This is a genomic window from Thiocapsa sp. C2-2m (assembly GCF_041903745.1).
Taxonomy (GTDB): domain Bacteria; phylum Pseudomonadota; class Gammaproteobacteria; order Chromatiales; family Chromatiaceae; genus Thiocapsa; species Thiocapsa roseilacustris.
Window position 1 is genome coordinate 1 of record NZ_JBBWVD010000032.1, and the last position, 55,315, is coordinate 55,315.

57 protein-coding genes, 2 tRNA genes and 1 pseudogene (1 of these 60 cut by a window edge) are annotated in these 55,315 nt (G+C 64.9%); 25 read left to right on the plus strand and 35 right to left on the minus strand.

From position 1 onward, the window contains the following. Positions 1-297 precede the first annotated feature (297 nt). Positions 298-699 (minus strand): type II TA system antitoxin MqsA family protein, encoded by a 402-nt coding sequence (locus AADX97_RS21435; RefSeq protein ID WP_374236058.1) that lies wholly within the window; start codon positions 697-699, stop codon positions 298-300. Positions 700-701: 2 nt separating this feature from the next. Next, positions 702-998, minus strand: a complete 297-nt coding sequence (locus AADX97_RS21440) for a type II toxin-antitoxin system MqsR family toxin (RefSeq protein ID WP_374236059.1) — start codon at positions 996-998, stop codon at positions 702-704. A 244-nt stretch (positions 999-1,242) separates the two neighbouring features. Here AADX97_RS21440 and AADX97_RS21445 point away from each other — a divergent pair, with 244 nt between their 5' ends. From AADX97_RS21445 to AADX97_RS21485, 9 genes are all read left to right on the plus strand, one after another. After that, positions 1,243-1,746 carry a DUF29 domain-containing protein gene (locus AADX97_RS21445; RefSeq protein ID WP_374236060.1) on the plus strand — a complete coding sequence of 168 codons (504 nt, stop codon included), beginning with the start codon at positions 1,243-1,245 and terminating at the stop codon, positions 1,744-1,746. After that, positions 1,736-1,888, plus strand: a complete 153-nt coding sequence (locus AADX97_RS21450) for a type II toxin-antitoxin system RelE/ParE family toxin (RefSeq protein ID WP_374236137.1) — start codon at positions 1,736-1,738, stop codon at positions 1,886-1,888. Before AADX97_RS21445 ends, AADX97_RS21450 begins: the two co-directional genes overlap by 11 nt. Before the next feature lie 116 nt (positions 1,889-2,004). Continuing rightward, entirely contained in the window at positions 2,005-3,579 is a 1,575-nt protein-coding gene (locus AADX97_RS21455; protein ID WP_374236061.1) for an AAA family ATPase, read from the plus strand. 116 nt (positions 3,580-3,695) lie between these two features. Then, positions 3,696-3,878, plus strand: coding sequence for a hypothetical protein (locus AADX97_RS21460; RefSeq protein WP_374236062.1), 183 nt, complete (start codon positions 3,696-3,698; stop codon positions 3,876-3,878). After that, entirely contained in the window at positions 3,875-3,991 is a 117-nt protein-coding gene (locus AADX97_RS21465; protein WP_374236063.1) for a type II toxin-antitoxin system RelE/ParE family toxin, read from the plus strand. The genes AADX97_RS21460 and AADX97_RS21465 overlap by 4 nt, the downstream gene beginning before the upstream one ends. Next, positions 3,984-4,280, plus strand: a complete 297-nt coding sequence (locus AADX97_RS21470; RefSeq protein ID WP_374236064.1) for a Fis family transcriptional regulator — start codon at positions 3,984-3,986, stop codon at positions 4,278-4,280. The genes AADX97_RS21465 and AADX97_RS21470 overlap by 8 nt, the downstream gene beginning before the upstream one ends. Positions 4,281-4,336: 56 nt before the next feature. Continuing rightward, positions 4,337-4,561, plus strand: a complete 225-nt coding sequence (locus AADX97_RS21475; protein ID WP_374236065.1) for a TraY domain-containing protein — start codon at positions 4,337-4,339, stop codon at positions 4,559-4,561. Continuing rightward, positions 4,545-4,817 carry a type II toxin-antitoxin system RelE/ParE family toxin gene (locus AADX97_RS21480; RefSeq protein ID WP_374236066.1) on the plus strand — a complete coding sequence of 91 codons (273 nt, stop codon included), beginning with the start codon at positions 4,545-4,547 and terminating at the stop codon, positions 4,815-4,817. Before AADX97_RS21475 ends, AADX97_RS21480 begins: the two co-directional genes overlap by 17 nt. A gap of 14 nt (positions 4,818-4,831) precedes the next feature. Continuing rightward, complete coding sequence (locus AADX97_RS21485) at positions 4,832-5,152, plus strand: hypothetical protein (RefSeq protein WP_374236067.1); 321 nt, start codon at positions 4,832-4,834, stop codon at positions 5,150-5,152. A gap of 72 nt (positions 5,153-5,224) precedes the next feature. Here AADX97_RS21485 and AADX97_RS21490 read toward each other — a convergent pair whose 3' ends face one another. The 7 genes from AADX97_RS21490 to AADX97_RS21520 form a co-directional block, all read right to left on the minus strand. Continuing rightward, positions 5,225-5,374: a hypothetical protein gene (locus tag AADX97_RS21490; protein WP_374236069.1), complete on the minus strand. Its 150-nt coding sequence runs from the start codon at positions 5,372-5,374 to the stop codon at positions 5,225-5,227. A 37-nt stretch (positions 5,375-5,411) separates the two neighbouring features. Beyond that, complete coding sequence (locus AADX97_RS21495; protein WP_374236070.1) at positions 5,412-5,642, minus strand: CopG family transcriptional regulator; 231 nt, start codon at positions 5,640-5,642, stop codon at positions 5,412-5,414. A 139-nt stretch (positions 5,643-5,781) separates the two neighbouring features. Beyond that, positions 5,782-6,567: a 3-deoxy-manno-octulosonate cytidylyltransferase gene (kdsB, locus tag AADX97_RS21500; RefSeq protein WP_374236071.1), complete on the minus strand. Its 786-nt coding sequence runs from the start codon at positions 6,565-6,567 to the stop codon at positions 5,782-5,784. Continuing rightward, a complete protein-coding gene (gene lpxK, locus AADX97_RS21505) occupies positions 6,542-7,564 on the minus strand; it encodes a tetraacyldisaccharide 4'-kinase (protein ID WP_374236072.1) in 1,023 nt (340 codons plus the stop codon). Before lpxK ends, kdsB begins: the two co-directional genes overlap by 26 nt. 290 nt (positions 7,565-7,854) lie before the next feature. Then, positions 7,855-9,636, minus strand: coding sequence for a lipid A export permease/ATP-binding protein MsbA (gene msbA / locus AADX97_RS21510; protein ID WP_374236073.1), 1,782 nt, complete (start codon positions 9,634-9,636; stop codon positions 7,855-7,857). Then, the gene (locus tag AADX97_RS21515; RefSeq protein ID WP_374236074.1) at positions 9,633-10,133 is read right to left on the minus strand and encodes an ExbD/TolR family protein; all 501 of its coding nucleotides are present in this window, start codon (positions 10,131-10,133) and stop codon (positions 9,633-9,635) included. Before AADX97_RS21515 ends, msbA begins: the two co-directional genes overlap by 4 nt. Further along, positions 10,130-10,756, minus strand: a complete 627-nt coding sequence (locus tag AADX97_RS21520) for a MotA/TolQ/ExbB proton channel family protein (RefSeq protein ID WP_374236075.1) — start codon at positions 10,754-10,756, stop codon at positions 10,130-10,132. The genes AADX97_RS21515 and AADX97_RS21520 overlap by 4 nt, the downstream gene beginning before the upstream one ends. A 658-nt stretch (positions 10,757-11,414) precedes the next feature. Between AADX97_RS21520 and AADX97_RS21525 the strand changes: the two genes are divergently transcribed. The 7 genes from AADX97_RS21525 to AADX97_RS21555 all read left to right on the plus strand — a co-directional run bounded on the left by AADX97_RS21525 (position 11,415) and on the right by AADX97_RS21555 (position 20,518). After that, positions 11,415-11,996, plus strand: a complete 582-nt coding sequence (locus AADX97_RS21525; protein WP_374236076.1) for a LemA family protein — start codon at positions 11,415-11,417, stop codon at positions 11,994-11,996. A gap of 192 nt (positions 11,997-12,188) precedes the next feature. Beyond that, positions 12,189-14,105: a M48 family metallopeptidase gene (locus AADX97_RS21530; RefSeq protein WP_374236077.1), complete on the plus strand. Its 1,917-nt coding sequence runs from the start codon at positions 12,189-12,191 to the stop codon at positions 14,103-14,105. After that, positions 14,105-15,832 (plus strand): single-stranded-DNA-specific exonuclease RecJ, encoded by a 1,728-nt coding sequence (recJ, locus tag AADX97_RS21535; RefSeq protein WP_374236078.1) that lies wholly within the window; start codon positions 14,105-14,107, stop codon positions 15,830-15,832. Before AADX97_RS21530 ends, recJ begins: the two co-directional genes overlap by 1 nt. 172 nt (positions 15,833-16,004) lie before the next feature. Beyond that, entirely contained in the window at positions 16,005-16,535 is a 531-nt protein-coding gene (yjgA, locus tag AADX97_RS21540) for a ribosome biogenesis factor YjgA (protein WP_374236079.1), read from the plus strand. Positions 16,536-16,960: 425 nt separating this feature from the next. Beyond that, on the plus strand, positions 16,961-18,007 hold the full coding sequence (locus AADX97_RS21545) for a glycosyltransferase family 2 protein (protein WP_374236080.1): 1,047 nt from the start codon (positions 16,961-16,963) through the stop codon (positions 18,005-18,007). Then, positions 18,004-19,635, plus strand: coding sequence for an ArnT family glycosyltransferase (locus AADX97_RS21550; RefSeq protein ID WP_374236081.1), 1,632 nt, complete (start codon positions 18,004-18,006; stop codon positions 19,633-19,635). Before AADX97_RS21545 ends, AADX97_RS21550 begins: the two co-directional genes overlap by 4 nt. 7 nt (positions 19,636-19,642) lie before the next feature. Beyond that, on the plus strand, positions 19,643-20,518 hold the full coding sequence (locus AADX97_RS21555) for a phosphatase PAP2 family protein (protein WP_374236082.1): 876 nt from the start codon (positions 19,643-19,645) through the stop codon (positions 20,516-20,518). Positions 20,519-20,689: 171 nt separating this feature from the next. Here the strand turns inward: AADX97_RS21555 and AADX97_RS21560 are convergent, their stop codons facing one another. The 6 genes from AADX97_RS21560 to AADX97_RS21585 all read right to left on the minus strand — a co-directional run bounded on the left by AADX97_RS21560 (position 20,690) and on the right by AADX97_RS21585 (position 27,761). Then, entirely contained in the window at positions 20,690-21,196 is a 507-nt protein-coding gene (locus AADX97_RS21560) for a DUF302 domain-containing protein (RefSeq protein ID WP_374236083.1), read from the minus strand. A gap of 45 nt (positions 21,197-21,241) precedes the next feature. Beyond that, positions 21,242-21,889 (minus strand): cytochrome c, encoded by a 648-nt coding sequence (locus AADX97_RS21565; RefSeq protein ID WP_374236084.1) that lies wholly within the window; start codon positions 21,887-21,889, stop codon positions 21,242-21,244. A 195-nt stretch (positions 21,890-22,084) separates the two neighbouring features. After that, positions 22,085-23,407, minus strand: coding sequence for an NAD(P)/FAD-dependent oxidoreductase (locus AADX97_RS21570; RefSeq protein ID WP_374236085.1), 1,323 nt, complete (start codon positions 23,405-23,407; stop codon positions 22,085-22,087). Between the two features lie 88 nt (positions 23,408-23,495). Further along, positions 23,496-25,064: a cryptochrome/photolyase family protein gene (locus tag AADX97_RS21575; protein ID WP_374236086.1), complete on the minus strand. Its 1,569-nt coding sequence runs from the start codon at positions 25,062-25,064 to the stop codon at positions 23,496-23,498. 236 nt (positions 25,065-25,300) lie between these two features. Then, positions 25,301-26,866 carry an ATP-dependent DNA ligase gene (locus tag AADX97_RS21580; protein ID WP_374236087.1) on the minus strand — a complete coding sequence of 522 codons (1,566 nt, stop codon included), beginning with the start codon at positions 26,864-26,866 and terminating at the stop codon, positions 25,301-25,303. A 151-nt stretch (positions 26,867-27,017) separates the two neighbouring features. After that, the gene (locus AADX97_RS21585) at positions 27,018-27,761 is read right to left on the minus strand and encodes a ferredoxin--NADP reductase (RefSeq protein WP_374236088.1); all 744 of its coding nucleotides are present in this window, start codon (positions 27,759-27,761) and stop codon (positions 27,018-27,020) included. Between the two features lie 333 nt (positions 27,762-28,094). Here AADX97_RS21585 and AADX97_RS21590 point away from each other — a divergent pair, with 333 nt between their 5' ends. The 4 genes from AADX97_RS21590 (at position 28,095) to AADX97_RS21605 (ending at position 31,819) form a co-directional block, all read left to right on the plus strand. Next, positions 28,095-28,604 carry a glutathione peroxidase gene (locus tag AADX97_RS21590; protein WP_374236089.1) on the plus strand — a complete coding sequence of 170 codons (510 nt, stop codon included), beginning with the start codon at positions 28,095-28,097 and terminating at the stop codon, positions 28,602-28,604. A gap of 252 nt (positions 28,605-28,856) precedes the next feature. Next, the gene (locus AADX97_RS21595; protein WP_374236090.1) at positions 28,857-30,197 is read left to right on the plus strand and encodes a heterodisulfide reductase-related iron-sulfur binding cluster; all 1,341 of its coding nucleotides are present in this window, start codon (positions 28,857-28,859) and stop codon (positions 30,195-30,197) included. 224 nt (positions 30,198-30,421) lie between these two features. Beyond that, the gene (locus tag AADX97_RS21600; protein ID WP_374236091.1) at positions 30,422-31,003 is read left to right on the plus strand and encodes a DUF3501 family protein; all 582 of its coding nucleotides are present in this window, start codon (positions 30,422-30,424) and stop codon (positions 31,001-31,003) included. Further along, positions 31,004-31,819 (plus strand): HAD-IIA family hydrolase, encoded by an 816-nt coding sequence (locus AADX97_RS21605; RefSeq protein WP_374236092.1) that lies wholly within the window; start codon positions 31,004-31,006, stop codon positions 31,817-31,819. A gap of 227 nt (positions 31,820-32,046) precedes the next feature. Here AADX97_RS21605 and AADX97_RS21610 read toward each other — a convergent pair whose 3' ends face one another. From AADX97_RS21610 to htpX, 4 genes are all read right to left on the minus strand, one after another. Beyond that, on the minus strand, positions 32,047-32,358 hold the full coding sequence (locus AADX97_RS21610; protein ID WP_374236093.1) for a hypothetical protein: 312 nt from the start codon (positions 32,356-32,358) through the stop codon (positions 32,047-32,049). 50 nt (positions 32,359-32,408) lie between these two features. After that, positions 32,409-32,999, minus strand: a complete 591-nt coding sequence (locus tag AADX97_RS21615; RefSeq protein ID WP_374236095.1) for a YceI family protein — start codon at positions 32,997-32,999, stop codon at positions 32,409-32,411. Between the two features lie 5 nt (positions 33,000-33,004). Beyond that, a complete protein-coding gene (locus AADX97_RS21620) occupies positions 33,005-33,595 on the minus strand; it encodes a cytochrome b (protein WP_374236096.1) in 591 nt (196 codons plus the stop codon). A 198-nt stretch (positions 33,596-33,793) separates the two neighbouring features. Beyond that, complete coding sequence (htpX, locus tag AADX97_RS21625; protein ID WP_374236097.1) at positions 33,794-34,681, minus strand: protease HtpX; 888 nt, start codon at positions 34,679-34,681, stop codon at positions 33,794-33,796. A gap of 191 nt (positions 34,682-34,872) precedes the next feature. On the opposite strand from htpX, the gene AADX97_RS21630 reads away from it, so the two are divergent. Then, positions 34,873-34,948, plus strand: a tRNA-Ala gene (locus tag AADX97_RS21630). A 56-nt stretch (positions 34,949-35,004) separates the two neighbouring features. After that, positions 35,005-35,080: transfer RNA gene (locus tag AADX97_RS21635), tRNA-Glu, on the plus strand. A gap of 1,164 nt (positions 35,081-36,244) precedes the next feature. On the opposite strand, the pseudogene AADX97_RS21640 reads toward AADX97_RS21635, so the two are convergent. The 4 genes and pseudogenes from AADX97_RS21640 to AADX97_RS21655 all read right to left on the minus strand — a co-directional run. Then, a pseudogene (locus tag AADX97_RS21640) lies at positions 36,245-36,684 on the minus strand (IS3 family transposase); the annotation flags it as partial. Beyond that, positions 36,645-37,367 (minus strand): transposase, encoded by a 723-nt coding sequence (locus AADX97_RS21645; protein ID WP_374236098.1) that lies wholly within the window; start codon positions 37,365-37,367, stop codon positions 36,645-36,647. The gene AADX97_RS21645 and the pseudogene AADX97_RS21640, both read right to left, overlap by 40 nt. A 15-nt stretch (positions 37,368-37,382) precedes the next feature. Next, a complete protein-coding gene (locus AADX97_RS21650) occupies positions 37,383-37,568 on the minus strand; it encodes a hypothetical protein (RefSeq protein ID WP_374236099.1) in 186 nt (61 codons plus the stop codon). A gap of 256 nt (positions 37,569-37,824) precedes the next feature. Beyond that, positions 37,825-38,334 carry a hypothetical protein gene (locus AADX97_RS21655; RefSeq protein WP_374236100.1) on the minus strand — a complete coding sequence of 170 codons (510 nt, stop codon included), beginning with the start codon at positions 38,332-38,334 and terminating at the stop codon, positions 37,825-37,827. Between the two features lie 229 nt (positions 38,335-38,563). Between AADX97_RS21655 and AADX97_RS21660 the strand changes: the two genes are divergently transcribed. Next, positions 38,564-38,701, plus strand: a complete 138-nt coding sequence (locus tag AADX97_RS21660) for a hypothetical protein (RefSeq protein ID WP_374236101.1) — start codon at positions 38,564-38,566, stop codon at positions 38,699-38,701. A 203-nt stretch (positions 38,702-38,904) separates the two neighbouring features. Here the strand turns inward: AADX97_RS21660 and AADX97_RS21665 are convergent, their stop codons facing one another. From AADX97_RS21665 to AADX97_RS21715, 11 genes are all read right to left on the minus strand, one after another. Continuing rightward, a complete protein-coding gene (locus tag AADX97_RS21665; protein ID WP_374236102.1) occupies positions 38,905-39,408 on the minus strand; it encodes a phage virion morphogenesis protein in 504 nt (167 codons plus the stop codon). Between the two features lie 9 nt (positions 39,409-39,417). Then, positions 39,418-39,663 (minus strand): hypothetical protein, encoded by a 246-nt coding sequence (locus AADX97_RS21670; RefSeq protein WP_374236103.1) that lies wholly within the window; start codon positions 39,661-39,663, stop codon positions 39,418-39,420. After that, complete coding sequence (locus tag AADX97_RS21675) at positions 39,641-40,447, minus strand: phage minor head protein (RefSeq protein WP_374236104.1); 807 nt, start codon at positions 40,445-40,447, stop codon at positions 39,641-39,643. The genes AADX97_RS21670 and AADX97_RS21675 overlap by 23 nt, the downstream gene beginning before the upstream one ends. A gap of 223 nt (positions 40,448-40,670) precedes the next feature. Continuing rightward, on the minus strand, positions 40,671-40,871 hold the full coding sequence (locus tag AADX97_RS21680; RefSeq protein ID WP_374236105.1) for a hypothetical protein: 201 nt from the start codon (positions 40,869-40,871) through the stop codon (positions 40,671-40,673). A gap of 354 nt (positions 40,872-41,225) precedes the next feature. Further along, positions 41,226-41,717, minus strand: a complete 492-nt coding sequence (locus AADX97_RS21685; protein ID WP_374238543.1) for a GIY-YIG nuclease family protein — start codon at positions 41,715-41,717, stop codon at positions 41,226-41,228. Then, complete coding sequence (locus AADX97_RS21690; RefSeq protein ID WP_374236107.1) at positions 41,717-42,850, minus strand: hypothetical protein; 1,134 nt, start codon at positions 42,848-42,850, stop codon at positions 41,717-41,719. The genes AADX97_RS21685 and AADX97_RS21690 overlap by 1 nt, the downstream gene beginning before the upstream one ends. Before the next feature lie 115 nt (positions 42,851-42,965). Further along, on the minus strand, positions 42,966-45,743 hold the full coding sequence (locus tag AADX97_RS21695; protein ID WP_374236108.1) for a putative virulence factor: 2,778 nt from the start codon (positions 45,741-45,743) through the stop codon (positions 42,966-42,968). Between the two features lie 151 nt (positions 45,744-45,894). Beyond that, positions 45,895-48,888 (minus strand): virulence factor SrfB, encoded by a 2,994-nt coding sequence (locus AADX97_RS21700; RefSeq protein ID WP_374236109.1) that lies wholly within the window; start codon positions 48,886-48,888, stop codon positions 45,895-45,897. A 190-nt stretch (positions 48,889-49,078) separates the two neighbouring features. Beyond that, a complete protein-coding gene (locus tag AADX97_RS21705) occupies positions 49,079-50,956 on the minus strand; it encodes an SrfA family protein (RefSeq protein ID WP_374236110.1) in 1,878 nt (625 codons plus the stop codon). After that, entirely contained in the window at positions 50,953-52,440 is a 1,488-nt protein-coding gene (locus tag AADX97_RS21710; protein ID WP_374236111.1) for a hypothetical protein, read from the minus strand. Before AADX97_RS21710 ends, AADX97_RS21705 begins: the two co-directional genes overlap by 4 nt. A gap of 389 nt (positions 52,441-52,829) precedes the next feature. Beyond that, on the minus strand, positions 52,830-53,387 hold the full coding sequence (locus tag AADX97_RS21715; RefSeq protein WP_374236112.1) for a CDP-alcohol phosphatidyltransferase family protein: 558 nt from the start codon (positions 53,385-53,387) through the stop codon (positions 52,830-52,832). Positions 53,388-53,791: 404 nt separating this feature from the next. Here AADX97_RS21715 and AADX97_RS21720 point away from each other — a divergent pair, with 404 nt between their 5' ends. Continuing rightward, positions 53,792-54,079: a hypothetical protein gene (locus AADX97_RS21720; RefSeq protein WP_374236113.1), complete on the plus strand. Its 288-nt coding sequence runs from the start codon at positions 53,792-53,794 to the stop codon at positions 54,077-54,079. Between the two features lie 55 nt (positions 54,080-54,134). Here AADX97_RS21720 and AADX97_RS21725 read toward each other — a convergent pair whose 3' ends face one another. Continuing rightward, a complete protein-coding gene (locus AADX97_RS21725) occupies positions 54,135-54,347 on the minus strand; it encodes a hypothetical protein (RefSeq protein WP_374238747.1) in 213 nt (70 codons plus the stop codon). Positions 54,348-54,509: 162 nt separating this feature from the next. Between AADX97_RS21725 and purM the strand changes: the two genes are divergently transcribed. Then, on the plus strand, positions 54,510-55,315 hold the 5' portion of the coding sequence (gene purM, locus AADX97_RS21730; RefSeq protein WP_374236115.1) for a phosphoribosylformylglycinamidine cyclo-ligase. 268 nt of this gene lie beyond the right edge of the window; the window shows 806 of its 1,074 coding nt (coding positions 1-806); the start codon lies at positions 54,510-54,512; its stop codon lies off the right edge, out of view.

The following is a 55,315-nucleotide window of genomic DNA, read 5'->3' on the forward strand; positions in this document are numbered from 1 at the left end:
TCGTTTTGGGACTATCTGGGCGATCGCATCAAACAGCTCGGGACGGTTCCGCTGTTGCCCGACCTGATCCGCGAGCGGGCGCTGGCCGCTTCGGCCACGCCATGAGTTTTTGAGAAGTTACGCTTCGAGTACTCAAGCCTGTGTGCGGCTAGACGCCTGTCAAAACCCTGCGCCGGGGACCGTGACTGAAAACCACGATAACCGGTAGCCGTCGCCGCGTCGGTCTTCACCGACGCGGTCTTTCTCCATGCGGGACGGGGTATCGAATGAGGCTCGCCTGATCGCCGCCCAGGCGAACTACGCCGCTCTGACCTCATCCAACAACTCCGGGTGACGGTCAAGGACCTTCAGCAATTTGACCAGCGCTAAGGGTGGCTTGGTCTTGCCGTTCTCGTAGCGTGAAAAGGCGTTGACGCCACCACCAAAGAGCGCTGCGGCTTCGCGCTGATCGAGCGCGAGCTTCTTGCGAACGCCGGCGATGAATCCCGGATCGACAATCGCCGCATTCACCTGCTTCATGAAATCCCCAACCTGCTCACTCATTCGACGCGATTCCGTCAGATCCAGGACTGATTCAGCACAGGCGGGGCAAAAATCGCCAGTCACAGCAGGAATGATCGTGGTTTCGCCCTTATAAATAAACGAGACGTCACGCGTATCATGCACCAGTTCGGCGGTGCCACAAACGGGACATTGCATGTTCATAGCTCCTTGAATGACACGATTAACACATCGTCGATGACGGTCAGTTTCACATAGACTTCGCCGACCGAGGTGGTTGCGTGGTAGACATCTTGCCAAATCCGGTGATCCGCATGGGTCCTCATCGACTTGTAGAAGTCGGCTGGCGCGAGCGCCAACACCGTTGCCAGAATGCCGTCCGCATCGAAACCGAGTCGCCTTCCACCAATGATGGCGCTTTGCGTCATTCGCACTTTGCCTTCATCAATCAACGCTTTGACAAAAGACAGCCGGCAGTGTGGGGTTCGTTTCTCCATGGAAAAACGTTAACCTATTTGGTTAGTCCTTGCAAGGCAGGCTTGGTTGTCGGGCTGCCGACGCTGACCGTTGGTATGATTCGGCAGGTTCGCGGAAAACGTTGCGGAGGGGGCGAATGCCCCGTCCCGCTTGAGGAAGACGCCGGATCGAGAGTTGGACATCGCCGTCAAACGGATGAAAGATAAACGAGATGATGGGCGACAAACACCCTCGATGCGGACTCGGCAGCCGTTGGATCAGGATATGACCGACCTAGACACACTCTACAAGAACGATTACTCAGCTTGGGCGGAGCGCCACGTCCAATTGCTGCGTGCCGGGTGCTACTCGGAGCTGGACGTCGAACATCTCGTGGAAGAACTGAGCGACATGGGAAAGTGCGAGCAGCGCGAGCTCGAAAACAGATTGACCATCCTGCTGGCTCATCTGTTGAAGTGGGAGTATCAGTATCGAACCCTGTCCGAGCGCTGGCGTGAATTCAAAGGCGACAGCTGGCGCGCGACCCTCATCGAGCAACGCAACCGGCTGGAAAAATTACTGAAACAGGCTCCCGGCCTGAAGGCGCGATTGCCTGCAACCATCGGCGAGGCGTATGCCGACGCAGTCGGGTTGGCCAGCGATGAAAGCGGTCTGCCTTCGAGCACCTTCCCGGAACAATGCCCCTACAGCGCCGAGCAACTGTTCGATAAGACCTTCTACCCGGCGCACCCCGAGGGGCAGGCCGAGGCGGGACACGCTGAACCCTGAGCGGTCGGCAAGTACCGGAACCCCGCCCCTTCGTCTGCGATACCTCGGCGACTATCGCCTGATTTGCCGCATCGAGGACACTCGTTGTGTCGTTCTGGCGTTGAGCATCGGACACCGGCGCGACCTGTACCGCGACCACTGACCGATTGCGGCGTCGGTCGGGCGCGGCGCGCGGACGCCCTTCCGGGTGGATGCGCGGCGGGGGCCTAACGGCGGTGCTATGCTCGCCCGCATTCTCGCTGCCGACGAGCTCGCCCGATGCGCTTCTTCAACACCGAAGGCCCGAACCGGCCGGAAAACCACTACACCCTGCCCCCACTGTCGCGCTGGGATCTGGACGAGATCCTCGCCCTCATCGATCAGAAGAAATACTTCCTGCTGCACGCGCCCCGCCAGACCGGCAAGACCACCTGCCTGCTGGCGCTGGCGGAGCATCTGAATCGGGAGGGGCGCTGTCGGGCGGTCTATGCCAATCTGGAGGTCGCCCAAGCCTATCGCGGACAGTTGGACAAGGGCATGACGGCCGTGGTGGAGCAAATTTCGCGCGGCGCGCGCGATCAGCTCGGGGACGCCGGGGCGGCGGATCTGGGGCGGGAGATCATCCTGAGCTCGAGCGGAGGCACGGCGGTGGGCGAATTTCTCGCCCGCTGGAGCGCGCAGTCGCTCCAACCGCTGGTGCTGCTGCTCGACGAGGTGGACGCCCTGATCGGCGACACCCTGCTCTCGCTGCTGCGCCAGTTGCGCGCCGGCTATCCGCAACGACCGACGGCCTTTCCGCAGACGATCATTCTGTGCGGGGTGCGCGACTTGCGTGACTACCGCATCCATGCCAGCTCCGAGCGCGAGGCGATCACCGGCGGCAGCGCGTTCAACATCAAGGCCAAATCGCTTCGGCTGGGCGATTTCAGCGCCGCCGAGACCCGCACCCTACTGCTGGAGCACACCCGCGAGACCGGGCAGGTCTTCACCCCCGAGGCACTGGCGCAGGTCTGGGAGCTGACCCGGGGCCAGCCCTGGCTCGTCAATGCCCTGGCCTATCGCGCCTGCTTCGAGTTACACGAGGGACGCGACCGGCGTCAGCCCATCACCCTAGCCCTCATCGACCAGGCCAAGGAAGCGATGATCGTCGACCGCGTGACCCATCTGGATCAATTAGCCCACAAACTCCAGGAACCACGGGTGCGCCGGGTCATCGAGCCCATCCTGGCGGGAACGGCCCTCGGGGAGGTGCCCACGGACGATCGCGACTATCTGGTCGATCTGGGCCTGTTGCGCCGCGACGGTGCCGGCGGTCTGGTGGTGGCCAATCCCATCTACCGGGAGGTCCTGCCGCGGATGTTGGCGAGCGGGCCTCAAGATTCACTCCCGCAGATCAGCCCGACCTGGCTCAACGTCGACGGTAGCCTGAATCCGCAATCCCTGCTCACGGCCTTCCTCGCCTTTTGGCGCCGCCACGGTCAGCCGTTGCTGGGCAGCGCCGCTTATCATGAGATCGCCCCACACCTGGTGCTGATGGCCTTCCTGCATCGGGTGGTCAACGGCGGCGGAACGTTGGAACGCGAATACGCCATCGGCATGGGGCGGATGGATCTGTGTCTGCGTTATGGTGCGGTGACCCTGGGTCTGGAGCTGAAGGTCTGGCGCGACCGCGAGGCTGATCCCCTCGTCGAGGGTCTGGAACAATTGGACGGCTATTTGGACGGTCTGGGGCTCGACACCGGCTGGCTGGTCATCTTCGACCGCCGTTCCAATCAGCCACCGATCGCCGAGCGGACCGCCTGTCAGACAGCGACCAGTCCGCAGGGCCGAGCGATCGCCGTGATCCGCGCCTGAGCTCCGAGGGCAAGCCCCAAGTGTCTGCTCGAAGAGCTAGGGGCAGTTCTCACAGTGAACATCCTGTCGGTCTAGTCAATGGTGTGGTGTCGGTTTTCGTGTCCACGAGGACAACGATGGCGAGACCCCTGCGGCTGGAATTGGCCGCCGCGCTCTGTCTCTATCACCTGGTCTTGGAGACGCCGGATGCCAATCTCGCCAAAGGGATGCGCCATCTCAATGGCGGCCACACGCAGTATGTCAACCGCGCCCACGGGCCGTCGGGCACCTGTTTCAGGGCCGGACCGGAGGGCGGATGATCTTGCTTCACGTTTTCGTGAAGAAGACGCAGAAGACGCCGGATCCGCAGAAGACGTCGGATCGAGAGTTGGACATCGCCGTCAAACGGATGAAAGGTGAAATAAATGATTGAAGACAAAAACATCGGTTCAAGCCTAGAGGACTTTCTCCGGGAGGAGGGTCGTCTCGAAGAAGCCCGTCAGGTTGCTGCCAAGCGCGTGCTCGCTTGGCAACTCCGGCAGGCCATGGAAAGCCAGCACTTGAACAAGGTGGAGATGGCCCAGCGGATGCAGACCAGCCGCTCGCAACTCGACCGTCTGCTCGACCCCGACAACGACAAGGTGCGGCTCGACACCCTGAGCCGAGCGGCGGCCATCGTCGGCAAGCGGCTCAAGGTCGAGCTGGTCGATATCCCGCAGTGATCGCGACGGACGCGCACTGCTCCCGCAGTTCTGAATCAAGCCACAACGAGGCTGCCATGCTAGCCCTGCAACTCCCCCCCGAGATCGAGGCCCGGCTCGACGACCTAGCGCAGCGGACCGGCCGGAGTCAGACCTTCTACGTCCGAGAGGCGATCCTGGAGCACTCGGATGATTTGGAGGACATCGATCTGGGGGAGCAACGACTGGGCGACCTCCGCGCCGGCCGCACCCAGACGCTGACCCTGTCCGAGGTGGAGCGTGACCTTGGCCTGGCGGATTGAACTGGTCGATGACGCCAAGAAGGATCTGGCCAAGCTCGACAAACCAATCGCGCGGCGTATCACGGCCTTTCTCCGGGAACGAATCGCCACGTTGGATGATCCGCGGACCCTGGGTGAATCGCTGAAGGGCACACGCCTCGGCCAATTGTGGAAATATCGCGTCGGCGATTATCGGATCATCGCCAGCATCGAGGACCGGCGCGTCTGCGTTATGATGGTCCGGATCGGTCACCGCCGCGAAGTCAACCGCGGCTGATGGGCATCATTTAAATGAAAGCAGCAAGCCCGACAACTCCAACACAGACCCATGCAATCGATGCCGCGCTGCTGCAGCGGCTGAGGACGTTGATCGGCCATCGCTGCGAGCATGACGGGCAGATCTGGCGCCTGATCGACATCCTGCCCGGCGAGGGACTCGCGGTGCTGGAATCGGATCTCGCCCGACCTCCGATCCAGAGGGACCAATACGGTCGCGCCAGCCATCGCGCCAACGCGATCCTTCAGATCCGAATCCTGGACCCGTTCGAGGGCGCGCTCACGCTCGAGATGCAAGACCTCATGGACTGCCTCGAGTCGACGCTCCGGGCCTAAACCGCGCCTAGCGCGGCATGCGATGTTTTCGGATGGGATCGGCGCCCGGCAGACTTGACGACCGGTGATCACTTAGGCGATTTCTGCAAAATCCCAGACCCGCAGGTTGTGCTGACGATAGGAGGCACAACGTCCGCCGACGGTGGGTTGTGCCTCGCACGGCTCGGCACAATCTACGGCCACGCAAGCCGGGAAGACCAGCAGATGCTGTGGTGAATTCATTCGCCCCACGCCGGTAGATCCTTTCCCGGAATGCACCTTACGGTCCGGTATCGCGCTCTTCGGCGTCCAGCCGGTCTAAAATGACCAACGCATCCTGCAGATCGCCGCTCGCCGCCAGCGCCCGAAAATGGTTCTCGGTATCCCAGGCGGACAGCGCTTGGGCGCTCATTTCTTCCACCAACCTGTTCATGCTCATTCCCCGGCTGCGGGCGAGGGACTTGAGGCGTTCGGCGGTATCGTCTGGCAATTGGATGGTCAAGGCGAACACCTTAATTCACGAGTAGGCTGGGGTGAGCTTGCGAACCCCAGCTTGAAGCCTGCGCCGGGGATGCCGGGGTTCGCAAGCTCACCCCAGCCTACATGTTTCGTTCGTTGTTGAATCGTTCCAGGCGCTTGTCGGGGGCGGTTTACGCCAGCAGCCGCTCGGCCTTGGCCAGATCGGAGGCCGTATCGACACCCGGCCCCGGCTCGGATACGGCGATCGCCACATGGATGCGCTCGCCGTGCCAAAGCACCCGCAGTTGCTCCAGCGACTCCGCCATCTCCAGGGGCGAAGGCGCCCAGTCGAGATAGCGCTTGAGGAAGCCGACGCGGTAGGCGTAGAGCCCGATGTGGCGGAGAAAAGGGACCGATGTCGGCAGCTCGGGGCGGTTGGCGAGAAACTCGTCGCGGTGCCAGGGCATCGGGGCGCGCGAGAAGTAGAGCGCATAGCCTCGGGCGTCCGTGACCACCTTGACGACGTGCGGATCGAAGAGGGTCGCGCGGTCCCAGATCGGCGCGGCCAGTGTGGACATGCCAAGATCGGCGATACCCGCCAGGTCGCTCGCGACCTGATCCAACAAGGACGCAGGCATTGCGGGCTCGTCGCCCTGCAGGTTGACGACCACCACGTCGTCGTCCCAGCCGCGCAGCGCGATGACCTCGGTGATACGCTCCGATCCGCTGCGGTGCTCGCTGCCGGTCATCACCGCCTCGGCTCCGAAACCATGACAGACCTCGGCGATGCGTGGGTCATCGGTCGCGACCAGGATCTCGTCGGCGGCGCTCGCGCGCGCACGCTCCACGACATGTTGGATCATCGGCTTGCCGGCGATCGGCAGGATGGGTTTGCCGGGCAAGCGCGTCGAGCCGTAGCGCGCGGGGATAACGACCTTGAATCCTAGGGGTTTATCGGAAGTCTCTCGGGCGGACATGGGTCGATGCCTCCAGCTTGCGAAAGAATGCCTCGACGAAGGCCGTATTCAGCTCGGCCTCCACGGGCAGATACCAGTGTTCCTCGCCGGCAAAGCGCGCGCACTTCACGGCGTCCTTCTCGGTCATGAGCACCGGGCCGGGGGGCCAGGCGTCGAGATCCGAGGGCGTAAAGGGATAATGATCCGGGTAGGCGCGGCCTTCCACCTCAAGGCCCAGAGCGCGCAGCATGGCAAAGAAGCGCTCGGGGTTGCCGATCGCCGCGACCGCAAAGACGGGCCGCCCGATGAAGTCGGCGATCGGTTTAGCGACGGCGGGGTCACGGAGATTGACCGCCGCACCCGGAATCAGACGCATCCGGTATCCGTCGCCCCTGTCGTTACCCGAGCCGCCGCCATTGGTCAGCACCAGATCGACCGTATCCAGACGCCCGCGCGGCTCGCGCAACGGCCCGGCGGGCAAGCAGCGGCCGTTGCCCAAACCGCGGGCGCCGTCGACGACCGCAATCTCGATGTCTCGGGCCAGCCGATAGTGTTGGAGTCCGTCGTCGGCGAGCAGGATGTCCACGTCGCCCCCGGACAGTGCGAGCGCACCGGCGGCAACACGATCCGGTCCGGCGACGACAGGGCAGCCGCTGCGACGGGCCAGCAGCACCGGCTCGTCCCCGAAATCGCCGGGCTCACCGTCAGGAGGCACCCGGCGCGGCGCGGCCGGGCCACGTCCGCCGCCCCGTCCACGGTAGCCTCGTGTGATGAACCCAGGACGCCAACCGCGCGCCCGCAGCAGCTCCGCGAGCTTCAGGACGGCCGGGGTCTTGCCGGTCCCGCCGACGGTGAGATTACCGACCACTACCACCGGCACCGGCAGACGCCGGCTCGCGAGCCAGCCCTTGCGATAGCCCAGGCGACGCAGTTGGACCACCAAACAGAAAAGCCAGGAGAGCGGCGCCAGGATGAGGCCGAGAGGATGACGGCCGTACCAGATGGGGTTCGGGTCCATTACCTCGATCCGCCCGTCCGCTTGATTGTGCCGAGACGTGGGAGGCTCGACGCGGCGCCAAGCGAGTTGTGCTTCCTGACGTCAGCACAACCTACGGGGCTTGAACCGTGTTCAGAGCGACCTGCGTCATTTTCGTTTTGCATTTGGCTTTGGAGATGTCCTCGATCTCGGTGAGACGTGGTTTAAAATTTAATATTTTTCAATCTCTTAAACCGCGCCGACTCCAACGCTCGTCACCTCTGCCGGGGCCGATCCCATCAAAACAAATCGCATACCGCGCCGGGCGCGGTTTAAGACGCAACCGGGGGCTCACCGGCATCGTGGAATTGGAGGCGATGCAGACGGGCGTAATAGCCGCCCTGCGCCAACAATTCGGCGTGGGCGCCCTGCTCGACGACCTGTCCGTTGTCCATCACCAGGATGCGGTCGGCGTTCTCGATGGTGGAGAGACGATGGGCGATCATCAGGGTCGTGCGGTTCGCCATCAGCTCCTGCAGTGCGGCCTGGATATGACGCTCGGACTCGGTGTCGAGCGCGGAGGTCGCCTCGTCCAGGATGAGGATCGGGGCGTCTTTGAGCATCGCACGGGCGATTGCGAGACGTTGACGCTGCCCACCCGAGAGCATAACGCCGCGGTCGCCGATACGCGTGTCGAAGCCCTCGGGCAGGGCCTGGATGAAGTCGAGCGCGTGGGCGTTCACGGCGACGCGCTCGAGCGTCTCGGGGCTCGGCGATTCGGCCTGACCGTAGGCGATGTTGTTGGCGATGCTGTCGTTGAAGAGCACCACGTCTTGACTCACCAGCGAGATCTGGGCACGCAGACTCGCCAAGGTCAGTTCGGAAATCGGGATGCCGTCGATCAGGATCTCGCCCGCGGTCGCGTCGTAGAAGCGCGGCAGCAGGCTTGCGACCGTGCTCTTGCCACTGCCCGAGCGTCCGACCAGCGCGACCCGCTCGCCCGGTGCGATGACGAGGTCGAGGTCCCGAATCGCCGGCGGCTTGTCGGGCGAATAGACGTGGGTGACGCCACGGTACTCGACGCGTCCCTCGGCTCGCTCCAAAGTATGCCGTCCCTGATCCCGCTCCTCCTCCGCGTCCAGTAGCTCGAACAGACTCTGGGCGGCGATGATGCCGCGCTGCAGATGTGCGTTGACCGCGGTGAGACGCTTCACCGGCGGCAGGAGCAGACCCATGGCGACCACGAAGGACATGAAGGTGCCGACCGAGATGTCTTCCTTCAGTCCCTGCATGGTGGAGAGATAGACGATCACGGCGATCGCGACTGCCGAGATCAATTGAACCAGCGGCACGCTCGCCGCCTCGGTCGCGATCATCTTCATCTGCAACGAGCGGGTCTTTTCGTTGATGGCGCTGAAACGTCGCGCCTCGAGCGGTTGGCCGCCGAACGCCTTGACCACCCGATGGGCCTCGATCGCCTCCTGCGCGACCTGTGTCAGCGCACCGACTCGGTCTTGGATGCGGCGGCTGTGGCGGCGAAAACGCTTGGTCGCGTACTTGATCGCGCCGGCCATGAGCGGGCCGATCACCAGGAAGATCGCCGCGAGCCCCGCGTTCAGGTAGAGCATATAGGCCATCAGGCCGATGACGCTGAAGCCGTCGCGGACCAGGGTCGTGATTGCCGAGGTGGCTGCGGTGGCGACGTTCTCGACGTTGTAGGTCAGCTTGGCGAGGATGTGTCCGGAGCCTTGATTATCGTAATAGCGCGTCGGGGCACGCAGCAGATGCTCGAACATCTTTTGGCGCAGATCCGCGACCACGCGCCGACCTACCCAGCTCAGACAGTAGTTGTTGATGAAGCCGGCGATGCCGCGAAACACGAAGAGCGCCACCAGCACGAACGGCATGAGGCGCACGATCTCCTCGTTGCGGTCCACGAAGCTGCCGTCGATCAGTGGCTGCATCATGGCCGCGAAGAGCGGCTCGGTCGCCGCGAAGGCGATCATGGCGACGATCGAGACGCTGAACATGCGCCAGTAGGGTTTGACGTAGCCCAAGAGCCGGCGATAGATGGGTCCGGCCTCGACCTCGGAGCGGGATGGGTCTTCGGTCATTCAGCGACCTCCCCTGCGGATGGCCGAGCGGGCTGCGGGGCGGATTGCTCGGACGCAGGTCGAGCCTGTTCGGAGTCGTCCTGTCCTGCGCGGGTGGCCGCGAAGGCGATCTGCACCAGACCCACTTGGCTGGCCGCATCGAGCGCCGTCATGACCGCCTGATGCGGCGTCTGCGCATCGGCCTGGATGAGCACCGGCAAGGGCTCCCGCTCTCCTAGCCGTTCTTTCAGGACCTTGACCAGCGTCTCGGTCTCGCGATCGAGCACGGCCCGATCGTCGACGTTGAAGGATCCGGTCCGATCGATAACGAGCCGGATCATCTCGGGCTCCTCGGCCGGGATCTCCTCGCCTTGCGCCTCGGGCAACTGCACGCGCAGCCGCGCCTCGTCCTTGAAGGTGGTGGAGACCATAAAGAAGATCAGCAGCAGAAAGACGACATCGATCAGCGGGGTAAGATTGATGTCGGCCGTTTCACGACGGTGCGGACGCAGATTCACGCGGAGACCTCGCCGGCCTCGCGCTCGCCCTTCATCACCTCCACGAGCCGCAGCGACTGCTCTTCCATGTCGAGTGCGAGCCGTGCAACCTTATTGTCGAAGAAGCGATGGAACATCAGCGCCGGAATGGCCACCGACAGACCGGCCGCGGTCGTGATCAACGCCTTGGAGATCCCGCCGGCGAGCACGGCGGCGTTGCCGACACCGGCGTCCATGATGACGCCGAAGACATCGATCATGCCGAGAACAGTGCCCAGCAGGCCCAGTAGAGGGGCCACCGAGGCGATCGTGCCCAGACTGTTGAGGAAGCGCTCCAGCTCGGCCACCACCTGACGGCCGGTGTCCTCGATCGCCTCCTTCATGATCTCGCGCGAGTGATTTCGATTGATAAGCCCGGACGCAAGCAGGCGCCCGAGTGGGGAGCCCGTGCGGATCTCCTCGATTCGCGCATCGGTCAGCTCGCCCCGACGGTGCCACTCCCAGATCCGGGTCACGAGATTCGCCGGCATGATCCGCGAGCGGCGCAGCGTCCATCCGCGCTCGATGACGACAGCGGTTGCGATGATCGAGCAGGCGACGATCGGCACCATCAGCCAACCGCCGGCATACATCACTTCAAGCAAGAGGAATGCTCCCTAGGAACAAAAAAAAGCAAAACGACTCGACAAGAGAATCCCTTTGCCACGCTTGTCGTTGTCGTTGTCGTAATCGACAACGACAACGACAACGAATAGATTCGGTGCTTAAGTTATTTCTGACACGTGACTTATTCTCAACAGTCGCATCGAGGCAAGCACGCGACCGTACGGACGCAATGGTACTCCCTCGACCCGCATCGGCAACCCGCCGCAGTGCAGCGGGCTCAGCACCGATCAATTTCCGAAATCTCTCACGGAGACACGGAGACACGGAGAACTCAACATCTTTGCTTCGTGTCCTCCGTGTCTCCGTAGCTCCGTGAGAGGCCTCTCGAGCTGGAACCAGGGTGTCGGCGTCAACTGACAGGCGGCAAGGTGCAGCGGGGTCGGAGCCCGATGCGCGAGCGGGCCCGAGGCCCCGCTTGCCCGCCCCTGCTTAACCCAGCGGGAGTATGCTAGCCTTTCGGAGCATTGCCGAAGGCCGCGTGACGGCCGAGGCCCGACACCGGACCCGGCGACTGCTGCGATCCGTGGACACTGATCATCTAAACCGCGCCGGCTCCAACGCTCGTCAAGTCTGCCGGGGCCGATCCCATCCAAAAACATCGCATACCGCGCCGGGCGCGGTTTAGGAGGAGCACCGATGGGCTGGACACTGCTTGGCTTGATCGTGTTGTTGGCGATTCTTGTCGTCGTCATCTACAACCGCCTGGTTGCCGGACGCAATCGCTACAAGAATGCCTTTGCTCAGATCGATGTTCAGCTCACGCGCCGCTACGACCTGATCCCGAATCTGGTCAAGGTCGCCGAGCGCTACATGACCCACGAGCGCGAGACGCTCGAAGCCGTCATCCAGGCCCGCAACCAAGCGGTCGGCAGCCTCAAGCAGGTCGCGGCCGATCCGAGCGACGGCGCCGCGGTGGCGATGCTGGCCCAAGCCGAGATGGGCGTGGCCGGAGCACTGGGCAAGCTGTTCGCGCTCTCCGAGGCCTACCCCGACCTCAAGGCCAATCAAAATATGATGCAGCTCTCCGAGGAGCTGGTCAGCACCGAGAACCGCGTGGCCTTCGCGCGCCAAGCCTTCAACGATGCGGTCATGGGCTACAACACCCTGCGCGAGGTCTTCCCGAACAACCTGATCGCGCAGCGTTTCGGATTCACGGCCGCGCAGTTGTTGGAGATCGAGGCGCCGGAGAAACGCGAGGCCGTCACAGTCTCCTTCTGAACCGCGCTTGTGGGTCTATGGAAGGATTGCGTTTGGGAACGACCTCTCCGCGATCCACAATCACGGCGGGGCGCGGTTCAGGTTTTTTTGTTTTTTTAATGACTTAAACTGGGTCCACGCCGACGCCGGCAGAGAGCCTCCGAGATCGAACCCGAATCAAAACCCCACATGAACACTAAGGACGCAGTTTAATTGGACTTCTTCGCGCATCAGGACCGCGCCCGTCGGCGCACGCGGCTCCTCGTGGTGCTGTTCGTCCTCGCCGTGATCAGCATCGTGGCGGTGGTCGACTTGGTCGCGCTCGCCTTCCTGGGGCTCGGCTCGGATCCGGATGGGCTCGGTTTCTCGCCGGTATTCTCGTGGGACGTGGCTCGCGAGAGCCTCCCTCTGCTCATTTGGGTCTCTCTGCTGACCGCGGGTGCGATCGGGCTCGCCAGCCTGTTTCGCATTCTCACGCTGCGCAACGGCGGGGGGGCCGTGGCGCGCGGGCTCGGCGGGGTCATGGTCAATGCGGATACGACGGATCCGCAGCTGCAGCGCTTGCGCAACGTGGTCGAGGAGATGTCCATCGCTGCGGGCGTGCCGGTCCCTCAAATCTACGTGCTTGAGCAGGAGGACGGCATCAATGCCTTTGCCGCCGGTTATTCGCCGGCCGATGCGGCCATCGCGGTCACCCGTGGCGCCCTGCGGACACTGACCCGCTCGGAGCTTCAGGGCGTTGTCGCACACGAGTTCTCGCACATCCTCAACGGCGACATGCGCCTCAACATTCGCCTGATCGGGATCCTGTTCGGGATCCTGGTGCTCGCCATCATCGGCCGACTCATGCTCTCGGTACGGCATGGCCGGGCGAGCAAGCACACCGCCGCGATCGTCATGATCGGCCTCGCTCTGGTCGCGACCGGCTATATCGGGCTCTTCTTCGGACGGCTGATCCGTGCGTCGGTGTCGCGTCAGCGCGAGTTCTTGGCCGACGCCTCGGCCGTTCAGTTCACCCGCGAGCCGGAGGGGATCGCCGGTGCACTGAAGAAGATCGGCGCGGCACCGGCCGGATCGGTGCTTGCGGCCGACAGCGAGGAGATCGGGCACATGCTCTTCGCCGCGGGGCTGACGCGTCGGCTCTTGGCCACACATCCGCCGATCGCCGATCGCATTCGCGCAATCGAGCCGGGTTTCGACCCCGCAGAGCTGGAAACGATGCAGGTGATGCAGAGGTTGGCGACGCCGAGCGCGGCCGGCATCGTCGCCGCGATGGCCGAGCCTCGGCCGATCCTCGAAGGGCGACCGAGCGCGTCGAGTCTTGATGCCGATCGCATCGTCGGCGCGATCGGTCGGCCCGATACGGCACGGATCCAGGTCGCGGCTCGCCTGAACCGGGCGATCCCGGAACCGCTTGCACGCGCCGCCCGCTCCACCGAGTGGGTGATGACGGTCGTCTGCTATCTCTTGATCGACCCGGACCCCGAGATCCGCGAGCGCCAGCTCTTGATGGTCGCCGAGACACTCGGCAGCGAGGGCGAGCGTCAGGTCAGCACGCTCCTCTCCGCGGTGCCGAGCTTGGCCACGGACTTGCGCATCCCGCTGCTCGAGATTGCCTTCCCGACCCTGCGCCGTCGTCCGCAGACCGAGCTGGCGCGCCTGATGGCGCTGCTCGATCGGCTGATCCATGCGGACGGGCGCATCGATGTCTTCGAGTATGTCCTTGCACGCCTGCTCGCGCAGCAGATCCAAGACACCATCGCCCCGACCGATGCGCACAGCGCCGGCACTGCCCGTCTCTCCGGCTGCGAAGACGAGATCCGCGATCTGCTGGTCATCCTGGCGGTGCACGGCAACCCGAACCAACGCGCCGCCCGAACCGCCTTCGCCGCCGGTCTGGCGTCGCTCGGGATGCGTCCGCGCGAGATGACCCCGATCGGACCGGACGACTGGCCGGATCGTCTCGACCGAGCGCTCGCCCGGCTCGATCGGCTGCGCATGGACGACAAGCAGCGGCTACTCCGTGCCCTGATCGCGACGTTGAAGCATGCCGGGATCAATCGGACGGAGATCGAGCTGTTGCGCGCCGTCGTTGCGGCGCTGCATGTCCCCTTGCCGGTATTGGACTGATGTCGCGCCCCATGATTCGACGCGCGGCGAGCGCCGCGGCGCTCGCCGCCGCCCGCACACCCGCCGAGCTGCTCTCCAGACTCTATTCGCATCGCGGCGTGGAGGGTGCGGAAGAGGCGGCGCCCGGACTCTCGGCGCTCCACCCGGCAAGCGCGCTGCGCGGGATCGATCAAGCGGTCGAGCTGCTGGTGCATCACATCCGCGGCGGCGGCCATCTGCTGATCGTCTCGGACTATGACGCCGACGGTGCGACCGGCGGCGCACTGGCGGTCCGCGGTTTGCGCGGCCTAGGCGCGGCGCAGGTCTCCTATCTGATCCCCAGCCGGTTCGCGTTCGGCTACGGCCTGAGTCCGGCGGTGGTGGACGCCGCCGCACCGCGCCGACCGGATCTGCTGATCACGGTCGACAACGGCATCGCCAGTCTCGCCGGGGTTGCGCGGGCCGCGGAGCTGGGCATCCCGGTCCTGGTGACGGATCATCATCTCCCCGGCGAGCGGCTCCCGGACGCCGCCGCGATCCTCAACCCCAATCAGCCGGGCTGCGCCTTTCCGAGCAAGCACCTGGCCGGTGTCGGCGTCGTCTTCTATCTGCTGGTCGCCGCCCGTGCCCGTTTGCGCGAGCAGGGCTGGTTCGGTGCGGGGCGACCCGAGCCCAACCTCGCGGATCTGCTGGACCTGGTCGCCCTGGGTACGGTCGCGGACGTGGTGACCCTGGACCGCAACAATCGGATCCTGGTCGAGCAGGGACTCAGACGTATCCGCGCCGGGCGGTGCAGTCCGGGCGTGCGTGCACTGCTGACGATCGGCGGCCGGGACCCGAGCCGGGCGACGGCGACCGATCTGGCCTTCGTCGCCGCACCCCGGCTCAACGCGGCGGGTCGGATCGAGGACATGTCGGTGGGTGTCGATTGTCTGCTGACCGACGACCCGCAGGTCGCCGCGGACCTTGCGGCGCGTCTCGATGCCCTGAATCGCCGTCGCCGTGAGATCGAAGGCGCGATGAAGGACGAGGCCGAGTCCTCTCTCGCGGGGCTCTGTCTGGACGGCGCGACACTGCCGCCCGGACTCTGTCTGTTTGGCGAGGATTGGCACCAGGGTGTCTCGGGGATCGTCGCGGCGCGCATCCGCGAGCGGTATCATCGCCCCGTGATCGCCTTTGCAAACGGCGGTGACGGGTTTCTGCGCGGCTCCGCGCGATCGGTCGACGGAGTCCATGTCCGCGATCTGATCGCACTGGTGGATCGTCAAGATCCGGGCTTGATCGAGCGTTTCGGAGGTCACGCGATGGCCGCGGGGTTGAGCATTCGCCCGGAGGCCTTGCCCCGGTTCCGCGAGGCCTTTGCGGAGGCCGTGCGCACGGTGGTCGGCGACCGGCCGCCGCAGCCGGAGATCGCATCCGACGGTGCGCTTCCGCAGCGGCTCATGACCTTGGAGACCGCCGAGACCCTGCGCGTCGCCGGCCCTTGGGGCAAGGGCTTCCCGGAGCCCCGTTTCGACGGCACCTTCGACGTCTTGAGCGCACGCTTGGTGGGCGAGCGCCATCTCAAGCTCCGTCTTGCCGGACCCGCGGCCGAGGATGGACCGATCGAGGCCATCGGCTTCAACCTGGGCGAGCAGATCTCGGAGGCCGGCGGCGCCGTCCGGCTCGCCTATCGATTGGACGTCAACGACTACCGAGGCAACCGCTCCGCGCAATTGATCCTCGAGCATCTGGAGCCGGCCGCATAACGGATCTCGAACCGCAAAGGCGCAAACCGCGCAAGGGTTTTGGTTGACGTGGTCAGGCCGGACGACCGGTCGGGAACCGACGGTCGTCTGCGGCGAGGCGCGAACTATATGGCGGCGTGCCGGTGCGGTTCGCAGGCTCACCGCACCCTACCGCATATTCTTGGATTTCGGGATGAACGTTACGATCGACGACGACGAAGACGAGTATCGGGACGAAGAGCGCGGCCCGAGCAAGAGCCAGCTCAAGCGCGAGAAGCTGGCCCTGCAGGCCCTGGCCGAGCGCATGGCCGGAATGCCACGGACCGAGCTGGAGCGTCTGAACCTCAGTGCAGCGACCTGGGTCGCCTTGGACGAGACGTCCCGGATCAAGGATATCCGTGCCCGCGGCCGTCACTGGAAGCGCATCGCCAACCTGCTGGAACGCGAGGACATGGCCGCCGTCCACGCCCTGGTGGACCAGGCCGAGTCTCGCGAGCGCGAGGCGGCCGCACACCTGCATGCGCTCGAGCGCTGGCGCGAGCGACTCATCGCCGAAGACGAGGGCGCGTTGAGCGAATTCATCGACGCATGCCCGGATGTCGACCGCCAGCAGCTGCGTACGCTGATCCGTGCCGCACAACGCGACCAAGAGCGCGGCCGGCCCGACGCACCGCGCAAACTGTTCCGCTTCCTGCGCGACAGCCTGGAGTCCAGCACGCATTAAACCGCGCCCGGCGCGATAAGCGATGATTTTGGATGGGATCGGCCCCGGCAGACGTGCCGACCGCTGGAGCAGGCGTGGTTTAAGTTCTTGAGAAACATAACATATTAGACCGCGCCCCCCGCTAAGGGCCGGGGATGCACCAAACGTCGAGCTCGCTCGAAAGTGAGCATCTCGCTCTGGAAGCGGTTTAGTCACGTGTCAAGAATACGTTGAGCACCGAATCTGATTGTTGTCGATTACGACAACGACAACGACAACCACAACCACAACGACAACGACAACGACAACGACAACGACAACGACAACGACAACGACGATCGTAGCAAAGGTGTTCTCTCGTCGAGTTGTTTTTCTTATTTTCGAACCATTCACTACGGGATTTTTCGGGGCTTGGGATTTGCTGGCTGTGACCATTTGGAACTCACATGAATACCGCTATTGAACCGGCGCCTGGGGTGGCGAACGCGAACGGACAGGTCCCGACAGACCATCCGTCACTCTCCGTCGTCATCCCCATGTATCAGGAGATCGACAACGTCGAGCCCATGCTGAGGCGGGTCCATGAAGGGCTTGCGGAGTACCGCGGCGCCTGGGAGCTGATCTGTGTCGACGACGGCAGCCGCGACGGCACGGGCGAGCGTCTGCGCAAGGTCGGCGAGCGCTTCGGCCCGCATGTACGGGTGATCCGGCTGAGGCGCAACTTCGGCCAGACCGCGGCCATGCAGGCCGGTTTCGACGCGGCACGCGGCGAGCTGATCGCCACGCTCGACGGCGATCTGCAGAACGATCCGGCCGACATCCCGCGCATGGTCGAGGAGCTGCTTACACGCGACCTAGATCTCCTGCAGGGCTGGCGCCGTCAACGCCAGGATGGGTTGGTCATGCGCAAGCTCCCCTCCAAGATGGCCAATGCACTGATCGGCAAGGTCACGGGCGTGGCCCTGCACGACTACGGCTGCAGCCTCAAGGTCTATCGCGCCGAGGTGATCAAGGAGGTCACCCTGCTCGGGGAGATGCACCGCTTCATCCCGGTCTGGGTGGCCGGCGTGACTGCGCCCGAGCGCATCGGGGAAACCGAGGTCGCCCATCAGGCCCGTCGCTTTGGGACCTCTAAGTACGGGATCTCGCGCACATTCCGGGTCCTGCTCGACCTTCTGTCCGCCTTCTTCTTCCTGCGGTTCGGATCGCGACCGGGCCACTTCTTCGGATCCATCGGGATCCTCTTCGGCGTGCTCGGGAGCATCTTGATGGCGGAGATGCTTTGGGTGAAGTTCGGACTCGGACAACACATCGGGACACGCCCGATGCTCTTCGTGTCCATCCTCTTCCTGGTCATGTCGATCCAGTTCCTCACGACCGGGGTGCTCGCCGAGCTGATGATGCGCACCTTCTATGCCTCGGGCGAGCACACCCACCACCGGATTCGCTGGCAGTCCGATCCGACGCATGCCGACTGGAGGCGCTCGCAATGAGCCCAGTCATCGCCGACCGCGGCCCGAGCGGGATGCTCGGACGCGTCCTGACCTCGCCCTGGCTGCTCGTCGCGGTCGTACTGCTGAGCTTTTACTGGCAGTTGGGCGCGGTGCCGCTCTACGATCTGGACGAGGGCGCCTTCACCGAGGCGACCCGCGAGATGCTCGCGAGCGGCAACTTCATCACGCCCTACAAGGACGGTGAGCCGCGCTACGACAAACCGGTGCTCATTTACTGGTTGCAGGCGGCCTCGACGCAGGCGTTCGGATTCAACGAGCTGGCGCTGCGTCTGCCCTCGGCGCTGGCCGCGACCCTCTGGGTACTCGCGGTCTGGGGCTTCGTGCGCGAGCGTCTTGATCGCGAGAGCGCGGTCGTCGCCGGCCTGGTGATGGCCTTGAGCCTCCAGGTCTCGGTGATCGCCAAGGGGGCGGTCGCCGATGCGGTGCTCAACCTCTTCATCGCGCTCGCCTTCTTCGAGATCTATCGCTATTACCTGGACCCGAATCCCGCGACGAACCGCCGCTTCGTGTTGCGCGCCTTCCTCTGGATGGGGCTCGGGTTCCTAACCAAGGGACCGGTAGCGGTCTTCTTCCCGGTGCTGGTCAGCCTGCTCTTCTTCGGGTCGCAACGTGAGTTGCGGCGCTGGGTGCAGGCGGCCTTCGCACCGAAGGGTTGGCTGGTGTTCGTTGCGGTCGCCCTGCCCTGGTATCTCGCGGTCTATCTCGACGACGGACCGGGATTCTTCCGCAGCTTCTTTCTGGAGCACAACGCCGGGCGCTTCGGCGATGCCATGCACGGCCACGCCGGGTTTCCGGGCTACTATCTGGTGATGCTGCCGATCATCCTGCTGCCCTTCACCGGCTGGTTCCTGCGTCTCCTGCCGGGGCTGCGCGCCGCCTGGTCGGATCCGCTCGAACGCTTCCTCTGGATCTGGTTCGGCACCGTCTTCGTCTTCTTCTCCTTCTCCGGGACCAAGCTGCCGCATTACCTGCTCTACGGGGCTACACCGCTCTTTATCCTGATGGCCAAGCATCGCGATCTGCTGAAGGGCCGCTGGCTCGCCTTCGCGGCGCCGCTGATCTTCCTCGGCCTGCTTGCGGTGCTCCCCGGGGTGATTGGTCTGATCGAATCGCAAGCGGACAGGGCGCACGAGGTCGCCATGTTTCAAGATGCCCGCGGGGTCCTGGGGCTCGACTATCTGGGCGCCATGCTCGCCGGTCTGGCCGCGATGATCGGCCTGCTCCTGTGGTCGCGCCCGCCCCTCTGGCAGCGGCTGATCCTTGCCGGCGTGATCCAAACGCTGGTGGTCTACGGGGTCCTGGTCCCGCGGGTCTTCGAGGTGATGCAGGCGCCGGTCAAGGAGGCGGGTCTGCTGGCGCGCGAGCTAGACCTCCCGACGGTGGTCTATCGCACCTCCATGCCGAGCTTCAGCGTCTATCGCGATGCCGTCACACCGAATCGCCCACCTTTGCCCGGCGAGCTGGTCTTCCTGCGTGTCGACAAGCTGGACGCCCTGACCGAGGACTTCCCCGGCTTGGAGCAAGACCTCGTCTATCGTCGAGGTCCGGTCGCCTTGGTGCGCATGGGTCAGGCGGACGACAGGCGCGCCATCGACACGCAACCCTGAGACAACGATGCACACCGACCTCATCGCATTCTGGAAGCAAGACCTTGGTCAGCGTTTGGAGACGGGGGCCGCTCGAACCACGCTCACATCGCCAAGCGGCGCGGCCTGGTTGTCGGGGTGGGCCAGGATCTGCCTGATCGTCGGCCTGACGCTCTATCTCGGCGTCGGATACGACGCCGGCTTCATCCGGATCAACGCTGCCGCGGCGGCCTATCCGGACTGGGTCTGGCAGTGTCTAACGGTCTTGGGCGACGAGCGTGTACCCTTCGCCTTGGCCCTCCTCTTCGCACTGCGCTACCCGAGAGTCTTCTGGGCGCTGATACTCGCCGCGTTGATCGCAGCCGCCTACAGCCGAGGCTTCAAGGCGCTGTTCGATACGACGCGCCCGCCGGGCGTACTCGCAGCCGATGCCTTCAATCTCATCGGGCCGAGCCACTCCCGCATGAGCTTTCCGTCCGGTCACAGCGTGACCGCAGCGGTCTTTTTCGGGGTCTTGATCTACTACACACGCTGGACGGCGTTACGGGCGCTGTTCTTGACGTTGGCCGTGCTGGCCGGGCTGAGCCGGGTGGCGGTCGGCGTGCACTGGCCGGTTGATGTGGCTGCCGGTCTGTTCGGCGGGGCAATCGCGGCCTGGCTCGGTGCCATGCTGGCAGCCCGGTGGTCGGGGCCGGCGACGAACCTATGGGTTCATGTCGGCGTCGTGAGCTTGGCCGTGATCCTGGCGGTCACATTGCTCTTCGACGATGCAGGTTACAACGCGGCGGCAACGCCCTTGGCCATCCTCGGCTTCCTCGCGCTGGGGGTCGCGGGGATCCAGTATCTGCTTCGACCTTGGCTGAGCTATCGGCGCGCGGTCAAAACCGCAGGACCTCTGCCGTAGGTCGGGTTAGGCGCGCCGGCACGCTCTCGAATGCTGCCCGCAGAGGTCGATGCACGCCGTAACCCGACGTTTGCGACCTGCTCGAAAGTTGCTCGTCGGATGACGCTATCGCTCATTCGACCTACGGGAGTCCTGTGTCGGGTCAGGACAGCCTGACCCGACAAGCGGCGATCAGAACTCTCCGGTCGCGCCGGCGGTGATGATGTCGAGCATCTGACCGTTGATGCCGAGTGCCAATGCTTGAAGCTCGGGCGGCAGGTCATAGGCGCTGATCAGCATGTCGAGATTGAGCATCTGCAACCAGATCCGGCCGTCGGTGTCCTCGACCAAGGCGATGCTGCACGGCATGTAGGCCGCAAAGATGGTGTTGAATCGCGCCATCTTGACCGCGTCTTCCGGATTGCAGAATTGGAAGATCTCCAGGCGCATCGACTCGATGCCGCGATTTCCGACCTCCTGCCCGACGTTGAGATGCGCAACCAGGCGCATGTTGAGCTCGACCGCCTTGGAGAGCATGGCCTCGCCCGCCGCATCGGCGGAGACGCCTGGCGCAAGCCCGATCTTGAGCACGGTGTGCTCGACATCCGACATGCGAATCTCGGGAGAAGCGTCCTCGGCCGCCATCAGCGGCAGGGACGCGAGAAGGGTGAATGCAACGACAAGGCTCAGGTATTTCATTCTTGTATCCTCAAGATATTTTTATGGATATGTCCGACTCGGGGTTCAGTTCTTGTCGTCGAGCGTCGTCACGAAGCCGATGATATCGAGGATGTCCTGGTCGCTGTAGTCCACGAAGGTCTCGTCTTCCGGATCGTTGGCGTGCATCCGCTTGCCGGTCTTGAACTTCTCGATCTGGCGGAAAAGATAGCCGTCGTATTGACCGGCGAGCCTGGGGCTTTCCTTGCGCTTGTTGCCTTCGGCAGCGCGCCCGTGGCAGGTCTTGCAATCGCTCTGATAGATATCCTCGCCGCTTTCGACATCCGCACCTTCCGGGGTCGGGACATCGAGCGGATGAACCGCTTCCAGATCAATGCTCGCGATATAGCCCGCCAGGCTGTTCAAGTCATCATCCGACAGGCCGCGCAGCCCGCCCACGACGATCATCGCGGCATGCTCGCGGTTGCCGTCGCGATAATCGATCAGACTCTTCATCAGATAATAATCGGGCAGGCCCGCAAGACGCGGATATTTGCCACCCAGGATGCCCTGCGAGTACTGGCCGTGGCAGAGTGCGCACTGGCGATGCAGGCGTTGGCCGAGATCCAGATCAGGCTCCGGTTCCGAGGTGCTGGCGACAACCGACGGGGTCACTGCCAGAGAGCCCGAAAAAGCGAGTGAAATGGCCAGCGCGCGGACAATCGTAGATCTCATACTCCAAACTCCAGGTGGATGATTGTTCTCGTGAGCGGCTACGATAGGAGATCGGCCGCGTAGGTGCAACCCGTTCAGGATCTTGGGTTTTCTTGCCGACAGAATCCCTCCTTTCGCTAGGGTCTGAACCCTTCCGAGCGGAGCCGGACGCTCGCTCGGGCGAGGTCCCGTTCATACCACGATCAAAACCCTTTATCAGGGATCGGCCGAGGGCAGGCTCGTGGTGCGCGGTCCGGCATCCAACTGCCTGATCGCACCTCCCGCGTGGCTTCCGAGCAGGCTGCTCGCGATCTCCTCCCCCGCACGACGCCCGGAATGTAGCGCCCATTGGATCGAGGGTGCCGACCGATATTCCCCGCAGGTCCAGAGCCAATCGGATTGACGCAGCCGCACGGCACCCGGATAGGCGACCGGCGGCGACTGAACCGGCAAGGCATGCGGCAGCCGATACACCGCCAAGCGCTTCCAGGCGAGAACCTGATCGCCGAACCAGGCGATGAGCTCGCGACGCAGGTCCGTCTCGAGCGCATCCGGATTGTGCTCCGCGCCGTGCGCGTTGACGGCGATGAGACTCTCGCCCCGCGGGGCATAATGGTCCGAGAGATTGCTCGGACAAAGCAGGCTGTTGATCCGCCCTCGCCCTTCGCCGTTGACGACGAGATAAGGTCCCTCGATCGGCGGAACGCTCGCCGCGAAATAGACGCAGGTGGTTCCCCGACTAGCCACCTCTGCACCGTACGAACGACCGAGAAGACGCGCCGTCTCGTTTCCCTCGGTCGCCAGCACGACGGTGCCCGCCCGCAGCCGCTCGCCCGTGTCGAGCATGATCTGTTGGTCCAGGATGCGCTCGACCCGCGCGCCGGTGCGGATGGAGTCGCGAGGCAGCTGCTGCGCGAGCTGTGCCGGAAGCTCGCCCATGCCACGCGTCGGCAGCGCGGTGTCGCCCAGCGCAAAGGCGCGGAACACGAACTCGAATGCGCGCGAGGACACACCCAGTTCGGGTTCGAAGAAGACGCCGCTGAAAAACGGCTTGAAGAAGCGCTCGATCATGCGTGCCGAGAAACCCAGCTCGCGCAGCAAGGCCAAGGCGTCGCGCTCCGGACGCAAATAGAGCGCTTGCAGATCGCCCGCCAAAGCGCGACGACGCAGCGCGAGGAGTCTCAGCTTGTCGCCGAGGCTTCCCACCGGCGACACGACCATCTCGGGCAGCCGCATCGGGCGGCGCCAGATATCGCTGACGCGATGCATCCGGCCCTGGGTATGGACCAAAGCACCCGGATAGAAGGGCCGGAGGTCCAGGCGCGCGTAGTCGAAGAACCGCTGCGCCTCGGGGTACCAGGTCTGCAGGACTTGGAAACCGCGATCCAGGAGAAAGCCGTCGCGTCGATCGGTGCGCACGCGACCGCCGGGAGCATCCGACGCCTCGATCAGCAGGGGCTCGAAACCCCGCTCGCGCAGTGTGACGGCACAGGCCAAGCCGGAGAGACCGGCGCCGATAATGATGACGTCTGTGCTCATGTTAAACCGCGTCCGGAGTGTTTTGATTTGTGTTCATGAGGTTAAAGGCGAAAGGTTAAAGGCTGATAGCTGACAGCTGCTCTCACCCTCAACCGCTCCCTCCCGCTGCCAAATCTGCACGAAGTGCCTCCGCCTGCCGGCGTATCGCCCCGAGACGATCGACGTCCAACCGCGCGAGATTCCGCCATTGCAGCGCGGTGCGCGGATGGTTGGTGAACCGAGTCCGGTGCCGATCGAGAAAGTCCCAATAGAGCGTCGTAAACGGACAGGCGGTCTCACCGACGGCCTCCTTCGGATCATAGCGGCACTGCCGACAATAGTTGCTCATCCGATTGATGTATTGGCCCGTCGCGACATAGGGTTTGGAGGCCAACAACCCGCCGTCGGCAAACTGGCTCATCCCGATCACGTTGGGCGCCTCGACCCATTCGACGGCATCCACGAACATTGCCAGGTACCAGGCATGGACCTCGCGCGGCTCAACCCCGAGCAGCAGCGCGAAGAGCCCGGTCACCATCAGGCGTTGGATATGGTGGCCGTACCCGTATGCGAGCACCTGTCCAATCGACGCCTGGAGACAAGCGTAGTCGGTCTTGCCGGTCCAGTAAAAATTCGGGAGCGGGCAGTGTGCATCCAGAACGTTGGATTCCAGATAGACCGGCCCTTCGCGCCAATAGATCCCGCGCACATACTCACGCCAGCCGAGGATCTGGCGGACGAAGCCTTCGACCGAGGCGAGCGGCGCCTGGTTCGCCTCGAAGGCCGTGATCGCGGCATGGATCGCCGTGCGCGGGTCGAGCAGCTTGAGATTCAGGGCGGCCGAGATCCGCGCGTGATGGAGATAGGGCTCGCCGGTCCACATGGCGTCTTGCCACGGGCCGAACGCCGCGAGCCGGTTGCGGATGAAGTCATCGAGCGCCTCGCGGGCTTGTACCGCGGTCACCGGCCAGTCGAAGCGTTCCAGTGTGCCCGGGGCGTCCGGGAAACGCCGCTCGACCATCACGATCAGGTCGCGCGTGATGGCGTCGGGTGGGAAACCGATCGGTTCAGGCACCATGCCCGGACCTTGTCGACCGAACGCCTTGCGGTTTTCTTGATCCAGGTTCCACTGCCCGCCGACGGGCTGCGCAGGATCCGCCGGACCTTCCATCAGGATGCCTTCCCGTTTGCGCAAATGGCGGTAGAAGTGCTCCAAGCGGAGCCCTTTGCGACCGACCGCCCAACGATCGAACGCCTCTCGCGAGCAGATGAAGTGGTCGTCCGGGCGGATCTCGAGCGGCACTGCGCTAGCCTCGGCGACGCCCTGCAAGGCAGCGAGCACGCGATGCTCCCCCGGCTCGGTCAGGATCAAGCGCTCCGGCCGCAGGCTCCGGATCGCTGCGGCGAGACCGGCAGCAAGAGATAGATCGGCCTCGACGTCCATCGCCCGATAATGGACGCTGACGCCCGCCGCCTCCAAGGCGTCGCGGAAGTGCCGCATCGCGGAAAGAAACAACAGAATCCGTGCCTTGTGCGAAGGCACATGGGTCGACTCCTCGACCGCCTCGCACATCCAGACCCGATCGCGTCTCGCATCCAGGTCGCGTGCGGCCGCGGCTCCGGCATCGAGCTGGTCCCCGAGCACCAGCACCAGATGTCGACAAAGTGGATTGGTCATGGGTACCCGAGTCAGCGTTTGGGTCTAGTGCAGCACGGCAGATGTGTCGAGACCGTTCGTTGTCGTTGTCATTGTCGTCATCGACGATCGATACGACTGCGATTACGATGACGACAACGACAACGAGAATGATCTCGGACGCTCTACACTGCACCGCTAGCGGTGTCCCGGAATGAGCACCGCGACGGCGCATGGCGGCCATTGGACGACTAAAGTCGCCCCACGGTCCTATCACCTCAAGCCGAATAGGCGATCTGCCGTCGAAAGAGCGCTTGGACCATCGCGATGTCGTCGGCCTGATCCGCAGTCTTGTCCGGACGATGGCGCTTCACACGCGCGAAGCGTAGGGCGAGCCCGCCCGGATACTGTGGACTCTCCTGAAGCTCGTTGAAGGCGATCTCGACGACCAGCTCGGGGCGCACATGCAGCACCTGGCCTTCCTGCGCCACCGCGAGCACACTCAGTCGCTCGGTCTGCCAGATGAGCATCGCATCCGTCAGGCCCTTGAAGGTCTTGCCCAGCATCACGAAGCCGCCCGCCGGGTCGCGTGCGCCCAGATGCAGATTGCTCAACCAACGGCTGCGCCGACCGCTGCCCCACTCCGCCGCCAGGACCACCAGGTCGAGCGTCTGCGTCGGCTTGATCTTGAGCCACTGGCGACCGCGCGCACCGGCCGCATAGGGGGCCGCCGGGTCCTTGGCCATGATCCCCTCGTGACCCGCGGCGAGTGCGCGCTCCAGAAAGGCGAGGGCCTCGGCCGCATCGCTCGGCTGCAACCGCGGGATGAGCGCGCACTCCGGAACAACCGCGGCGAGTGCGGCGAAGCGCTCCCGCGCCGGGGCATCGATCATGAGTGTTCCGTCGCATTGAATGCAATCGAAGAAGAAGACGCTCAGCGGCAGCTCGGCGCGCAGACGCACGACGTCGAGCCGCCGACCGAAGCGGCGCATGCTCGTCTGGAAGGGGTGCGGTCGCCCGTCCGCACGCAGCGCCAGCACCTCGCCGTCGAGCACCAGGTCCGCAACGGGAAGCGGTGCGATCAGCTCCGAAATCTCGGGCACTGCCGCAGTCACCTCATGGCCCTGCCTGCTGTAGACCCGGACCTCCTCGCCGCACTTGTGGACCTGCACACGGGCACCGTCCAGCTTGAATTCGAGATCGGGCGCGGCGATCCGGTCGAGCGCGTCGTCGAGATCCTCGGCAGGTTGGGCGAGCATCGGCAGCATCGGGCGAAAGAGCTCGAGACCGATCGCCCGCAGCCCCGCGGCACCGGAGTCGAAGGCCGTGCGCGTGACCCGGGCCGGATCGCCGCTCAGCATGAGGGCGCGCCGAACCATTGGGGGATCCAGCCCGGCCGCCTGCGAGACCGCCTCCATCACCAGCCCCTCGACCGCCCCTTGCCGCAGCTCGCCGAGCATCAGGCGGGCAAGAAATCCCTGTTCCTCGCGGGTGGCCTGCTCGAACAGACCCTGCAACAACGACCGCCGGTGTGCCTGTGCCCCGGCACCCTTGACGGCAAGCAGTGCATCGAATGTCCGATCCAGGTCACCGAGGGTCAAGCGGCCCTGCTCGACCGGAACTAGACCTCGGAGTGCATCGACCTGCGCCGGCCCCACCCCGACGCGACCTTGCGGGATCGCCCCGGCGAGATAGCTCGCCGCGAGTGCAGTCTCCTCGCGGCCCAGCCGACCGAGCACACCCGCAATCAGACCGATCTTGTCGCGCCGCGACGAGCGGGTGGTCACGTCAGCCGAGAGTCGGACCAGCGTTTCGAGCGTTGTCGCAGAGGTATCTATGGGCATCCGGCTCGTCGATGCAATCGATTCCGATCTCCGAATTCCGGATCGCCCAAGGATAAGCCGCGCCCAGAGCAGGATCCTCGTTGTCGAGTGAGCTCGACGTTTGGCACATCCACACCCCTTAGCGGGGACGCGGTCCAAAATGATCTATTTTTTAATGGTACTGCTCCGTCGTGTACTGCCCTGGCGCATGACGCTTATGGCGGGCCAGACCGCGCTCCTCGAGGATGACCTTCACATCCTTGATCATGGCCGAGTTCCCGCACAGCATCACATGGCTGGTGTGTGGGTCGATGGCCGCTCCGACGTGCGCTTCCAAGCTGCCGCCCGTCAAGAGATTGGTGATCCGGCCCGAGAGCGCATCCGGAACCGTCTCGCGACTCACCGCCGGCACGAACCTGAACCGCTCGCCACGGCGCTCGGCGATCGCCGCGAGGATCTCGCCATAGGTCAGATCGGTGGCCTGACGTACGCCGTGGACCAGAACGACGCGCTCGAACAGATCCCAAGGCTCCCGCGAACGCAGGATCGAGAGATAGACACCAAGTGCGGTCCCGGTTGCGAGCAGCCAGAGCGTCTTCGTGGGCTTGACCGTGTCGAGCGTGAAGATGCCGCCCGGCTTCTCCGACAGCCAGACCTCGTCGCCGGGATTCAGATCGGACAGACGCGGCGTCAGCGGGCCTTCCGGCACCTCGTTGAAATAGATCTCCACCGGACGTTCCTGCGGCGGATTGACCAGCGAATAGGGTCGACCCACGCGATCGCCCTCGATATCCAAGGCGACCTTGATGTACTGCCCCGCCTTGAAGTCGGCGACCGGACCGTCGAACTGCATGCTGTAGAGTCCGTCCGTCCAGGCATGCTTGCCCGTCACCTTCGCTTTTACCCAGTCGCTCATAACCGATCCTGCTCCTCGTTGATCCCAAAAATCCTGTCGTCGTGAACGCACGCACGCTATCGTCGAGGTACTTAACGACACTCGAAACGACATCCTCCAGTAAGGTTCGGAGGTTGGTGCCCGCCCCCCGTTTTCAAATCACTCTTACCACCTCTCCTCACCTCTCCCGTTCTCGGCACGGAGGCGACGCGTCGCCTCCGTGCCGAGAACGGGATTGTAATCGGAGTTTTGTGCATCACCTCGCGAAAGACCAAGCAGGACGAAGCATGACTGAGCTCGGAGAGACTTACCCCGATGATCAAGGCCACACTATTTGCACTAGGAATCGCCGCCATGAGCTCTACAGCAAGCGCCGCCAACCCAACCTGCTCGCCCTTGCTCGATATCGAGATGCGTCGACTCGCAGGCGCGGAAGTCGTCAACCTCTGCGAAGCCTACCAGGGTAAGGTGATTCTGATCGTCAACACCGCAAGCAAGTGCGGCTTCACCTCGCAGTACGAAGGACTCGAAGCCCTCTACAGCAAGTACAAGGACCAAGGGCTCGTCGTGCTGGGTTTCCCGTCCAACGACTTCGCGAACCAGGAGCCGGGAAACGAGGAAGAGATCGAGAAATTCTGCCGGCTGACCTACTCGGTCGAATTCCCGATGTTCGAGAAGGTGAATGTTAAAAAGGGTGCCGCATCGCCGCTCTTCGAGCGACTGGCCGTTGCCGGCGCCCCCTACCCGAAGTGGAACTTTTACAAGTACCTGATCGATCGGGACGGAAAGCTCGTGGAGCATTACGTCAGCTTCACCAAGCCGGATGACCGCAAGGTCGTTAGGGCGATCGAAAAGCTGCTGTGACGAACCGGCGCGGTACGGTTCGTCTCGACGATGATGTCGATTCGCTCTGTCGATTGGTACGCCGACACCGACCCGTCTAGAGTTAGGATATCGTCCGGACTGAGAATCACGGCATCCGTCGTCCGGATCGGTCCGTCTGGGCCCTCGGGAACATCCAGCGAGCGGATGGAAACCGGCAAAGCACCCAAGGGTGATGGCCGGGTCTCGATTCGGCTGGACTGCGGATACCACCGATTCAGGGGAGGCTACAACATGGCGACGTCAATGAGCCGGGAGGGGAGTCTCGAAGCCCCGACCCGTCACCCGCTCGACTGGCAAGGTGCTGATTTCTATGATCAGGCTTCGCTCGATGAAGAGCTGGAGCGTGTCTTCGACATCTGTCACGGCTGTCGCCGCTGCGTCAGTCTCTGCCAATCCTTCCCGACGCTGTTCGATCTGGTGGACGGGTCCGAATCGATGGAGGTCGACGGCGTCGCCAAGGACGACTACTGGAAGGTCGTCGACCACTGTTATCTCTGCGATCTGTGCTACATGACCAAGTGTCCCTACGTGCCGCCGCACGAATGGAACCTCGATTTCCCGCACCTGATGCTCCGTGCCAAGGCCGTGAAATACCGGCAAGGCAATGTCAAGATGCGCGATCGCATCCTCACCAGCACGGATGCCGTCGGCTCCCTGGCCGGCATCCCGGTCGTCAACGGGCTGGTCAACGCAGTCAACGCCAGCGCGGTCGGACGACAAGCACTCGAGGCCGTGCTCGGTGTCCACAAGGACGCACGCGTACCCCCCTATGTGAGCGGCACACTGCGTAAAACCGAAAAGGCGCGTATGGGCCGCAAGGCCGTCGGCGAGCCGGCCGGGCCGACCACCGGTAAGGTCGCGCTCTTCACCACCTGCTACGGCAACTACAACGAGCCCGGCGTGAACGCCGACCTGATCGCCGTCTTCGAGCACTCGGGCATCCCGGTCACGCTCCCCGAGAAGGAGCAATGCTGCGGCATGCCCAAGCTCGAACTCGGCGACTTGAACGCGGTCAAGGCGGCGAAGGACGCCAATATCCCGGTGCTCAAGCGTCTGGTCGACGAGGGCTGGGACATCGTCGCCATGGTCCCGTCCTGTGTGCTCATGTTCAAACAGGAGCTTCCCCTGATGTTCCCCGAGGACGCGGACGTGCAGGCGGTCAAGGCGCACATCTTCGACCCCTTCGAATACCTAATGCTCCGGCACAAACACGGCAAGCTCAACACGGATTTCAAGAAGCCGCTCGGAAAGGTTATCTACCAGGCGTCCTGCCATCAGCGGGTCCAGAACATCGGGCAGAAGACCCGTGAGATTCTGGCATTGGTGCCGGACACGACCGTGGAGATCATCGAGCGTTGCTCGGGCCACGACGGCACCTACGCGGTGAAGAAGGAGTACTACGCCTCCGCGATGAAGATCGTGCGACCGGTTGCCGGCCGCGTCGAGAAGGCGGCACCGGACCACTTCGGTAGCGACTGTCCGATGGCCGGCGCCCATATCGCGCACGCACTCGGCAAGGACGGCGAGCAGCGCCATCCGCTGAGTCTGCTGCGGATGGCCTACGGGCTCTGAGCCGCGCTGAACCGCGTCCGACGGGACAGTGAAGCCCGGCGTATCGAGTCGGAGTTGGTGGTTCATGAAAACATCGGTGGTGACGCGGTTCAGGGTGGGAAAAGACCCTGTTCATTCGGACAGCCGGGGACACGCCGGAGATCGGCGCGAAGCGGCGACAGCCCGGATTCGACGACCTGCACGAGTGCGGCGGCATCGACATCTCAATCGGTTAGGAGACGACTATGCATTTGACACGAGACGACCTTTACAGCCTCGAGAAGTACGCGGAGGCTCGCGGTGATTTCCGCGCCCGCGTGATGGCCCACAAGAAGCATCGTCAGGTGGCGATCGGCGCCCATGCCACACTCTATTTCGAGGATCGCCTGACCATGCAGTATCAGATCCAAGAGATGCTGCGGGCCGAGCGGATCTTCGAGTCGGCCGGAATCCAGGATGAGCTGGACGCCTACAACCCGCTGATCCCGGACGGGAGTAACTTGAAGGCGACCTTCATGATCGAGTACGAGGACGTGGACGAGCGACGCGATGCCCTGACGCGGCTACGCGGTATCGAGAACCGGGTGTGGGTCCAGATCGCCGATTTCGATCGGGTCTATGCGATCGCCGACGAGGACATGGAACGCGAGGACGCAACCAAGACATCGGCCGTGCATTTCCTGCGCTTCGAGCTGACGGCGCCGATGGCCACGGCGATGAAACAGGGCGCGAAGCTCGCGCTCGGGACCGATCACCCGGAATACGGCTATCAAGTCGAGGCAACACCCGAGGTCCGTGAGTCGCTTGCCCGCGACCTCGACGACTGAATGAAACGCCCTCGGCCCCGCGCCATGCTGCTCGACATGGACGGTCTCCTCTTCCACGGAGACCGACCACTGCCGGGCGCGCTGCGGCTACTCGACCGACTGCGATCGACACCCCACGCCTTCGTCACCAACAACCCGATCCGCACGCCCGAGCAGGTCGCCGACGCCTTCGGCTCGATGGGGCTGCCGCGACCGGAGCCGGAGCGGATCATCACCTCCGCCTTGGCCACGGCTCGCTGGCTGAGCCACGTTCGACCCGGATTCCGTTATTTCGCTGTCGGAGCCGGCGGGCTGGACGCGGCTCTACGCTCGGCGGGTACGCCGGACGCCGAGTGCGCCGACGTGGTCGTCGTGGGTGAAGGGCCGGGGCTTGATTTCGAGCAACTCACCGTCGGCATCAATCTCATGCTGAGTCGGGGTGCCCGTCTGGTCGCCACGAATCCAGACACCGCCGTCGACGGCATGCGCGACGGCCGTCATCTGGTCCTGCCCGGCGGGGGCGCTTTGGTCGCACCCTTTGCGGCCGCAACCGGGGTGACGCCCACCTTCGTGGGCAAGCCCGAGCCCCTGCTCTACGAGATGTCGCTCGAAATCCTCGGCTGCACGGCGGCCGAATGCATGATGGTCGGCGATCGTCCGGATACGGATATCGCAGGTGCCGAGCGGCTCGGGATGTGGACCGCGCTCGTGCGCACCGGTCGATTTGCCCCGGGACGTCCCTGGATCGAAGGCATGCCGCCGCCGGATTACGATCTGAACAGCCTGGATGATCTGATCGACGTCCTGGACCGGGATGCCCCGGGCCTGCTTGCGTGATCCGTTCCCCCGACGCAGGGCGAACGAACAAAGACATCTCAACCGCGTCCAGAGCGAGATGCTCATTTTCGAGTGAGCTCGATGTTTGGTACATCCACAAACCCTTGCGGGGGCGCAGATTAAAATGATCTATTTTTTGATCTCTTAAACCGCGCCGACTCCGACGGTGATCATGCCTGCCGGGGCCGATCCCATCCAAAAACATCGCATACCGCGCCGAGCGCGGTTTAAGGCGCCGTCAATCGCGCGTCGCCGATGATGTCCGCGTGTCGCTGCTGCGCACCCGTCAGGGTGTTGCGAACCGTCACGTCTCCTTTATTTATACCACGAGTACAGACATGCGCCGCGACACTTGACTCCGCCGCCAGCGTCGCCGACATCACGACCCGTCGGCAGATGTTGTCGACGACCTCGATCATGCGCTCATCGAAACCGGGATTGACGATATGGACCGTGATCGGCTGGCCCAATCCACCCGCATAGGGCATCGGAACGATCGTGAGGAGAAGTAGGCCGAGCAGGATGACGCGATGGTGCATGGTTCGATCTCGTCGATGGTTGCGAGTGACAGAATCATAGCGCCTGCGACTTACTGCCGAACCCCTTCAATGGACAGAATCATCTCCACGTTTCGGGCGGCCGGCCCCAGGTCGTAGTCGATCCCGAAATCCTTGAGCGCGAAGGTCGTCGTACCCTGAAACCCGCGACGATATCCGCCCCAGGGATCCGGCCCGTTGCCGATGCGCTGCACCTCGATCCGCACCGGCTTGGTGATGCCTTTCAGGGTCAGCTCACCCTCGAGCACCGAGTTATTGAAGCCGGTCTCCTTGTAGGACGTCGACTTGAAGGACGCTCGAGGATACTTGTCGACCTCAAGGAAATCCTTGCCGCGGAGATGCTTGTCGCGCTCGGCATGATTCGAATCCAGGCTTGCCGTGTTGATGGTCAGCTCGACCCCGGAGTTGCTCGTGTCCTCGGTGTCGTAGGTGAAGGTTCCCGAAAAGTCGTTGAAACGGCCGTACAGCCAACTGTAGGCGAGATGCTTGACGCGAAACTGCACGAAGGCATGCCCGCCCTCGGTGTCGATCACATAGCGCTCGACCGCCGCCGTCGCGACGGCAGGGATCGCGGCGGCAATGGCCAGACACCAGATCGCGATCGGCAACGCTTTGATCTTCATTGTTTTTATGCTCCTCTCCTCGAATGTGCATCGAACCGCGACGGGCGCGGAGTACGGCGCCCGAGCATCCGCAACAGCGTGCGGTCGCGATCGATGAAATGATGCTTCAATGCGGCAAGCGAATGAAGTCCGGCCAGAACGATCAGGGCGATCGCCAAGGCTCGATGGACGTCCCCGGCAATGTCGGCCTGTCCGGCCACACCCGCGATGGTAGCCGGAACACTGAAGAGGCCGAAGACATCAATGGCCCGCCCGTCCGCGGTCGAGATCAGATATCCCGCCGTCATCACCGCAAACAGCAGGACGTACAAGAGCACATGCGTGACGGCCGCGGCAACGCGCTCCAGGCGCGCGTGCGTTGGATCCGGGACCGGACGCGGGTTCACCAGCCGCCAGCCGAGTCGAGCCAGCATGACGAGAAAAAGGAGGATCCCGACACCCTTATGGATGTCCGTCGACCGTCGATACCAGGCGTCGTAGTAGGTCAGCTCGACCATCCACAGGCCCAGCGCGAAGAGGCCGACAACAAAAACGGCCACAAGCCAGTGAAGCACCACGGCAACCCATCCGTAGCCGTCAGCTGTGTTTTGCCACATGACCCCACCCGTCTCGGAGACAGCTCACTCCGCTCTGCAATTCCTAAGGAGATGGCGACCGGGTCGCGTCATGCCAAGCGACGAAGACACACAGCGCCGATCGCGGCAAAAAAATGAGCGCCCGGCTGAAGCCGGGCGCTCGTTATAGAACCAAGGTCGGCGGCGACCCGCTCGATTCGGCGAGCCGCCCACCGGCGATCAGCCGCGCGCCTGCTCCAGGGCCGCGATCCGCTTCTCCAACGGCGGATGGCTGGAGAACAGCGCCTTCAGGCCCTCGCCGATATTCCCCGAGATGCCGAAGGCCGCGAACTCGCCAGCCGGAAGATCATGCGGCTGGTGGACACGCTGCAAGGCACGCAGCGCATTGGCCATCTGGGTCCGGCTGCTCAGACGCGCCCCGCCCTCGTCGGCCCGGAACTCGCGGTAACGCGAGAACCACATCACGATCATGCTCGCCAGGAAGGAGAGCAGGATCTCGGCGATGATCGAGACGACGAAGTAGGCGATGCCGTGGCCCTCTTCGTTCTTGAAGACGACCCGGTCGACCGTGTGGCCGATGATGCGTGCCAGGAAGACCACGAAGGTGTTGACCACGCCCTGGATCAGCGCCAGCGTCACCATGTCGCCGTTCGCGACGTGGCTGATCTCGTGGCCTACGACCGCCTCGACCTCTTCCTTGGTCATGTGCTGCAGGAGTCCGGTGCTGACCGCCACCAAGGCATCGTTGCGATTCCAACCCGTAGCGAAGGCATTGGGCTCGGGCGAGTCGAAGATGCCGACCTCCGGCATCTTGATGCCGGCCGCCTGGGACTGGCGTGCGACCGTCTCCATCAACCAGCGTTCGAACGGGGTGGACGGCTGCTCGATGACCTGCACGCCCATGCCACGCTTGGCCATCATCTTTGACAGGAACAGCGAGATCAGCGATCCGCTGAAGCCGATGATGGCCGCCATGATCAGGAGCGCACCCATGTCGAGCCCGCCGCTCTCGAGCAGCAGCCCGTCGATCCCCAGCAACCGAAAGACCACGCTGATGACGACGAGAATCGCCGCGTTGGTCGCGAGAAACAATAAGATCCGCATCATCGGTGTAGACTCCTTGAGGGTAGATTCTAATGCGCGCATAAGATGCACCGGCGGCGCGCCCCGCACAAGCCCGCGAGCGGGCCATTGCCCGGCTGCCCAGCATATTGGGTCGCGCCGCCCGCAACAAAGCATGAAAAGCAGTCTGGACAAACGAAAAGTCCACCGGTAATATTCCGCGTCTCGACGACATCGGGGCCATAGCTCAGCTGGGAGAGCGCAACACTGGCAGTGTTGAGGTCGGCGGTTCGATCCCGCCTGGCTCCACCAATCAATCAAAAGGATCCGGCACCATGATCACAGTCGGAACTTCGAAGTCGGTCACCGTCCCCATCGTCTAGTGGCCTAGGACACCGCCCTTTCACGGCGGTAACCGGGGTTCGAACCCCCGTGGGGACGCCAATCAAAACTAAAGGGTTAGCATCGACTAACCCTTTTACTTAGGCTGACGGGTAACAGACGGGTGAATCGAGTTTCGCGAAGTAGATTCACCACTTTGGCATCCAGAATATCGAAGAGTCCCACCGAGACATCCCTCCATCAGCGGCAAGCGTTGTGCCATTCCGCCGCCTGCAGCATTGACGTAAGCGTCATGCTGGGCCATCAGTAGCTCGAAGGTCCGCCAACGCATGCCCTCGCTCCCAAGCCGGGGCCGTCCAGAATAGCGGGCTTCCATCCCAAACGTTGTCGAACGGTATCCGCCCGTCGCGCCGCACGGTCATTGTGACTTTCGCGCTGACATTCGCAGGCAAGACGATAGCAATGCCGACAGGCGAAGATACCGACGCGACCGATGTAGAGCTTCGCCACCCGGCGTCAGCAACCCTCTGACTACGAGCAGGATCGACGGATGATCGCACCGGGCGATAGCGCGTACGGCACGTGGACGAGCGCTCACCGTGGTCCGCGGCGGCAAGATCCTCGATCGCGCACGGAACTACACGACGCATTGTCGCTCCCGAAAGCCGGCGCCTGCCGAGCTCACCTTTCGGTCCGCCGACGAGAGCCTCCCCGACGGCCCGCATGATCGAACGCAGACAACTCGCTCGGGTGGCGATAGCGGGACTCCTCATCCGATCCGCTCCGGAGCGACGCTGCCCGGCGAAGTCGATGCCGAGGACGTCCTTCTCGCGCACGCCGACGATGCGCCCCTCGCCGACCACCCGATGGCGGATCCGATCGTTGACCGCCCACCGCGGCGAGCCATCCCCCCGCCCTCTCCGTTCGACGCCGTGGATTGCGCTTTCGACACGGCATAGCGTTCGGGGATGCCGACCGCCTCCGGATCGTGATTCAGCAGGCGGTCGCTTCGGCCACCGCATCGGGGAGCTTAGCGGCGGGCTCGGTTACGGAGAGCCGTTTCGACACGGCGTCCCCGAGCGACGCCACGGTCCGGAGTCGCGGTTCGACGACGAAACGGCCGGTGGGCGTGCGCGAGATTCTGGAGCCTCGCGACTCGTGGCCCTCCCATGCCGCATTCCAGCGCTCGCCGGGCGGGATGTCTTTGGCGCGGGGGGAAGGCCACGTATGAGCTTCCCTCGGTTCTTCGTCTTCCAAGGGCAGGGTTCATGCGACCTGTTTTTCTCCCTCCCGAGTGTTGATCCAGTCCTTCAGAAACAGTGCCGGGGAAGTGTAACCGAGGGTGGAATGCAAACGCTTGCGATTGTAGAACACCTCGATGTACTCGAAGGCTGCGGCCTTCATGGCGTCGCGGGTGGCGAAGCGCTCCCCGAAGACACGCTCGTTCTTGAAGCTGTTGAACCCGCTCTCGGTCGGGGCGTTGTCCCAGCAGTTCCCCTTGCGGCTCATCGAGCAGACCATGCCGTACTGCGCCAGCTTTTCCTGGAACGCATGGCTCGCGTACCGGCTCCCCCGATCGGAATGGTGGATCAGCCCGGGGGCGGCTTGCCTCGAAACCAACCCATGGTCAGCGCGTCGGTGACAAGGTCGGCCGTCATGCGCGGCTTCAGCGACCAGCCCACGACCTCGCGGTTGAACAGGTCCAGTGCTTGATCGCGGGGTTGTAACGCACCGCGAAGTTGGCCACCTCCAGATAGGCCCAAGCCAGATACTTGTTGCCGCTCTTGGTGTTGCCCCGGCCCTTGCGTTTGCCGTTGGAGAGCCGCTCGCTGCCGACGAGGCGACAGTAGGAGGCATAGTTGCCGACGCGGGCAAAGCGCTCGATGGGTCCGGTTTCCAACAGGATCGTCAATCCCAGCACCTGACCAATGCCGCTGGTGCCGAGCAGATGCCGGTACTCGGGCCGGCCTCTGACTTGCGCGCAGGCCTCGCGCTCCAACAGATCGATCGCCGCCTCTTGGCCGCGCATGGCCAGCAGGGTGCTCTGCACCGCCAGGGCCAAGTGCGCATCCGGCAGCAACTCGCCCACGGTCTCGGGCGTCAGGCGTCGGATCGCATTGGCGCTCGGCAAGCGCCCGCGGTTGCGCGAGAACAGGTTCTGCACCGCCAGGACGTTGGCCGTATGCTGCTGGACCAGGCGACTGCGCCGTCGCAGCAGATCACGCACGGCGCGCTGTTCCTTGGGATGGATACAGCCCTCCGGCAACAGCCCAAGACGCAGCAGTTTGGCCAGCCAGGCGGCGTCGGAATCGTCGTCGCTGTACTTCAGCCCGCTGTACTGCACGATCGCCGCGGTGTTGGCCAAGTGCACCCGATAGCCCGCATCCATCAAGGCGTCGACCAGTCAGTACCAGTTGTACGTCGATTCCACCACCAATCCCGTGATCGCCTCGCGATACGGTGCCGGGGATTCCAGCACCAACGCCGCGTCGTTCGCCAGCCGCTTGCGATACACCACGCGGTCCTCTTCGTCCAAAAGGGCCACGACGCTATTGTTGGAATGCAGATCGATTCCGCCGTAGAGTTTCATCGTCGACTCCTCCCGCCGGGTCTCCAGCTCTGGTGTTTTCTTCTACCTTAACTGTAGGCCCACGGGCGGGGTCGGCTAGATGATTATTTTGAGTAGGCCCGGCACTCCCCGGACGGTAGGGGGAAGTTTGTGTTCTCTGTTTGCCGCCTAGTTTCCTGGCGGTGCCACATGATCTCGCCCGTGGTCCAGGTTGCGATCCGGCCCCTCTCGGAACCGGACAAGCGGCTTTCCCACATCCGGCTCCTCGGTCGGTCATTCAACAAGCCTCCGCTCTTCGAAAGGGATTCAGGTCGATGCGGATACGCACGCGCGGCCACTGAACCTGCCGCAGGACGGCGTTGTAGCCATTCCAGTTGTACGCCTTACGCTGGCTCTTGCGGTTGAGCCATCGGCGTAGAATGCGCGTGGCGTGATAGACGTAGCGCGAGCAACTGCGTGCATTGTCCGTGATGGCGTAATAATTGAGGTGTCCCTGGACCCGCGCCTTGGCGCGGGCGAGCATTTCTCCTTTGGTCTGCTTGGGCCTGGCGCGACGCGCCAACTCCTTGAACGCCCGCAGGCTGGCCCCGAGCTTCTTGCGGCTGGTGCGGCGCTTGACCTTGAAGTAACCCTTCTTGGTCTTGCCGCAGTAGTGGGTGAAGCCGAGGAAGGTAAACTCCTCGGGCTTCTTACCCCGCGTCTGCGCATTCCGCCGGGCAGGGTCGGCTTCGAGCGTCACCAGGCCCTCGTCGGCATCGGCCAGGCTCACGGGGGCGAGCCCCAGCACGGCCGGGACCGCGGCACCGAGAAAACAGACGTGGCGCAGGGACCAGACGCCCGGCGCCGGGTTGGCCGGATGGGTCGGGGCCAGAATGAGGCGGAGACCTTGGAGTAGCGCCGGGCACGCACGGCCTCGGCAAACTCCGCGGCGACGTCGCGGGGGGGGCGGCGCGCAGGTCCTCGCCCTGCGCGGACAGGCCGGACACCCAGCCCCAGGCGGGGCCGTTGTCGACCGGATGACCGACGACGAGGGGCGCTTCGTGCCGGGCAGGATCGTAAGCCGCGGCGGTCTCGGCCAGATCCGCGGGCGTCAGGGTGACGCTCTGCCCGGCCATCGCCTGGTAGGTGCCGGCGCAAAAGATGTGCAGGAGTGAGGGGGTGCTCATGGCGGGCATCCTGCCCCGGCGCATCGAGCGGATCAGCTAACGGGAGTTACCCGCTTTCGGCTCGCCTGCGGGTCTTGCGCGAGACGCCCGGAGGATCGAGCGCGCGTGCGGGTCGGTTTCCGTTTTAAAATTGGCTGTAAGTAGTTTAAAAACTCTTGGCGGTGGTGCGGCAGGGCAAGGGGTGCGGCGCCTTAGATGGCCGCTTTTGCGCCCGCACCCGAAAGGTAGTCGCTCAGGATGTCCGCGATCGCCGCCCGATCGTCCGCGGAGACGCACAGGAAAGGCCGCGCGGGGATGTCGCCCCAGGGGATCGGGCCACCGCGCTTGGTGCGTCCGCTCGCGCCCTTGGGCTGGCCGAACTGCTGCACGGTGGCATAGATGCGGTTGGAGCCGACCTCCACCGCGCGGCCGCCGTCGGCGAGCTGCCAGCGCATCTGGCCTTGGAGCATGCCGGTCTGATAGAGCGGATTGTCCCGCCTCTTGCGCGCGATGGTGGTCTCGCTGTTGCGTGCCCAGGGCGTGCCGTCCGGGGCGCGCTTCTGGGTTTGGCCGAAGCGGGCCTTGGTGGTCTTGAGCAAGTGCTCGCCGATCTCGCTCAAGGCGGGGGATGGATCCGCCACGGACGCGGCGAGCCGTGACAGCGTCGCTTGGAGGGCGGCGTCGTCCAGGTCGATGGTGATGCGGGTGCCGGCCATCAGGCGCGATTAAGCCGCCTTGCGCGCGGCAAGCAACGCATCCGGGTCGAAGCCGTCCATCCCGAAGTCGGCCGGGTCGATACCCAGCAGCGCGGCTTGCTCTAAGGCCACGGTCAAGACATCGTAGTAGGCCGCTTTGCGCCCGTGCGCAAACTCGCCGGTTTCCGCTTGAGCGTGCTCGCCGGCTTGCCGCGCGGCCAGCAGAACCTCTTCGAGCACGACGAGTGCGGCTTCACGTTTTGTCGTTTCGCTCACGGATGACACCCTCCAGGATTTCGATCAACTGCCGGTGACGAGCAATATCGGCGGGCCATTTGTACTCTTGGTGATATTTGACCTCGTCGGGGTCCGCGTTATCCGCCGGAAATTTTTCATACGGCGTCGCGATCCACGCCTCATGCAGCGCGATTTGCTTCTGCAGCGACCTGATGGCCTTGCGCAGCTTCACGGTCGTGAGCCTGCGCTGCTGCTTGAGCCAGCCGTGATGGGGCCGCCCGGGGACTTGGGCGACGGTATACGCATCGATCGGCATGTCGTCCAGTATAGCCGCCTCCTGCGGAATCGGCTGCTGCATCGCCCTGCCGACGGCAGTCGGATAGCGTGGCAGCGCCGGCGCCTCCGGCACATTCACCGCCGCCTGCATGAAATCCTTGCCGATCTGGTTCGGCCATTTGCCGGTCTTGGCGGCGATCAGTCGGTTGATGTCGTCGCCCACGCTCGCCCCCGACGCATAGTCCCACCCCTCATCGGCGGTCCAGTCCGCGGGCGGGGCATCGGGGCCGGTCTTGCCCAGACGGCGCATCTCGCGCTCGGAGACGCCCTCCAGCCAGCATTTGCACCCAAACCCGTTCGGCGGCGCTGCATGCTGCAGGAAAGGATCGTCGGCCCTGAAGATCTTGTCGTCGAGCGCCAGATGGTGCGGGCGCGGGACCATCACGTTGTCGTTGTGCTTGTAGCGCAGATACGGAAAGCCGGCGGCCTTGAGCTGCGCCGATCGACCGGCGGCGTAGCTGGTGCGCAGGTTGGTCTCGTAGATCACGCGGGTGCGCCAGGCGCGGCCGGCCTTGGTGCCCTCGCCGACGGATAGGAAATCCAAGCCACCCTGAGCGTCCAGGTTGGCCCGAGGCAGGAGGTTAGCGGGGCTGACGGCCGTCGAGAGCGGTGCAGGCGCGAGCGTTGCGGGGTGCGGGGGCTCGCATCGGCGGCGCAGCGTGGCGCCGGGAGACGAGAGGGGCTGTACCGTCTTCTGTGAGAGACGGCTGCTACCACACGATGCGCTGATCAAGCTCGAAGTCGGGCTCAGGCTTTTTGAGGAGGTCCCAGTCCGGCATCGGCTCGGGAGCATCGGCCCAGGCGGGCGGTCCGCGCGCGGGCGTGATCCGGGGCGGGCGGGACGGCTCACCGATGTGGGTGAGAATCTGCTCGACGGGCGCGGCATCGGTGATGAACGCGATGATGCGCATGTCCGCACCGCAGTTGGGGCAGACCAGCGGCAGCTCTTTTTGCCGAACAACCGCTGCCGCAGATCGTTGATGATGGCGTCCTTGAGCGCGAGTTCCTGCTTCAGCTCCTCGATTTGGGTCTTTGCGCGAGCATACTCGGGTTGGTCCTTGCCATCGTTCATCCACCACCCGACCGCTCGGCGTTGAGCGCCAAGAGGCAAGAGGCGCCGAAGTATCTCCGCCTCGTATGTCTTGCAGGAGAAGTCTGGCTATCCGTAAGCCGCAGCAACAGTCGCACCAAGCGTCCTTTCGACGCTGTCGAGTCCTCGTCGGTCGCGCGCTGTAGAGGTTGGTCAGGGTCAGCGGGTACCCGACTCAGCCAGATCGTTCCACGAGCGCCGCGGTTGCCGTGTCGTAGAGGTACTGCGTGATGGTCCCGTCCCGGATCTTCTCGACGGCCTCGTCAATCACATGCCGCGGTACGAGAAACCATTCCCTGGGAACCACGGGGAACCCGAACCGGTCCTTGATCTCGATATCCAGACGTGCCGAGCCGAAGATGCGGTGGATCAGGTTTTCCAGCTTGGTCCGGTTGATGTTGTACAGCTTATAGGTCGCGACCACCTCCACATCTGCCATGAGGAAGGTCGGGTCGAGCTTGGCATTGGCGATGCGCTTTCCGACATCCATGCCGGTCACGCCGATCTTGTGGATCAGCTCCCGGTTCTCCACGATCAACGGCAGCGTTGACTGGCTGCGCAGCACATAAATCGTCCCGCTCTCGTGATCCTCATCGTCGGCAATGCCCTCGAACAAAGTCATTTCAATGAGATGCAATCCATTGGACAGATCGTTCGGCCATGGCATCACCTCTCACCGCCCAGGCTTTCAATCGATCGGGATTCTTCCTGGTCACCCCCAGCCGCCGCCTTCCGCAGCCAACCAAGCCCCGCCTCGTGGGTCGGGCCGGAGGGCTCATGCTCGGCCATGAGCTGGCCGAGGCGGCGCTGGACCTCGATGTCGCCGGCTTCGGCGGCGTCGCTGTAGTAGACGATGGCGTAGGGAATGTCGGGGGCGGCGATGCAGGTTCCGGGGCGATGGGAGAGCGGGTCGTAGCGACGCGCAAGGCGGGCCGCGAAGGTGGGATCGGCGTTGGCGGCTTCGCTGTAGAGGGCATAGGCGGCAGGGCAATCGCCGGCTTGCTCAAGTTGCTCGGCGCGCTCGAAAATGGCCGCGGGGGTCGGGCCGTCGGCGAGGAAGCGGCTCGCCAGCGCGATGCCGGTGAGGCTGGGATCGGGTTCCGGAGGGGGTATCGTTTCACCCAATTGCGTCGATCCCGACTCGTCCTCCGGGGCGGGCGGAGGGGCCGGGCTCGGCTCGACAAGCTCAGCGACATCCGGATCCGACAGCGGTGTCTCACCGAACCATCCGAGCCACCAAGCGCCGACACCGCCGCCGGCCGAGAGCAGGACGGCGGCGAGTGCGAGCCACGGCCAGCGTGCGGCGGGGCGCGGGGCTGGTCGGGGATCCGCATGACCCTCGAGGTCGAGCGAGAAGTCGGCGGCGTCGGAAACAGGATCGGCGTCCCGCGTGGACTCGGCTCCGGGTCTGCGGACGCTGATGGTCTCCTCCAACGGATCCCTGGATGCCGAGCGCGGTGCAGCGGCGCCGGATCCGATCAAGTCGCCGCGGATCCGCAGGGTGCCGGCGTCCTCGACGCCGTCGAGCCTGGCGACCACGCGCAACGGCGCGCCGCCGACGCCGACGATGCTGTCCACCAGGTCGGCGCCCAGGGTGAGCCTGAGGCCGTCGGATAAGGGCTCGGCGGTGAAGATCGGGTGCCAGTGCGGTGTGATCTGCCATTGGCGATCGAGCCCCAGGTAACGCCCGTCATTGCGTTGCAGGGCGAGCGAGACCGTCTCGGGGCTCGGCCGTGCGCCCCCGATCAGCAGCCGGGCGGAACCCGGACCGGCCGGGTGGAGATCGATCTTCAGGGCCATCGGGTCTACCTGTGGTCTTTGGGGTATGAATGTGTTGACGGGATCGCGTGGTCATGGCGATTTCCAGGCATCGGCATCCGGGCTGCGCAGGGCTGCCGGCCTTGTTCGGGGCGACTCAAGTCGCCCCTACAGCCCCGCCGGGGCTGCTGCCGGCGACCAAGGCGAGGACCTGGCCGAGCCGGGCATTCTGCTCGGGCGAGATGTCGCGCCCGGCGGCGTGGCCGGCGTTGGCGATGGCGAGCGCTCGGAACGCCTCGAACCAGTCGACGATGAAGAGCGCGGGGAAATTGACCGGGGTCGCGGGCAACACAGGCATGCTGCGAGGCGGGATCGGCGGGGGCGGGGCGAAGACCGGGCGCTGTTGGCCGACCAGAGAGCGCGGGCGGTCGTCGGGCGCCAAGTCGTCGCTGCCGAGGTAATCGATGAAGCGATTGATGCGCGTCGCGGTGACGTAGACCTGACGCTCGGCGAGCTGAGAGCGCATTGCCGCGGTCTGGGACTCGGCGCTGTCGATCAGGCCGATCAGGGCTTGATCCAGACCCGAGCGGTCGGCGCCGGTGATGAGCTCGCCGATCAGGTCTTCGAGCGCGCCCTTGTCCAGGCCCATGTGGCGCAGCCAGTGCGGATCCTCGGGCAGCGCCTTGAGGTGACCGACCCAGTAGCTGAGCACCGCACGGACGAAGCGTGCCGCGTTCTCGTTGGTCGCCGCGGGGGGCGGTGTATCGGCGGCGCCCTTGGTGGACGCACGGTCCGTACCCGAGGGATAGCCGGACGAGGCCCCGCCGAGCAGGGCATCCAGATCGATCAGGCCGCCGTCGCCGCCGGGCGCCGGGGTGCGGACCGCATCCGGCGCGGCGGCCGAGGTCGCCGGTGCCGGTTGGCCGGCCGCGACGTCGGCACGCAGATAGAGCGCGCGCAGCCCCTCCTTGGGCGGCTGCAACGCGCCGAGCAGGGCGGCGAAGCGATTGGGTCGCTGACGCAGCGCCCCGACCACCCGATCGGCGAGGCGGCGTTTGTTGTCCACCTCGGCCGCACCCTCGGCGCGGAAATAGGGTCCGAAGCGGTGCCGGACGAGCTCCTCGATCCCCGCGTCGAGCTGCTCGCCGATCCGGGCGAGCTTACCCTCGGGCGCGGCGACCCGGCCGAGATAGTCGGCGAGGCGCGCGATGCCGCCGTCGTTGAAGCTCAGCATGGCGTCCCAGGCCGCTTGGGGGTCCGCGAGATGCTTCTGAACCGTCGGATCCTCGCAGAAGGTCCGCCGCAAGAGATCGAGACGCGCACGCTGGCCGGGCAGGATGGCCTGCTCGCCGGTCTCGTCGGTCTCGATGACGGCAGTCGCCATGCGCGGCTTGCGCACCAGGAAGAGGTTGGCGAAGGGCTTGCCGGGCGACCATTCACGCAGCCAGTCGTAGGCGCCGAAGCGTTCCAGCAGGGCGAGCTTCATCATGCCTTCCCAGCCCTTGCGCATCAGGTCCTCGGTCTCGCTCGGGACGGGGTTGAGGCGGAAGTCGAACATGGTGAAGGCCCAGATGAGACCCGGATCGCGGCGCGCGCGGGTGGCCGGATCCGCACCCTGAGTGGCATGGACCCAGGTCTCCAGAACCGGCCCCAGGTCTTTGACATCGCTCTGCTTGTGCGAGGGGGCACAGAGTACGAGGAGGTTCATCTCCTGGTCATCGGTGTAGCGCTCGAAGAGGAAGGCGACCTTGCCGCGCAGCACCAGTTGGGCGACCGGGTCGACCTGGTCGTCCTGGAGCTGCTTGCGCACCTCCGCCAGATTCGCAACCGCGAGACGTCCGCGATAGCCGGGGAAGTCGAGCAGATCGACCTGCTCCAGTAGCCCGGTACGCGGCGTCTCGGCGAGCACAAAGCGCAGCTCCGTCGTCAGGGCCGCGAGCAGCGAGCGCGGCAGAGAAACCGCCGGCAGCAGGGTGTCGCCGCGACGCGGGACGATCTCGATACGGTCGGCGTCGTCGCGCCCGAGCCGCTCCAGGATGTCCACATTCATGATGCTGTCGCCCTGGCTCAGCTCGCCGCTCGCATCGGTGCGCACCAGCGCGGCGAGCGGGGCATAGGCGGCGTCGGCGTGACCGGCGTCGGCCAGCCCCCGGCGCAGGGCCAGATAGGTCTCGGTCAGCTCGCGCACCTCGCCCCAGAGCACGGAGAAGAGCGCGGCGCGGTCAGGCGGCTCCAGATAGGGTGCGAGCGCGATCGCGGTCGGCCAATAGTCGGCCTTGAGCTGCTCGGTGGTCTTGGGGAAGCGTTTCTCGAAATATTCGAGCAGGTCGACCACGTCGTCCTCGCTCACGCCCCCGGTTGGCGCGGCGGTGCGGCGCGCCTGCAGGGCGGCGAGGTGTCGACGCAGATGGCCGGGCGAGAGGTCGACCTCAACCTGCTCGCGGTCGAAGTCGTTGAAGAAGGCGTTGCCGAGCACCTTGGCCAGATCGACCTCGGAGAAGAGCGACAGCTCCAGCGGATAGCCCCGCGGTGCCGTGCTCGGCCGGCGGGTGAAGCGCGTTACCAGCCCGGTCGCCTCCTTGCCGTGGCCGGGCGGGTTCACGTGCTGGATGAAGTTCAGCCGTCGGCCCTCGACCTGGGTCTCCAGCTCGCCGCTCTCCCCTGCCGCGAGGGCGGAGATCAGATAGGACTTGCCGGCCTGCGACAGGCCGAAGAAGCCGACGCTGACCGAGCGACCGGCGGCGCGTCCGAGCCGGGTGGCGAGGTTGCGCGTGCGCCTGAGCTTATCGGTCAAGCTGTCGGACTCGCGGTCGAGCCGCTGGGAGTGACGGCGTGTCTCGGCCACCCAATCGATCGCCTCGCCGCTGCCCTCGTACAGGGCGCGGCTGCGGCGAATCAGGTCGGCTGCGCGTGACGCGTGCGATGTCTCGGTCATGGTTTCTTCGCTTGATCACCCATAAAAAGGCAGCGCCGTAGGTTGTGCTGACGATAGGAAGCACAACTTTCGCCGGCGGTTGGTTGTGCCTCGCTGTCGCTCGGCACAACCTACATTCGCACGCCCCTTGCTTCGAGAGCTTCGGCCGCGCTCACCTGAAAATCGACCCGCTGTCGAGCCAGTAACTGTCCTGATCGAACCCGATGCTGGTCAGTGTATTGAGCTTCAGGGCCACGACACCGCGACCGAAGGCGCGTCCGCCTTCCAACTCCACGGCGGCGACTCGGAACCGCTCGGCATTCACGCCGCGCATCCGCTCCAAACGCACCTGGAGCACGCCGCCTTGGGTGTAGAGCAGACGGCGAACCTCGTCGTCGGCAAAGTCGAGCAGATAGAGCGGCTGGGCGCCCCAGCGCTCGGCGGCGAGTTGACGATAACCGATGTGCATCACCCCGGTCATGGGGATGGTGGTCTCGGGCAATTGGTACTCGGGGTCGTCGAGGTCCACGTCGCTGTAATAGACATCGCCGGCCTTGATCATCCGGTTGCGGTCGATCATGCCGAGATAGCGGATCGTCGAGTAGGGGCGGAAGGCGTTGGCTCTGAACGAGAAGTTGGGCAACCGCCCCTGCCCGAGCAGACAGAGCATGGCGCCGACCGCCGCCGTGGTCTTGGGGTCGGCGATGCGGCCGCGTCGATTGAAGGGATACCAGGCGCCCGTGCGATAGTCGTGCATCGCGATGATCCGATCCGGCGGCAACGGCAGAAGTGCGCGCACCAGTGCCTGGAAGCCCGGCAGGCGTGACGGGCGCCCGGTCAGCAGCAGTAGGTCGCAATCGTAGAGGTGCGCGATCTCGCACAGTGAGCGCACGGCGCGGGTGACTTCGAGCCGCTCCTCCATGAACAACTGGTGGGTGCGGTCGAGATCGAGCCGAACCGGGCAGTCCAGCAGCGAGAAGCCGGTGACGGTCCCGCCGGTCGCGTCACGCACGCCGCCGGCGAACCAGTCCAGGACGGCGTCGGTCGGCCCCTCGGGGCTGATCTCGGCGACCAGCTCGGAAAGCGCGAGTGTATGCGGCTCGCTGCCGTGGACCGGATCGAAGCGTTCGTACGCCTTGAGCACCGCGAGCCCGGCCGGGTAAAGCACCTGCAGCGCCAATTGCTGACGGAGCATCCCCTCCTGGACATCGACCGGATCCGCACCGATGAGGCGCGAGAGCAGGGCGTCGGGCTCTTCCACACCGGCCGCGGTGACCGCCTCCTTGAGGGCCGGCACCAGGGTCGCGCCGATGACCTCGAGCAGGATGTCGTCGCCGGCGACCTTGAAGCCGTCGCGAAAGCGCTGCTCGGGGACGATGGTGCGATTGGCGCCGGTGCGGCCACCTTCGAGCAGATAGTCGTTGATGACGAGATCCGTGGTGCCGCCGCCGATATCCACGGTCGCAATCCGCAGGCGCGGCCCCTCGCCTGCGGTTCTGCCCCCGGTCTCGGCATCGCGGACCCGCCCGGCCATCGCGAACAACTCCTCCGCACGCCCGGCGAAGGTGTTCTGGATCTCGCTGTAGAGATAGACCGCCTGACTGCAGGTCGCCTCGTCCCAGCGCACCTCGATGGTCGGGAACGGAGGCCAGGCCAGCTCGGCGCCGGGACCCTCGATCGGCGCGTCCTCGGGGTGCCAGCCGAACGCCTTCCAGACCAACCCGACGGCCTGGTGCATCCGCTCGGCGAAGAGATCGCGCTCTTGCTTGGGCATGGAGGGCGGGATGGTCAGGATGAGCGTGCGCAGATGCCGCGGCAGATCGGCCGTGGGCATGCGCAGCCGCTGCGCCGGGCTGTTGATCTGGCAGAGCGCCTGGGTCAGGACCTCGGCCAGCATGAACATCATCATGGCGCTGCGCGAGTAGTGCGGCATGAAGACCGGCATGCGGTCGGCCTCGGGCAAGGTGTAGAGCGCGGTGCCGACCTCGTTGATGAGATTGCAGAAGGGCGCAGCCGTGGCCATGGGCTCGATCTCGGTGCGCACGAAGGCGCTGTTGAAGCGCCAGCCGGTGTCGAAGCGGTCCTCGTCCCAGAGATAGCGTTTGGGGCTGGAGATGCCGGTGGCCCCTTCGGTGCCGCGCCGACGCCCGGCCATGCGCGCGGCCTCGGGGCCGACGCGGGCGATGGTCGGCCAGAGGAAGGCCCCGGCGCGTCCGCTCTTGTGCGCCCAGTGCTCCTTGCCGAAGGTCGCCTGGGCGAGCTCGACGCGGCTCTCGAAGGGCTCGTTGTAGCGGTGCTGCGGCTGGGACAGGTCACGCAGCTCCAGCTCGTAGCGGCGTCCGAGCACGTCGCCCTCCTTGGCGTGCTGCTCGATCAAGATGCCGCAGGTGCGCGAGTTGCCGACGTCGAGCACCATGTCGACCGGCACCGCCGGTTGCACGTCGGTCGCCTTGTTGCCGAGCAGCTTGATCTCGGGGATGCAGCCGGCCTCGCCGATGACCGCGAGCAGGTTGAGATAATGGGCGTGATGGGCGAGACGCTCGCGCTCCGCCTCCACGTCCTCGGGCGGCAGACGCAGACGCGGGCCGGCACGCTCGTCGAAGACCTCCTGGATCCAGCCCGCCACCCAGGGCAGCTCCGGAAACCAGCCGATCTCGTGGGCGCGGTGCGCGAAGGCGAAGGCCGCGCCCGCGCCCACATCGGCCTCGGTCGGGGCCAGATAGCGCAGGTCTTCGGCATCGGCCAGCAGGTTGGTGTCGATGGCGAGGGTGAGCCGATGGGTGTGATCGGTCGCAGCCGACTCCTCCGCGGAGAGGGCCAAGAGGCGCAGCCGTGCCCAGGTCTCGGGGCCCGTCGCGAAGCGCCGCGGCGGATGCAGTCGCAGCACGGGCACCGGCAACCAGATGCCGTCGAGCAGGCGCGCCGAGTCGTCCACCGGCACGCTCAGTTGAGACTTCAGCGGGATGCCCGGACGGTCGGGCCAGTAGAGCTGGTTGGTGCGCTCGTCGTAGAGCAGACGCGCGAGCGAGCGGTTGCTCTCCTGCACCACGAACTCACCCGGCAGGGCCTTGCGCAACGCGAGGGTCAAGCCGAAGTCGAGGAACTGAACGCCGCTGTCGGCGATCAGCGTCACCTTGGTTTCGAAGTTCACCAGTCTCGCGAGCATGGCCTGTGACCTGAGTCTTTCGTGATGTCTCCACGGCTTGATCGCCGTGGCGTCGGTCGCAGTCCGGGCACCGTGAGTGTCCCGTAGGTTGTGCTGACGTTAGGAAGCACAACACCCGCGGGCGGTTGGTTGTGCCTCGCTCTCGCTCGGCACAACCTACACAGCCCTTCCGCAACCCCGGCCCATCCGCTCATTCGCCGGTCGCACCCTGGACGTCGAGCGAGAAGGTACCACCACCGGGATAACGGCCGACGCACTCGGGTTTGCCGTCCTTGCCCGACGCGCACTCGACGCTCGGCCGGCCGAAGTTGGTGCCGTCGGCGCAGCGGATATCCCCGCTGCTGTCGATCACCAGGCGCTCGCCCTTCACGGATGCCGAGGCGCCGCTCTGGCAGATACTGCCGTCGTGGCGCTTGAGTCGCAATTGGCCCTGACCCTCTTTGGTGCGGTATTCCATCTGGATGGGCAGACCGGTCTTGGGGTCTTGCAGGGAGGTGGCGGTGCGCCAGCCGCTGGTCAGGCCGCCGAGCGCCTGTGACGTCGCGCCCGGTTTGGACGCGCCGGGCGTGGAGCTCGGTCCGGCCGCGGTCCCCTTGGCCGGTGGGGTGCCCGGAACCGCGCCGGGCGCGCCTTCGGCTTCGTCCGCGGTCGAGCCGGTTAGACCGGGCGTCGTCGGGATCGCATCGCCCTCCCCCGTCGGCGGCTCGGTGCCGTCCTCGGGCGAGGCGGCGTCCGAGGTGTCCGGCACCGGAGGCGTCTCGCCGGCCCCGTCATCGGCCGCCTGTCCCTCCTGCGGTGCCGCGTCGGCATCCGTCGCGGTCGGATCAGACAGCGTGGGGTCGGCAGTAGGATCGACGATGCCGGTATCCGCATCGGGATCGACTGCGGCTGGATCGATCGAGGCCGGTTCGTCCGGGGGCAGGTCGCTCCCGAGCAAGTCGGTCAAAGGCAGCTCGGCATCTGCGCCCGCAATCTCGCCCTCGATCGGCGTGGTCTCGGACGCATCCGGATCGAGCTCCTCGTCGAGAAGCACAGGCTGCTCCTCGACCCCCTCCCCTGCATCCGTTCCGATCGTCTCGTCCAAGACCGAAGCCCCTTCGGACAGGCTATCGGTCTCGTCCGTCACGCTTGTCGACTCGCTCCCCGAAACCCTCGTCTCGTCGACTGCGACATCCTCGTCCGTCACCGAGATGGCGCTGGTGTCGGTCGTTCGGTCGCTGCGAAGGTCGCTGTCGAAGAGTGTCCGATCCCGGACCTGTCCGGAATCGATCGTCACATCGCGAATGACCGACTCGTCCCGAATCGAGGGGTCGACCAAGAGCGGATCCGCGGCGGGCGGCTCCGAGAGGATCGGCGCGAGCTCCTCCGCAACCCAGTCCGGGACCCATTCCGGGGCCCACTCGGCGAAGGGCGTCGAAGCGTCGGGCACGCAGCCGCGCAACAGGAAGAGAAGCAGCAGCACCAGCGCGAGCAGCAGAAGCGGAAACCAGATCCACCAGGGAAGACCGCGGCGAGACACCGGCTCTGGACTCCCGTCCTGCCGAGGCTCGTCCGTCAGGTCGAGCGACCAGTCCGTCGGCGGGGCGGCGAACCGCCCTAGATTCACCAAGGGGTCCGAGCCGACCGCCTCGCGATCGCGGACAAAGCCCCAGAAGCTCACGACCGGGCGGCCATCGACCAGATAGACGTGGTCCTCGTCCGGAAAGCTGAAGACATGGGCGAGCAGCCGGGCGAAGACCTGACGCTCGGGGTCGGGATCGGCCTGCATGGTACGCGTCAGCTCGTCGATCCGGGTGCGACTCTCCAAGAGCTGACTCTGGGCCGAGCGCCGCTCCTCGGGGCTCGCGGCACTCCAGGGCACGACTAGGCCGGGGCGCGGGGCGTACCAATCCAGTGTATCGCCGTCCTCGTTGCGCTGCGGGATAGCGAAGCTGTCGGCGAGTTCCTGGCCGAGCCGACGCGCCAAGGCGGCGCGCAATTGGGCCGCGGCGAGATATACCGGGTGGCCGACTGCGCCGACCGGGTGATAGTCGGTGAGTGTTCCGGTGCGCAGTAAAGGTCCAATCATGGTTGTTTGAGCTCCTCGCCGACGGACGTTTCCAGCTTCTCCAAGGTGTCGCAGCGCAACAGCGCCTCGTCGAGCCGACCGCGGATCGCACGTAGGGGCTCGCGCTCGGCGTCTTCGGCGGTCAGTTCCCGATCGAGCGTCCGCAAGGCGGCACAGTCCATTTGAGCATCCACCAGCTTCTGACGATACGTTTGAGCACGGGCGCAGCGGGCCAACTCGGAGTCGAGTCGCTCCCGCAGCGCCGCGAGCGGCGCGCGGGTGCTATCGAGCCCCGCCGACTCGCGATCGAGCTTCGGCAGCGCCGAACACCCCCCGTCGCCCGCCTCCAGTGCCGCATCCAACGCGACCACGAGCCGATCGGCCTCGGCGCAGCGAGCAAGCTCACGATCCAGTCGCTCGTAGACCGGTCGCCAAGGCGTCTCGTCGGGTGCGTCCTCGGACGCCGGCTCCGACTCAGGCAGACCGACGGCAACGCCCAGCTCCGCCAGCGCCGTGCAGTTGCCGAGCCGACGCTCCAGCTCGGACGCCGCCTGCGCCGAGGTCTCGCAGACACCGATGCGCTCGTCGAGCCGCGCGACACTGCCGGCAAAGGGCTCGCGATCGAGATCGGGTCCGGGCGTCGGCGGCTCGCCATCCGACCCGGCCAGACCCTGACGAATCTCGACGAGCCGCGTGCAATCCCAGTCGGCGGCAATCACCTCGTGATCGAACGACTCGGCCGCGGCACAGCGGGCCTGCTCGGTAGCGATTCGCTCGCGCAGATCGGCGTAACTTTTGCGCTGCGGATCGACCCGGTCGATCCGCAACGCAAGTGCTCCGAGGCGATCCGGCCCGGCACAGGCCACATCGAGCGCGTCTTGCAGCTCGGCCGAGAGCGAGTCAGCCTCGCGCCGGTCGAGCCAGAGCCAGCCGCCGCCCGCAAGAGCGGCCCCTAGGATCAGCACAACCGCGAGCGCCCAACCCCGGCGAACACGACGCCGCACAGGCGGCTCGGGCGCGGCGGCCGAGGCAAGAGCAAGTCCGCGCGAACGCCCGTGCCCGCGCTCCTCGACCAGTACGAACCCCCAGAGTGTAAGCACGGGCTCGTCGCCGATAACATAAACATGGGAGTCGTCCGGATACCGGGTCGCGGCGCGCAGGAGGGCGGCGATGGACTCCGAGCCCTTCACCCGCGTCGGCAGCGCATCGGAGAGCCGGCGCAAGGCATCCAGACGCTCCTCGAGCTTGGCCTTCATCGCGACGCGACGCACGGCGGGCAAGGCCGTCAGCCGCGTCGGCTGGCCCGGCAGATCACTGTACCAGTCGACCGTCTTGCCGTCGGCGCAGGGCACGGGCAAGGCCAAGACCGATGCGGCGACCCCCGGCAGATGCCGGCGGATGAGGGTCTGAAGCTCGCGATGCAGATCGTCGAGCCCGGCAAGCTCCTCGGTCGGCAGTCGATAGCCGCCGATGTCGACCCGTGCGACTCGCAGTGATGGTGCCAACCAAGCCTCCCTAAAGCTGATTTCCGGAAAAGGATCTAAACCGCGTCCAGAGCGAGATGCTCACTTTCGAGTGAGCTCGATGTTTGATGCATCCATGCTCCTAAGCGGGGACGCGGTTTAAAATTTTATATTTTTTAATATCTTAATATCTTAAACCGTGCCGACTCCAACGGTTGTCAAGTCTGCCGGGGCCGATCCAATCCAAAAACATCGCATACCGCGCTGGGCGCGGTTTAACGGCAGAGCCGTAACCAGGAAAAGTGGTCGAAGGCTCTACTCGTTGTCGTTGTCGTTGTCGCTGTTGCTGTTGCTGTTGCTGTCGTGGTCGTCCGGAATCCGATTACGATTACGACAACGACAAATCCACGGCACGCGCCACTGCCGAAGGATCAATGCCCCCGCCAACCGCGCTGCCGAGCCTTGCGGCCCCAGATCCAAACGTACTGCGCGCCGCTGACGACGACGGTTGCGAAACAGGCCCAGATCATCGTCTCGATCAGATCTTCGGGCAGCTCGAACGGGCCCGCAGCCGTGATGACCATCACCACCAGCACAATCTGGAGCACCGTATTGAGCTTGCTGATCGGCAGGGGCGCGGCCTCGACCGCCTCGACGCGGTAGTTGTAGACGACCGCCCCCGTGACGATCACCAGATCCCGCAGGATGACGGCGATCACGAGCCAGACCGGGACCAGCCCCTGCCAACCCAAGATCAGAAAACACGCGACCAGCAATGCCTTGTCGGCGAGCGGATCCAAGATCCCGCCCAAACGCGTGCGCCAGTCGTAGCGTTTCGCCAGATAACCGTCCAGGCCGTCCGACGCGCCCGCCGCGGCGAACAGGACCAAGGCCCATCCATACTCCTGGCGGAGAAGCAGATACATGACAGGCACGACCGCGACGAGTCGCAGGACGCTGATGATGTTTGGAAGATCCCTGAGCTGCACGCACACACTCCGGTCGCCGGGGCGGCACCAAACCTTGATGCCTGTCCGGTTGATGCTAGTCCGGTCTCCGGCGTCTGTCCAAGACCGATACCGACCGTGCCGCGCGGCTGGTGGGACTCGCCAATGTCGCCCGTCTTCCCGGACATCGCTCCGCTGCCCCAGGCAACTGCTGCAACTTATGGAACCTGCGCTCGGCGACGCCCCAACGAAAAGACCGCGCCGACCCCAAGCACGACCGCAAACTAAGGCGATTTCCGCAAACTTCCATACCCGTAGGTTGTGCTGACGATAGGAGGCACAACTTGCGCCGACGTTTGGTTGTGCCTCGCACGGCTCGGCACAACCTACGCCTGCGCGGACCATCCCCGCTAAATTCCGACCATCGTCCGTCACAGGAGCCCCGCATGACCGACACCGCCGAGCCCACCCCGCGCAGCGACCACGACAGCCCCGGGAAAGAGTCGCTGGAGGGCTACTTCCCCGAGTTCCTCGCGCTGCTCTTTCCACGCATCCACGCCGGCATCGACTGGTGCCTCGGCCAATCGCGGCTACGCGCGCAAGACCATCTTGAAGCTGTTCCGCGTCATCGATTGGATGATCCAATTGCCAGGAACCCTGGAAACGGCCTTCCGCCGAGAGATCTTCACCGACAAGGAGAGCAAACAGATGCCGTACGTTACCACTGCGTCTGACGGAGAAGACAAAGCAAGCCGCCTGAGACACGACAACCCTCATCGGCACTTCCGATCAGAACCGCAGCCGCACGAAGATCCGCTCCGGGATTCGGCGAATGATCAGCATGATCCAACGCCAGTACCAAGGGGTGTAGATCACCGAGCGACCTTTCTCCATTGCCCGGACGATGTCGCGCGCCACCCGCTCGGGGCTCGCCCAGAGCGAACCCTCCTTAAATTCGGCGGTCATGGGGGTATCGACGCAGCCGGGCTTGGTCAGCAGCATCTGCACGCCGCGCTTGTGCAGGCGCTGGCGCAGACCGGAGAGAAAGATCTCGAGCGCCCCCCTGGCGGCACCTAAGACGTCGTTAAATCACCCCCGGCAGAGCCGGTCGCTGACCTCACTGAGTTAGAATAGCCGGTCAGACCCGTCCCTTGGAGCCAAAGTGTGACGCAGGATTCCGCCCCGCCCTCATCGCCATCCCTCAGTTATCGCGACGCCGGTGTCGACATCGACGCCGGCGCCCGGTTGGTCGAGCGCATCAAGCCGCTCGCCGCCGCCACCGCTCGACCCGGCGTCATCACCGGCCTGGGCGGATTCGGGGCGCTCTTCGAGCTCCCGCTCGCCGAGTATCGGCAACCGGTGCTGGTCTCTGGCACGGACGGCGTGGGCACCAAGCTCAAGCTCGCGATCGACCTGGGTCGGCACGACAGCATCGGCATCGACCTGGTCGCCATGTGCGCAAACGACATCCTGGTCAGCGGCGCCGAGCCCCTGTTCTTTCTCGACTATTACGCCACCGGACAGCTCGATGTCGAGGTCGCCGCATCCGTCATCGCGGGCATCGCACGCGGCTGCGAGCTCGCCGGCTGCGCCTTGACCGGCGGCGAGACAGCGGAGATGCCGGGCATCTATCGTCCGGGCGACTACGACCTCGCTGGCTTCTGTGTCGGGATCGCGGAGAAGGCGGATCTCATCGTCCCGGATCGGGTCCGACCGGGCGACCTGCTGATCGGGCTCGCCTCCTCGGGACCCCACTCCAACGGCTACTCGCTGATCCGCAAGGTCATCGAGGTCAGCGGTGCGGATCTTGGAGAGGATCTGGACGGCGTCAGCCTCGGCGAGCGACTGCTGGCACCGACCCGCATCTATGTCAGGTCCGTTCTACCCTTGACCCGCGCCATCAGAGTGCACGCCCTCGCCCACATCACGGGCGGCGGATTGACCGAAAACCTGCCGCGGGTGCTGCCGGA

What these genes read in the sequence shown, in the direction of transcription:
- AADX97_RS21435 (WP_374236058.1), bottom strand. Translation starts at nt 699, where the DNA reads ATGCAATGTCCCGTTTGTGGCACCGCCGAACTGGTGCATGATACGCGT.
- AADX97_RS21440 (WP_374236059.1), bottom strand. Translation starts at nt 998, where the DNA reads ATGGAGAAACGAACCCCACACTGCCGGCTGTCTTTTGTCAAAGCGTTG.
- AADX97_RS21445 (WP_374236060.1), top strand. Translation starts at nt 1,243, where the DNA reads ATGACCGACCTAGACACACTCTACAAGAACGATTACTCAGCTTGGGCG.
- AADX97_RS21455 (WP_374236061.1), top strand. Translation starts at nt 2,005, where the DNA reads ATGCGCTTCTTCAACACCGAAGGCCCGAACCGGCCGGAAAACCACTAC.
- AADX97_RS21460 (WP_374236062.1), top strand. Translation starts at nt 3,696, where the DNA reads ATGGCGAGACCCCTGCGGCTGGAATTGGCCGCCGCGCTCTGTCTCTAT.
- AADX97_RS21465 (WP_374236063.1), top strand. Translation starts at nt 3,875, where the DNA reads ATGATCTTGCTTCACGTTTTCGTGAAGAAGACGCAGAAGACGCCGGAT.
- AADX97_RS21470 (WP_374236064.1), top strand. Translation starts at nt 3,984, where the DNA reads ATGATTGAAGACAAAAACATCGGTTCAAGCCTAGAGGACTTTCTCCGG.
- AADX97_RS21475 (WP_374236065.1), top strand. Translation starts at nt 4,337, where the DNA reads ATGCTAGCCCTGCAACTCCCCCCCGAGATCGAGGCCCGGCTCGACGAC.
- AADX97_RS21485 (WP_374236067.1), top strand. Translation starts at nt 4,832, where the DNA reads ATGAAAGCAGCAAGCCCGACAACTCCAACACAGACCCATGCAATCGAT.
- AADX97_RS21490 (WP_374236069.1), bottom strand. Translation starts at nt 5,374, where the DNA reads ATGAATTCACCACAGCATCTGCTGGTCTTCCCGGCTTGCGTGGCCGTA.
- kdsB (WP_374236071.1), bottom strand. Translation starts at nt 6,567, where the DNA reads ATGTCCGCCCGAGAGACTTCCGATAAACCCCTAGGATTCAAGGTCGTT.
- lpxK (WP_374236072.1), bottom strand. Translation starts at nt 7,564, where the DNA reads ATGGACCCGAACCCCATCTGGTACGGCCGTCATCCTCTCGGCCTCATC.
- msbA (WP_374236073.1), bottom strand. Translation starts at nt 9,636, where the DNA reads ATGACCGAAGACCCATCCCGCTCCGAGGTCGAGGCCGGACCCATCTAT.
- AADX97_RS21525 (WP_374236076.1), top strand. Translation starts at nt 11,415, where the DNA reads ATGGGCTGGACACTGCTTGGCTTGATCGTGTTGTTGGCGATTCTTGTC.
- recJ (WP_374236078.1), top strand. Translation starts at nt 14,105, where the DNA reads ATGTCGCGCCCCATGATTCGACGCGCGGCGAGCGCCGCGGCGCTCGCC.
- yjgA (WP_374236079.1), top strand. Translation starts at nt 16,005, where the DNA reads ATGAACGTTACGATCGACGACGACGAAGACGAGTATCGGGACGAAGAG.
- AADX97_RS21545 (WP_374236080.1), top strand. Translation starts at nt 16,961, where the DNA reads ATGAATACCGCTATTGAACCGGCGCCTGGGGTGGCGAACGCGAACGGA.
- AADX97_RS21550 (WP_374236081.1), top strand. Translation starts at nt 18,004, where the DNA reads ATGAGCCCAGTCATCGCCGACCGCGGCCCGAGCGGGATGCTCGGACGC.
- AADX97_RS21555 (WP_374236082.1), top strand. Translation starts at nt 19,643, where the DNA reads ATGCACACCGACCTCATCGCATTCTGGAAGCAAGACCTTGGTCAGCGT.
- AADX97_RS21560 (WP_374236083.1), bottom strand. Translation starts at nt 21,196, where the DNA reads ATGAAATACCTGAGCCTTGTCGTTGCATTCACCCTTCTCGCGTCCCTG.
- AADX97_RS21565 (WP_374236084.1), bottom strand. Translation starts at nt 21,889, where the DNA reads ATGAGATCTACGATTGTCCGCGCGCTGGCCATTTCACTCGCTTTTTCG.
- AADX97_RS21570 (WP_374236085.1), bottom strand. Translation starts at nt 23,407, where the DNA reads ATGAGCACAGACGTCATCATTATCGGCGCCGGTCTCTCCGGCTTGGCC.
- AADX97_RS21575 (WP_374236086.1), bottom strand. Translation starts at nt 25,064, where the DNA reads ATGACCAATCCACTTTGTCGACATCTGGTGCTGGTGCTCGGGGACCAG.
- AADX97_RS21580 (WP_374236087.1), bottom strand. Translation starts at nt 26,866, where the DNA reads ATGCCCATAGATACCTCTGCGACAACGCTCGAAACGCTGGTCCGACTC.
- AADX97_RS21585 (WP_374236088.1), bottom strand. Translation starts at nt 27,761, where the DNA reads ATGAGCGACTGGGTAAAAGCGAAGGTGACGGGCAAGCATGCCTGGACG.
- AADX97_RS21590 (WP_374236089.1), top strand. Translation starts at nt 28,095, where the DNA reads ATGAGCTCTACAGCAAGCGCCGCCAACCCAACCTGCTCGCCCTTGCTC.
- AADX97_RS21595 (WP_374236090.1), top strand. Translation starts at nt 28,857, where the DNA reads ATGGCGACGTCAATGAGCCGGGAGGGGAGTCTCGAAGCCCCGACCCGT.
- AADX97_RS21600 (WP_374236091.1), top strand. Translation starts at nt 30,422, where the DNA reads ATGCATTTGACACGAGACGACCTTTACAGCCTCGAGAAGTACGCGGAG.
- AADX97_RS21605 (WP_374236092.1), top strand. Translation starts at nt 31,004, where the DNA reads ATGAAACGCCCTCGGCCCCGCGCCATGCTGCTCGACATGGACGGTCTC.
- AADX97_RS21610 (WP_374236093.1), bottom strand. Translation starts at nt 32,358, where the DNA reads ATGCACCATCGCGTCATCCTGCTCGGCCTACTTCTCCTCACGATCGTT.
- AADX97_RS21615 (WP_374236095.1), bottom strand. Translation starts at nt 32,999, where the DNA reads ATGAAGATCAAAGCGTTGCCGATCGCGATCTGGTGTCTGGCCATTGCC.
- AADX97_RS21620 (WP_374236096.1), bottom strand. Translation starts at nt 33,595, where the DNA reads ATGTGGCAAAACACAGCTGACGGCTACGGATGGGTTGCCGTGGTGCTT.
- htpX (WP_374236097.1), bottom strand. Translation starts at nt 34,681, where the DNA reads ATGATGCGGATCTTATTGTTTCTCGCGACCAACGCGGCGATTCTCGTC.
- AADX97_RS21645 (WP_374236098.1), bottom strand. Translation starts at nt 37,367, where the DNA reads ATGGATGCGGGCTATCGGGTGCACTTGGCCAACACCGCGGCGATCGTG.
- AADX97_RS21650 (WP_374236099.1), bottom strand. Translation starts at nt 37,568, where the DNA reads ATGAAACTCTACGGCGGAATCGATCTGCATTCCAACAATAGCGTCGTG.
- AADX97_RS21660 (WP_374236101.1), top strand. Translation starts at nt 38,564, where the DNA reads ATGACCGACGACGAGGGGCGCTTCGTGCCGGGCAGGATCGTAAGCCGC.
- AADX97_RS21665 (WP_374236102.1), bottom strand. Translation starts at nt 39,408, where the DNA reads ATGGCCGGCACCCGCATCACCATCGACCTGGACGACGCCGCCCTCCAA.
- AADX97_RS21680 (WP_374236105.1), bottom strand. Translation starts at nt 40,871, where the DNA reads ATGCGCATCATCGCGTTCATCACCGATGCCGCGCCCGTCGAGCAGATT.
- AADX97_RS21685 (WP_374238543.1), bottom strand. Translation starts at nt 41,717, where the DNA reads ATGCCATGGCCGAACGATCTGTCCAATGGATTGCATCTCATTGAAATG.
- AADX97_RS21690 (WP_374236107.1), bottom strand. Translation starts at nt 42,850, where the DNA reads ATGGCCCTGAAGATCGATCTCCACCCGGCCGGTCCGGGTTCCGCCCGG.
- AADX97_RS21695 (WP_374236108.1), bottom strand. Translation starts at nt 45,743, where the DNA reads ATGACCGAGACATCGCACGCGTCACGCGCAGCCGACCTGATTCGCCGC.
- AADX97_RS21700 (WP_374236109.1), bottom strand. Translation starts at nt 48,888, where the DNA reads ATGCTCGCGAGACTGGTGAACTTCGAAACCAAGGTGACGCTGATCGCC.
- AADX97_RS21705 (WP_374236110.1), bottom strand. Translation starts at nt 50,956, where the DNA reads ATGATTGGACCTTTACTGCGCACCGGAACACTCACCGACTATCACCCG.
- AADX97_RS21720 (WP_374236113.1), top strand. Translation starts at nt 53,792, where the DNA reads ATGACCGACACCGCCGAGCCCACCCCGCGCAGCGACCACGACAGCCCC.
- AADX97_RS21725 (WP_374238747.1), bottom strand. Translation starts at nt 54,347, where the DNA reads ATGCTGCTGACCAAGCCCGGCTGCGTCGATACCCCCATGACCGCCGAA.